Here is a 56,929-nt window from a genome sequence, read left to right on the forward strand (position 1 = left end):
GTTGTACGTGCAGCTGTCGATCAGCCTCGGGATCGAGCAGGCCCGCATGGCGAAGTTCATCGTTGATGGCTGTTTGAATGTGCAGCGGAATGTTGCCGGCTGGTGAGGAAATCGGGTTCAGGCGCACCATCAGCGAGCCTTGCCCGGCGTCAGCCTGCACCTGCGCTTCGCGCACGGCTTGCAGGGGCGCGTTCTGCTTCAACTGCTGGACGTTCTGGTAGTTGGCTTCGTAACGGGCCATCGTCACACCGCAGCCTTGCAACAGCAACACAAACGGGGCGACCAGGTAAAGCTTGTTCACGGCGGATCCTTGCGTGTCATGGAAGAACGCGATTATCGATAAGTGTCACTATGCCATCAAGCATGGAGTGCAAATGTACGCCTGCCGGTAAACCGCCATCAGGCCGACATGCGAGACCGTGGCCAGCTTTCAGTGCATCATGTCCATCTCCTTATCCAGACCCGCTCCCCACCGTACCGAAGAATGAAACGTCCGCTATTTGTTGCGCTAGATGGCCCGAAGGGCACTGGCAAGACCACACTGCTGGAGGCCATTACCCAGGCCCTGCGCGCAGACAAGCGCAAGGTGGTACGGCTTTGCGAGAAGAAAAGCGACCCGTTCCGGGGTGAGACCATGGCCCTGGTAAACCACCTGGTGAGAAACCCCAGTAAGGAGCTGGAGCTGGAAGTCTGTGCACGCCTGGCCGACAGCCGTGCGTGGATTTCCCGACACGTGCTGCCCAGGCAACCTGAGGACAGCATCATCCTGATCGATCGCTGGTACCCCTCCGATGCCGCGTTTCGCCGCACAGTCCCGTTTGCCGAGATTCTGCACATGAACCAGGCGCGCAATGTGCAGGTGCCAGACCTGCATGTCGGGGTTGTCACCTCGCCCGATACGTCGTGGGCGAGGGCGGCGGCACGCACACGTGGGCTGGGCAGCACGGTGATCCACAAGCTCGATGAACAGATCGCCTGTACCGACGCGTTCGAGCGGGCGGTGGCGGAGCATGGCTGGATGCTGTGCCGCAACGAAGGCACGCTCGCCCAGGCGACCAGCCAGGTGGTTGCCGAGATCCAGCGCGTGCTGGGCCTGCGGCGTCCTTGAGATTGTTTCCTCGTTGCACAAAAGTTGTGCCTGCCGCCACGCCTGCCTGAGGCTTGGAACAGCAATTGCTGTAGCCCGGTGAAACACCACAAAGTGGGTGATACGGCAATGCTCCTCGAAGCCCGCTGCTGCCTGTTTCCGGTCGCCATCTTCATACCTCTGCGCCACGGCCCGCGCCGCCTTGGCTTGGGTGTGCAGTACCCATTGTTGGGGCAATGTGCGTTGGCTAGCCCCGGCGGGCAAGGCGGTACAGGGGCCATAGCCAGCACATCAGGCAGCGCGCGTCGGCAGGCGGTTCACGCCAGCTAATAACGGTATGGCCGGCATCTGAATCCTGTATTAGGCCTGGCTGTGCACGGCTGTTTAGCATCGTCGATGTCTTCCTGTCGACGAGAACAACAACGTGAACCTTGGAAAGATCATCACCCGCAGTGCCCACTACTGGCCGGACCACATCGCCGTGGCCGACAGTCAGAACCGTGTGACCTACGCCCAGCTGGAACGCCGCAGCAACCGCCTGGCCTCAGGGCTGGCTGCGTTGGGCGTGAGCGTGGGCGAGCATGTGGCGATCCTCGCCGCCAACCGCGTGGAGCTGGTCGAAGCGGAAGTCGCGCTGTACAAGGCGGCGATGGTCAAGGTGCCGATCAATGCGCGGCTGTCAGTGGATGAAGTGGTTCGGGTACTGGAAGACTCCTGCAGCGTCGCGGTGATCACCGACGCCCGCTTTGCCGAGGCCCTGGCCACGCGGCGCGCGGAGTTGCCGCTGCTGCGCCAGCTGATCGTGCTGGAGGGTGAGGGAGGCGACCTCGGCTATGGCGCGTTGCTTGAGCGCGGTAGCGAAACAGCGCTGCACCTGGACCCGGCCGACGACGCCCTGGCCGTGCTGCACTACACCTCCGGCAGTTCGGGGGTGCTGAAGGCCGCCATGCTGTCGTTCGGCAACCGCAAGGCGCTGGTGCGTAAGAGCATTGCCAGCCCCACGCGGCGCTCCGCACCTGGGGACGTCATGGCCCACGTCGGGCCGATCACCCATGCCAGCGGCATGCAGATCATGCCGCTGCTGGCGGTGGGGGCCTGCAACCTGTTGCTGGACCGCTACGACGATCGCCTGTTGCTCGAGACCATCGAGCGTGAACGGGTGACGCGGCTGTTCCTGGTCCCGGCGATGATCAACCGGCTGGTCAATTACCCGGGCGTCGAGCGCTTCGACCTGTCCAGCCTGAAGCTGGTGATGTACGGCGCCGCACCGATGGCGCCGTCGTTGGTGAAAAAAGCCATCGAACTGTTCGGGCCGATCCTCGCACAAGGCTATGGCGCGGGCGAAACATGCTCGCTGGTGACCGTGCTGACCGAGCAGGACCACTTGGTGGAGGATGGCGACTACCAGCGCCTGGCCTCCTGCGGGCGTTGCTATTTCGAGACCGACCTGCGGGTGGTCAACGAGGCATTCGAGGATGTGCTGCCCGGCGAGGTCGGTGAAATCGTGGTCAAGGGGCCGGATGTCATGCAGGGCTACTGGCGCGCGCCGGAGCTTACCGCCGAAGTCATGCGTGACGGCTACTACCTCACCGGCGACCTGGCGACGGTCGACGCCCAGGGCTACGTGTTCATCGTCGACCGCAAGAAGGAAATGATCATTTCCGGTGGCTTCAACGTGTACCCCAGCGAAGTCGAGCAGGTGATCCATGGCTTCCCCGAAGTGTTCGAGGTGGCGGTGGTCGGCGTGCCCGACCCACAGTGGGGCGAAGCGGTGCGCGCGGTGGTGGTGCTCAAGCCAGGGGCGCAGCTGGAGGCCGCCGAACTCATCGAGCGGTGCGGGCGTGCGCTGGCCGGTTTCAAGAAGCCGCGCGGCGTCGATTTTGTCAGCGAACTGCCGAAAAACCCCAATGGCAAGGTGGTGCGCCGCCTGGTCCGGGACACCTACTGGCAACACAGCGAACGTCGTATCTGACCAGGGAGCATCACCATGTATCAACCAAGTGCAAAGGCTGCGCAGATCATTGAAGCGATCGAGGGTTTCGTTCGCGACCAGGTTCGGCCGCTGGAAAGCCAGGCGCAGCTGAGCTGGGCACGGCCGCATCCGCAGGCGGTGCTGCAGGAGGTGTGGAAGCGCTCCAGCGCGCAAGGCTTGTACACCATCATGCTGCCGGAAAGCATGGGCGGGGCCGGCCTCAACGTGGCCGACCTGTGCGCGGTCAAGGAGGCAACGGTGCTGACCGGCTCGATGCTCGCGCCGCATGTGCTGGGTGAGCTGTCCGGGCCGCCGCGGGTCGGCCATCTGTTCAAGGTGGCCAGCCCCTATCAGGTCGAGACCTTTCTGAAGCCGGTGTGCCGTGCCGAAAAAGCCGTGTGCTTCGCACTGACCGAAGCTGAGGCCGGTTCGGATGCGACCGCCATTGCCACGCAGGCCCGCCGCGACGGTGACCACTATGTATTGAGCGGCAGCAAGCGCTACATCTCCGGTGCCACTTACGCCGACCTGGCGGTGTTGCTGGCGGTGACCGGGCCGGGGCAGGGCGCGCAAGGCATTTCGGCGTTCTTCGTCGACCTCAAGGCCCCGGGGGTGCGAATCGACAGTGACTATGCGGTGATGTCCGGTGGCGGTGCCCACGCTGACATCGTGCTCGATCAGGTGCGGGTGCCGGCGGCCAACCTGATCGGTGAACCGGGGCAGGGCTTCAAGCTGGCGATGGGGCGCATAACCCTAAACCGCCTGCTGCATTGCCCGACACTGCTGGGCATGGCCGGGCTGGCCTTGAACCTGTCGGTCGAGCATGCGCGCAGCCGCAAGCAGTTTGGGCAACCGATCGCCATGTTCCAGGCGGTCAACCACATGATCGCCGACATGGCCACCGAGCTGCATGCAGCACGCAGCATGGTCTACGCCACGGCGCAGGTGAATGACGCCGGCGGCGACATCCGCACCCAGGCGCCGATGTGCAAGCTGTTCGTGTCCGAAGCCGCCTTCCGCATCGCCGACAAGGCGGTGCAGGTGCATGGCGGCGCCGGCTTGATGCAGGGCCACCCGGTGGAATGGATTTTCCGTGCCACGCGGATGATGCGTATCCTCACCGGCACCAGCGAGATCCAGCGCAACACCATCGCCAAAGGCGTGCTGATGCCTGCCTGACCCATGGGCCGCCGCTGCGGCGGCCCTTTTGGCAATCCCCAGAACAATAACAAGAGTACTCGCCATGACTGCGCATTCTTCCCTGCCCAACCCCCGAACTGCCTGGCTGGTGGCCGCGCTGCTGGCGCTGCTGATGCTGGTCAACTTTCTCGACAAAGTGGTGATCGGCCTGGTGGCGGTGCCGATGAGCGCCGAGCTGGGCCTCACGGCCACCGAGTTCGGCCTGATCGGCGGCGCCCTGCATTGGTTCTTCGCCCTCTCCGCCGTGGTCGGTGGCTTCATGGCCAACCGCCGCCCCAGCCGCACCTTGCTGCTGGGCATGGGCCTGTTCTGGGCGCTGATCCAGTTACCGATGCTGTTCGCCACCTCACTGTGGGCCATCGTCGCCTGCCGCGTACTGCTGGGTATCGGTGAGGGGCCGGCCTCGCCGGTCGCCACCCATGCGCTGTACAAGTGGTTCCCCAACGACCGGCGCAACCTGCCGGTGGCGCTGTTGCACGCTGGCAGTGCCATGGGGCTGCTGGTCGCCGGGGCGATGATCCCCTGGGTCAGCCTGCACTACGGCTGGCGGACCAACTTCATCATCCTTGCGCTGATCGGCCTGGTCTGGTGCCTGCTGTGGTGGCGGCTCGGTCAGGAAGGTACCCTCGAACGCCTGCGCGCCAGCCAGCACCCGGCCGAAACAGCAACCGTCCCTTATCGCAGACTGTTGAGCGACCCCAGTGTGCTGGGCAATTACCTGTGCCACTTCGCCGCCAACTGGTCGTTGGCCCTGACCCTGACCTGGGTGCCCAGTTACCTGCAGGTGGGCCTGGGCATCGACCCGCTGCAGACGGGGCGCATCTTCGTCATGTTCGTGGTCGTGACCACGCCGCTGAGCCTGCTGCTGGCCTGGTTGTCCCAGCGCCTCATGCGTCGTGGCCACCCTTCGCGGGTGGCACGCGGCGTGTTCGTCTCCGTGTGCCTGATACTCGGCGGGCTGTTGTCGGCTTCGTTGATACTGCCTGGGCTGAGCACTGCGGTACGGGTTGCGGCGCTGACCTTCAGTGGCGGGCTGGCCTTGGTCATGTATTCGGTTGGCCCGGCGATGCTGGCTGAGTTCACACCGGCAGCCCAGCGCGGTGGCATTCTCGCCATGGGCAACGGCATCGCCTCGCTGGCCGGGTTGGCTGCGCCGGTGGTGACCGGTTTGCTGGTGCAGGGCGCGGGGGCCGAACACCCGGCGGGCTATGCCCAAGGGTTCGTGGTATGCGGCGCAGTGTTGCTGGTGGCCGGGTTGGTCGGCCTGGCGACCTTGAACCCTCAGCGCACACTGTTGCGCTTGCGTGAGGCGGGTGCCGTTACCAGCGGGGCGCGTGCTCAGACCGCCAGCTGAACCCCCAGCACCGACTCGAGCGGCTCGGCCTCCCTACCGATCAGTTCGCCGCGCCAACGGCCACTGTTGACCAGGTCGATGAGCACGCTGCGGACCAGGTCGCGCAGGCAGCCGGCGGCGAACGACAGGGGCTTGTGCCGTGAGTGCGCCAGGGCGATGGTGCGGCTGATACGCGGCTCGACGATACGCCGGGCTGCCGTGGGTTCGAGCAGTTCGCTCAGAGGTGGCCAGTTGCTGATGGTCGCCGCCAGGCCGGCGCGCACCAGGCTGGCGATACCGGGTGCCGATTGCTGTTCATAGGCTGCGCTCAGTGGCACGCCGGCTTCCATGGCAGCTTGCTCGATGCGCCGGCGCAAGTGCAGTGCCCGAGGCGGCAGCACCAGCCGGGTAGCGGTGGCTTCGGCCAGAGTGATGGTGTCGGGGGCGTCCGGCGCTGATGCACCTACCCAGTACAGCGCCTCGGTGAAGATCGGCTCGGCCTCGACATGGTCGAGCTCCTCGGCGTTGGGCACCACACCAAAGTCCACCTTGCCCAGCTCGATGGCCTGGCCGCCTTCGCGGCTGAGGCCGTCCCACACCGTCAGCGACACTCCCGGGAAGCGCTGTTCGGCACGCCTGACGATTTCCGGCAGCAGCAGGTCGGCGGCCGTGGCCGGGATGGAAATGGCCACCTGGCCCTTGGGGTCGCCGCGGCTGGATTTCAGCTCGTCCTTCACCGAATCGAGCTTCTGCACCACCTGGCGGGCGACTTCGTAGAGCTGGCGCCCGGCATCGGTCAGGGCAATGCCGTCGTGCTGGCGGTCGAGCAGCTGCATTTCCAGTTCACTTTCAAGCAGGCTGATCTGCCGGCTCAGCGCCGGCTGGGCGATGTAGGCGCGGCGCGAGGCCGACGAGAAGCTGCCAGCTTCGACAATGGCGATCAGGTAGCGGAGCTGTTTCAGGGTCATTGCAGCGGTTCCAAGGTATGCCGAACTGATATGGCACGTATCCGAACACGTTATTTGTGGGGTTCGAAGCGCGGCTCCTAGTATCACCCCGAAAGGGCGGGCCAGGGCAAGCCTGGCCGCGACAACACAAAAAAAAGAGGCAAACCCGATGAAACCTGCCGACCTGCTGCGCTGCATCCTGCTCATCAACGCCAGCCTCCTGACCCTGCACGTGGGGGCTACGCCAATGCTTGCCGACCTGACGCCGGTGGGCGCCGAACGCGGGGCCAGCAGCGACGGCCGCATTCCGGCCTGGAGCGGTGGCCTGCAAGCGGGGCAGGTGTCGCTGGCGGTCAACGGCACGCCGCTGGATCCCTATGCCGATGAGCAGCCGCTGTATGTGATCACCGCGAGCAACTACACCCAGTACCGGGACCAACTGACGGCGGGGCAGGTGGCCTTGCTCAAGCGCTACCCGCAGTCGTTTCGCCTGCCGGTGTACCCCTCGCACCGCAGTGTCGCGGTGCCGTCCCAAGTGGGTGAGTGGGCGCGGCACAATGCCCTGAGTGCCCGTCTGGTCAACGATGGCAATGGCGTGCAGGGTTTTTCCGGCGTGCTGGCCTTTCCCCGGCCAGACAATGGCTTGCAGGTGTTGTGGAATCACCTTACCCGGCCACGCAACGGCAGTTACAGCCTGGCCTCGGACAGCATTACCCCGCGTGGCGATGGCCGCTACGCCACCATCAGCCTGCAGCAGACCTTCGCCCGCCCCGACGTGCTGCACGATGGCCAGGCGGGCAATGTGCTGTATTACCTGAGCTACCGCATGACCGCGCCGTCGCGCCTGGCAGGTGATGCCGTGGTATTGCACGAAACCCTCGACCAGGTGGCGCAGCCACGCCTGTCGTGGCTGTACAGCAGTAGCCAGCGGCGGGTGCGTCGTGCCCCGGCGCTGGCCTATGACAGCATCACCCCGGGCACGGCCGGCCTGCGCACTGCCGACAGCCGCGACATGTTCAATGGCGCGCCGGACCTGTACCAGTGGACGCTGGTGGGTAAAAAGGCTTTGCACGTGCCCTACAACAGCTATCGCCTGGCATCGCCGCTGCTCGGTTATGCCGCGTTGATCGGCCCGGGCCACGTCAACCCGCAACCCACGCGCTACGAGCTGCATCGGGTGTGGGAAGTGGTGGGTACGCTCAAGCCTGGGGCCAAGCATATCTATGCCAGCCGGCGCTATTACCTGGACGAGGACAGCTGGGCCATCGTCGAGGCGGACTTCTTCGATCACCAGGGCAAGTTGTGGCGCACGGCGCAGGCCCACAGCTACTACCATGTCACCGGGCAGGCGCTGGTCAATGCCATGGAAGCGATCTACGACCTGCGCACTGGCCGCTACCAGCTGTCGGGCCTGACCAATGAACAGCCAAGGCCCTACACCTTCGATGTGCGCACCAGCGCGTCCTACTTTTCACCCGGCGCACTGCGCAGCCAAGGGCTGCGCTGACACTACGTTGCCGGGTGCGTGAGCGGCCACAGGCGGATCAGGGCGTCACGATATTGAAGCGCCCGTCCGCTTCGTCCAGCCCGGCCATGAAGCGCATGAACTTCACCCGCTCGCCACTGATGTCGATATCGCCCACGGTCGCTTCCTTGAGAAAGCCGGTCTGCTTCAGGGCGATGCGGTCCAGGGTGGCCTTGCTCATGCTCACCTCGACATCGGCCTGCCCATGGCGGGTGAGGTCGCGGTGGGTGAGCACGCCGTTGCGCAGGGTCAAGGCGTAGTCTTCGTTCAGGTCGGTGAAATGCCAGTTGATGGTCAGGTCCTGCGCGGCAGCCTTGGCCGCATCCACGCGGACCCCCAGGTAGTCGAAGAACAGCGTCGGGGTCAGGGCGCGTACCAGGTCATCGGCGCTGCCGCCCTTGCTGGCGGCAGGCGCGACACCGTTGCGCAGCTCCTGCGCGCCGGTGAGGTAGGCGTTGCGCCAGGTGGCATTCTCGCTCTGGTAGCCCAATTGCTCCAGGGCGTCGGCCTGCAGCTCGCGCGCCGCACTGTTGTCGGGCTGGGCGAACACCAGGTGGCGGGTGAGCTCCGCGACCCAACGGTAGTCGCCCGTGTCATAGGCCTCACGGGCCAGGGCCAGCACCCGCCCGGCACCGCCCAGGGCCTTGACGTAGTGGGCACCGGCGGCGCTCGGCGGCAGCGGGTTGAGGGTCGCCGGGTTGCCGTCATAGAAGCCCATGTAGCGCTGATACACCGCCCGCACATTGTGGCTGAGCGAGCCATAGTAGTCGCGGCTGTACCATTTGCTGGCCAGCCGTGGCGGCAAGCTGGTCAGTTCTGCGGCAATCTCCGTGGGGCCAAGGCCACGGTTGATCAGGCGCAAGGTCTGGCTGTCGATGAACGCGTACATGTCACGTTGATCGGCCAGGTATTCGCGGATCGCGGCGCCACCCCAGGTCGGCCAGTGGTGCTGTGCGAACACCACCTCGGCCTGCTCGCCATAGCGCAACAGCGACTGGTCCAGGTAGTGCGCCCACACCTTGGCGTCGCGCACCTGGGCACCGCGCAAGGTGAGCACGTTGTGCTGCACGTGGGAGGCGTTTTCGGCCATGCACAGGGCCTTGAACTGGGGCAACCACAGGTTCATCTCGGCGGGTGCTTCGGTACCCGGGGTGAGCTGGAATTCGATATCGACACCGTCGATGCGCAGGGTCTCGAAAGGCTGCTCGATCAGCCGGGTCGGGGCAATCAGGCTGACCGTCGCATTGGCCGGTACACCCTTGCCCAGCCCGGCATCCACCTGGCCGCGTGGCCCGCGTGGCAGCGGTGCGCCATACATGTACTGGGCGCGGCGCTTCATGGCAGGCCCTGCCAGGACGTTTTCGCTGATGGCATGTTCGAAGAACCCCTGCGGGGCAATCACCTGCACCTTGCCGGCCTTGACCTGCGCCTCGTCGATCACCCCGCGCACACCGCCGAAGTGGTCGACGTGCGGGTGGGTGTAGATCACCGCGACCACCGGCCGTTGCGGGCGATGGCGGAAGTACATGGCCAGCCCGGCCCTGGCGGTTTCCACCGACAGCAGCGGGTCCATCACGATCAGGCCATGCTCGCCTTCGATCAGGGTCATGTTGGCCAGGTCCAGGCCACGCACCTGGTAGATGCGGTCGGTGACCTTGAACAGACCGGCAATGCTGTTGAGCTGGGCGATGCGCCACAGGCTCGGGTTGACGGTGGCCGGCGCCTCGCCGTTGAGGAAGGCGTAGCGCTGCAGGTCCCAGACAGCCTTGCCATCGGCGTTGACCACGGGCTGGTCGACGGCCTCGAGCAGCCCGCGGCGGGCATTGTCGAAGTCGCTGCGGTCGGCAAAGGGCAAGCGCTGCAGCCATTGCTGATTGCTCTGGCGGGTGAGTTCGGTGGCGTCCTTGGCCGGCTCCTCGGCCAGCGCCGCTAAGGGCAGGGCCAGGGCCAGCAGGCAGGGCAGTGATCGAAGGCGCATGGGCGGGGTCCTTGTGGTTGCGAGGGCGATCACTCTAAGGACAGAGCTTGCCGACCAACCAATACCACTCTTGCATGGCCACCCATGCCGCAATGCGATGGCTCAGCCGGCGCCAACGTCCATGATGCGTGCCACCAGCCAGGCCAGGGCCGGGTCGTGCTGGCGATGGGCAAGGTACACCAGCTCGAGCTGGAACGGCTGCAGGGCGAAGGGCAGGTCGAATATCTGCAAGGGCAGCAGCCGGGCGAAATGCCGCGCCAGGGCGGTGGGCAGCACCACGCAAAGGTCGGAGCTTGCCGCCAGGTGCGCCGCTTGCAGGTAATTCGGCGTGGTGTAGGCGATGCGCCGGGCCAGGCCCTGTTCGGCCAGCCATTGATCGACCATGCCACGGGTCTGGCCACCGTGCACCCACAGGTGGCGCAGGGCGAGGAACGCCTGCAGGTCGAGCGCGCCGTCCACGTCGGGGTGCCCCTGGCGCACGGCCACGTGCAGGGTTTCGCTGCGCCAGTGGCGCCGTTCGTAACGGGCGGGCACCTCATCGAAGCGGCCCAGCACCAGGTCGAGCTCGCCACGGTCGAGGGCTTCGGCTGGCAGGTTGGGGGCCAGGTGCTGCACGTCCACGCGCAGATGGGGCGCCTGGGTTTGCAAGGTGGCCAGCAGGCCGGGCATGCACAGCTGCTCGGCAAAGTCGGTGAGGGCGATACGCAACTGCCGGTGGCTGAGCCGCGGATCGAAGCTGTCACCGGCGCCGAGGGTCTGCTCGATCTGTTGCAGGGCCGCACGGATCGGGCCTTCAAGGGCCAAGGCCCGTGGCGTGGGGCGCATCTGCCGGCCGACGCGCACCAGCAGGGGGTCGCCCAGCAGGTCGCGCAGGCGCGCCAGGGCATTGCTCACGGTCGGCTGGGTCAGGGCCAGGCGCTCGGCAGCACGGGATACGTTCTGTTCACGCAGCAGCATGTCCAGCACGCGCAGCAGGTTCAGATCGAAGTTGGCGATATTCATGTGAAAAATACATGGGATGGAAAATGACAATTTCAAAAATAGTAGGCGCCTGACTAGGGTGAGGCAAATGCCTTCTCAACCTCCATCAGGAGCGTCACCCGTGAGTACTCCCTACACCCTTCAGCAGGCGGCGGTGATCGGCGCCGGCACCATGGGCCGCGGCATCGTCATCAGCCTGGCCCGAGCAGGCCTTGCGGTGCTGTGGCTGGATAACGACCCCAGCGCCACCCAAGCCGGCCTGGCAATGCTCGCGCAGACCTGGGCACAGCAGGTGGCCAAGGGGCGTATCGACCAGGCCGAGGCCGATGCCTGCCTGGCGCGGGTACGCCAGGTCACCGCCTTTGACGACCTCGCGCAGGTGGACCTGGTGATCGAAGCGGTGTACGAGAACCTGGCGCTCAAGCAGGAGATCTTCCGCACGCTGGATCGTACGCTCAAGGCCGACGCCATCCTGGCCAGCAATACATCGGCCCTGGACATCGACGCCATCGCTGCCGTGACCCGGCGGCCAGAACAGGTGCTGGGGCTGCATTTCTTCAGCCCGGCCCATGTCATGAAGTTGCTGGAAGTCGTGCGCGGTGAGCGCACCTCGCCCGCCGTGCTCGATGCCGCGCAGGCCCTCGGCCAGCGCATGGGCAAGGAAGTGGTGGTGGCCGGCAACTGCCCAGGTTTCATTGGCAACCGCATGCTCGCCAGCTACGTGGCCGAGGCGCGCAAGCTGCTGCTCGAAGGCGCAACGCCACGCCAGGTGGATGAGGCATTGCAGGCGTTCGGCATGGCCATGGGCCCGTTTCGCATGTATGACGTGATCGGCATCGACCTGGAGTGGCGAGCGCGCCAGCTGGCCGGCAAGGGCATGGAGGCACCGCTGGCCCAGGTCGACAACGCCCTGTGCGCGCAAGGGCGGTTCGGGCAGAAAAGTGGCCAGGGCTACTACCGTTACGCCCCGGGTAGCCGGGAGGCCGAGCATGACCCTGCGGTCGATGCATTGGTGCTCAAGGTCGCCCAGGACCTGGGCATGCACCGGCGCCCGATCGACGACGAAGAAATCCGCGAGCGCTGCCTGCTGGCGTTGGTCAACGAGGGCGCCAGGATTCTGGAGGAGTCGGTAGCCAGCAGCAGCGCCGACATCGACCGGGTCTACCTGCATGGCTATGGCTTCCCGGCAGCCGTCGGCGGGCCGATGCGCTGGGCCGACCAGCAGGGCCTGAGCCTGGTGCTGGCGCGGCTCGAGCGCCTGCAAGGGTTGTTCGGCGAACACTGGCGGCCAGCCGGGCTGCTGGTGCACCTGGTGGCGGCTGGCAAGCAGCTGGCGGACGTACGCGAGGGCCGCGCATGAACTACCGGGCCCCCCTGCGTGACATGCACTTCGTGCTGCACGAAGTGTTCGATGTGACAGCGCATTGTGCCCGCCTGGGCAATGAACTGGACCGTGAAACCATCGATGGCATCCTTGAACAAGGTGCCCGTTTTGCCGGCGAAGTGGTTGCTCCGCTCAATCGCCAGGGTGACGAACAAGGCTGCCGCCTGGAGCAAGGCAGCGTGCGCACGCCCGATGGCTTCCCCGAGGCCTACCGGCACTATGTGGAGCAGGGTTGGGGGGGCATGACCGGCCCGGTGGAGCACGATGGCCAGGGCTTGCCGCAAATGGTCGCGGCCTGTTTTCACGAAATGCTGATGGGTGCGTCGCTGTCGTTTCGCATCTATTCCGGCCTGACCGAGGGCGCCGTGCTGGCCTTGCACCGGCATGGCAGCGCGGCGCTCAAGCGCGACTACCTGAGCAAGCTGGTGAGCGGCGAATGGGCCGGCACCATGTGCCTGACCGAGCCGCAGGCCGGCACCGACCTTGCGCTGCTGCGCACCCGCGCCGAGCCGCAGGGCGATGGCAGCTACCGCATCAGCGGCAGCAAGATCTTCATCAGCGGCGGCGACCAGGACCTGACCGCTAACATCGTCCATCTGGTGCTGGCGCGCCTGCCGGATGCGCCGGCCGGGGTGCGTGGCATCAGCCTGTTCCTGGTGCCCAAGTTCGAATGTGGCGATGACGGTGGCCTGGGGGCGCGCAACGCCGTCGCCTGCGGCGCGCTGGAGCACAAGATGGGTATCAAGGGGGCGGCGACCTGCGTGATGAACTTCGACGGCGCCCGCGGCTGGCTGGTGGGGGAGGCCAACCAGGGCCTGGCCTGCATGTTCACCATGATGAACGATGCACGCTTCCAGGTCGGCTTGCAGGGGCTGGGCATTGCCGAGGCGGCGTTCCAGGGTGGCCTGGCCTATGCCCGCGAGCGCCTGCAGTCGCGCAGCCTGGCCGGGCCGGTGGCGCCTGAGCGCGCGGCCGACCCGATCATCTGCCACCCGGATGTGCGGCGCATGTTGCTGACCCAGAAAACCCTCAGCGAAGGCTGCCGGATGCTGGCGGCGTTTGCCGCCCAGGCGCTGGACCTTGAGCATGGCGCCGCACAGCCTGAGGAGCGGGCGTCTGCCGGGCGCAGGGCGGCTTTGCTGATCCCCATCGTCAAGGCGTTTCTCACCGATGTCGGCCAGGAGGCCGCCAGCCTGGGTGTGCAGCTCTATGGCGGGCACGGCTACATCCGCGAATGGGGCATGGAGCAACTGATGCGCGACAGCCGGATCACCCAGCTGTACGAGGGCACCAACGGTATCCAGGCACTGGACCTGATTCGCCGCAAGGTGCTGGGCGATGGCGGCGAGCAGTTGCGCCTGCTGATCGATGAGCTGCTCGATGCGGCCGGCAACTGCCGCGCCGAGGCGCTGGCCGGGATGGCCCAGGCGGTTGCCCAGCGCCTGCAGGAATGGCGAAACCTGAGTGCCGAGGTCATCGACGCCTGCCGCTGTGACCCGCAGGAGATCGGCGCGGTGTCGGTGGATTTTCTCGCTTACTCGGGTTACGTGGTGCTGGCCACCCTGTGGCTGCGGGCTGCCGAAACTGCCAGTGCGGCATTGGCCGCGGGCAGCCAGGACAATGCCTTCTACCAGGCGAAGATACAGGCCGCGACGTTCTACTGGCGGCGGCTGCTGCCGCGCGCCACTGCCCACTGCGAGGCCTTGCGCGGCGGCGCACAGTGCCTGATGAGCCTTGATCAGGCGCACTTCGCGTTCTGACCTTGCGCTGTCGTTCACTCACAAGAACAAGAGGATCACCCCCATGCAGCCCTTCAGTTTTGCCACCACACCCCATCTGCTGTGCGAAACCGGCGCCGTTGGCCGCCTGGCGCAGCTGTGCCAGCAACGTGGCGTGCGCCGCGTGCTGATCGTGACCGACCCGGGCATCGTCAACCTGGGCATGCTCGATGATGTATTACCAGGCTTTACTCAGGCGCACCTGAGCGTGGCGATCTTCAGCGAAGTCAGCGCCGACCCCAGCCACGCCTGCGTGCTCTCCGCGGTCGGGCGGGCGCGCTATATCGGTGCGGAGTTGATTGTCGGTTTCGGTGGCGGCAGCTCGATGGACGTTGCCAAACTGGTGGCGCTGCTGGCACACCCGGGCTGTGACCAGCCGCTGGAGGCGGTCTACGGCATCGACCAGGCCAGGGGCCAGCGCCTGCCGCTGATCCAGGTGCCGACCACCGCCGGGACCGGCTCGGAGGTCACCCCGGTCGCGGTGATCACCACGGGCGAGGCGGCCAAGATGGCGGTGATCTCCCCGCTGCTGTTGCCCGACCTGGCACTGCTCGACGCCGAGCGGACCTTGGGCCTGCCACCGGCAATCACGGCGGCCACCGGTATCGATGCCATGGTCCATGCCATCGAGGCCACCACCAGCAAGTTCAAACGCAACCCGCTGTCGAGCCTGTTGGCCCGCGAAGCGTTGACGCTGCTGGCCGGCAACCTTGACCAGGCGGTGCACAACGGTGGCAACCTGGCGGCGCGCCAGGCCATGTTGCTCGGTGCCTGCCTGGCCGGGCAGGCTTTCGCCAACGCGCCGGTGGCGGCAGTGCACGCACTGGCCTACCCGTTGGGGGCGCGCTACCACGTGCCGCACGGGCTGGCCAATGCCTTGGTGCTTCCCCATGTGATGCGATTCAACCGGCGCGAGGCCTTTGCCGATTATGCGGCGCTGGCGCCAGCCCTGCTGGGTGAGCGCTTGGTGCCTGGTGACCCCCATCAGCTGTGCAGCCAATTCATCGATGAGCTGGAACAGCTGGCACCACGCTGCGGCCTGCCCAGCCGTTTGCGTGATGTCGGCGTGCCGCGCAACAGCCTGCCGCTGTTGGCCGAGGACGCCCTGCAACAGCAACGGTTGCTGGTCAACAACCCGCGCAAGGTGAGCCTCGCCGATGCCCTGGCCCTCTACCAGGCGGCGTTCTGAAATGGCCAGGGAGCGCCCGCTGCGCGGCGCCTACCGCCACTTCCAGGCGATCACCACGCGCTGGCACGACAACGACCTGTATGGGCATGTGAACAATGTCGTCTATTACGGCTTTTTCGACAGCGCCGTGAATACCTGGTTGATCGAGCAGGCCGGCCTGGATGTCCACCGCGACCCGGTAGTGGCCTACGTGGCAGGGTCTGCCTGCGACTATTTCGCCGCCGTGGCCTTCCCGCAACGCATCGAGGTGGGCATTGCCGTGGCGCGGCTGGGTAACAGTTCGGTGCAATACGCCTTGGCCGTGTTCGTCGAGGGCGAACCTGAAGCGTGCGCGGCCGGCCGATTCACTCATGTATTCGTCGACCGCAGCAGCGGTCGCCCGGTTGCCATGCCGGCCAGGCTGCGCAGCGCTTATGAGCGCTTGCTGTCGGCTTGACGGTGCAACCCCGCGCCATAACGAATCGGCATGGCGTTGATCTGAAGACGCTATTTGTGAGGGCCGGCAAACCTGCCTGATACTCCTCGTCACCGACACCGCCGGCCTGGGCGGCCGGCGCGTCCGCGCTGAACCCATCATTTCCCTCTCTAATAAAACCATAAGAGGTTAAGAGTGAGCGCAACCCTTCTTTTCTGCCGGCGCCGCGCGCCGCTGGCGGCTGCGTGCTGCCTGCTTGCCACCCCCGTTGCGGGCGTGCAGTTCGACGTTGGGTCGTTGCAGGGTCGTTTCGACTCGGCCCTGTCGTTCGGTACCGCCGTGAGTACCGCCAACCCCGACAAACAGCAGTTGCAGGCGGCCAACGGCAACGATGGGCGGCGCAACTACCGTGCAGGCGACGTGTTTTCGGCGGTGTTCAAGGGCACCCATGACCTGGAGCTGCGCCGCGACAACGTCGGCGTGTTCCTGCGTGGCAGCTACTGGTATGACACCGCGCAGCGCGACCACAGCCAGCGGGCCGTCGATATCGATGACCACAACCGTCAGGTCTCGGCGAAAACGGCTGGCGCCGAGCTGCTCGATGCCTTTGCCTATGCCCTCTACGATATCGACGGTGAGCCCGGTTCGCTGCGCCTGGGCAAGCAGGTGGTCAATTGGGGCGAAAGCCTGTTCATCCAGGGTGGGCTGAATGTGGTCAACCCGTTCAACCAGGCCGCGCTGCGGCGTCCTGGTTCGGAGGTGAAAGACGCCCTGGCGCCGGTCAACCTGCTGTATGTCACGCAGAACCTCAACCAGGCGTTGTCGTTCGACGCGTTCTATCAGCTGGACTGGGAGCAGACCCGGCTGGACAACTGCGCAACGTTCTTTTCCGGCAACGACTTCATGCCTGAGGGCTGTACGGGCCTCGATGTCGGCGGGCAGATGGTGACCAACCCGGCGGTTGCGCAGGCGCTGGCCCCATTCGATGTGATGCTGACGGAGGAGGGCGTGCGCGTGCCCCGGGGGGCGGACCAGGATGCGCGCAACAGTGGCCAATGGGGCTTGTCGATGCACTGGTACGTCGAACCGCTGGATACCGAATTCGGCGTGTTCGCCGCCAATTACCACAGCCGCTTCCCCTACGTGGGGACCGTCAGCAGCCGCTACTACGCCAATACCGGCTTCGCCAGGCAGCTGTGCGGCAACGTCGGCGTGGCGCCGGCCAACTGCGGCGCTTTTCTGGCGTCCAGCAACGGGCAGACCCTTGCCGGTGCACTGCGCATGGGGACATCGCAGTACCGAGCGCAATACCCCGAAGATATCCGCATGTATGGGGTCACCTTCGCCACTACCTTGCGTAACGGTACCGCTGTGCAAGGTGAGCTGAGTTACCGCCCGAACATGCCGGTGCAACTCAATGGCAACGATATATTGCAATCGTTGCTCAATGCGCCCGGACGCAGCCCGCTGAACGCCGATGGCCTGCGCCCTGCGACCGACAACACGCCATTCGACGGCTACCGGCGCAAGGAGGTGACCCAGGCCCAGGTGTCGGCGGTGCAAACCTTCGGCCAGGTCATGGGCGCCAACCAGTTGGTGCTGATGGGCGAGGCAGGGGCGACCTATGTCGGCGGGCTGGAGGGGCGCTTCGGCCCACGCTACGGTCGCTCCGGTGCCTACGGCAACGGTGAACTGGCTGACAACAGCCTGTGCCAGGCGATCTCGAAAAGCCCAGGTGACTGCAATGGCGAAGGCTTCGTGACGCCGTTTTCGTGGGGGTACCGGCTGCGTGCAACGTGGAGCTACCCGACCCTTATTCCGGGCCTCGATATTCGCCCGAACCTCGGCTGGGCCCATGACGTGAAGGGTTACTCACCCGCAGACGGCTCGGCGTTCAATGAAGGCTCGCGTTCGATCAGCCTGGGCGTGGACCTCAGCCTGGCCAGCCAGTACTGGGCAAGCCTGGCCTATACCGACTACCTCGATGGCGACTACGGCACCCGCGGTGACCGTGACTATGTGGCGTTCAGCGTGGGCGCCAATTTCTGATGCAACCAAGGAGCAGGACCATGACCAAGCGCACTCTGCAGCACCCAACGCCCAACCTGCCTGGCCTTGCCCTGATGCTGGCAGGGGCGTTGACTCCGGCCCTGGCGGTAGCGGCATCGCCCGGTCAGGGTGTGATGCAAGGCTTTCCTCCAGCGCCGGAGTCACGTGTGACCCAGGCCAATGCCTTTCAGCCACCGTACCTGCGCTGGTCGATGCGCCATGCCCGCGAGGTGTCGCCGACCCGTGCCATCGGCCGTGCGGCTCAACCACTGGCCTTGACCGAAGGCAGCGGGGCGGCGCTCGACCAGGTGACCTTCAGTACTGGCGAGCGTCCGTTGACACTGGCCGATTACCTGCAGCAGACCAGCACCGACGGGCTGATCGTGCTGCACCGCGGCAAAGTGGTGTACGAGCGCTATCTTGAAGGTTTCCAACCTGGCCAGCCGCATATCTGGGCCTCGATGACCAAGTCGGTCACCGGCCTGATTGCTGCCCAGCTGATCGCCGAGGGGGCGTTGGACCCGCAGCGCACGCTGGCGCATTACGTGCCGGAACTGAGCGGCACGCCGTTTGGCGAGGCGACCGTGCAGGCCAACCTCGACATGCAGGTGGCGGTGCAATACCCGGCACAGATGCCGCCGGACCTCGGCCTGTTTGCCGCCACCGGGTTGATTCCGCGGGCTGAGGGCATGCCCGGGGATATCTACAGTTTCCTGCTGCAGGTGCAGCAGGCGCCGAACCCGGGCAGCCCCGCACCGTTCTTCTACCAGAACGGCTCGCCGGAAGCGCTGGCCTGGGCATTGCGGCGCATTACCGGGCTGAACTGGGCGCAACTGGTCGAGCAGCGCTTGTGGTCACGTTTCGCCGAGGAGGATGCCTACGTGCAGGTCGACCCCCTTGGCACCGAGATGGCCAGTGGCGGCATTAGTTGCAACCTGCGCGACACCGCTCGCTTCGCCGAGCTGGTGCGCCGCGAACTGGCCCGCGAGGCCAAGGGCGACAGCTTCAACCAGGCGGTGCACAGCACCTTCCAGCCTGCGGACCCGGCGGTCTTTGCCCAAGGCAACCTCGGCCCCGTCCGCCCTGGCTACGGCTACCGCAATTACTGGTTCCAGAAGAACGACGGCGATGGCTCGGTCGAAGCGAGCGGGCGCTTCGGGCAGAAAATCTACATCAACCCCCGCCGCGAACTGGTGATCGTCAAGCTGTCGGCCACTGTCGATCAGGCCCGGCGCGGTACGCGAGCCGACGAGCAAGTGAAGGCCCCTGCGCGCGTCGTGGACTCGCCGATCACCTTCAACAGCATGGTGAGCGCGGTGCTGGCGGCCCTGCCGGGTTGAGGTGGAGGGGGGCTCGCCATCTCAAACCGATATCCCCCCATTGCTGTTTGATCCTGGTCACGCCTTCAAGGCTGTGAATACCCTTCGAGACCCACCCTGAAAAAGGCCAGAAAAATGACCGCTCGTGGACGAAGATCGCTTCTGCTGTTGCTGACCTGCCTGGTCCTGTTGCTCACATGCGCCTGGCGAATCTCAGAGCAGGTTCGCGCTACCGTACAGGCCTATTTGTTCAGCTACCCGCTGGTACTCATGGAACTGACCAAACAACACCAGGTGGCCCTCGGCACCAGCCGCATCAACGCCTTTCGCCACAGCAAGCGCTTCCCGGATGCCAGTTTCAACAGCATCGTTTCACCCAATGTGGATACGCTCTACAGCATTGCCCACCTGGACCTGCAAGGGCAGCCCTTGGTGATGACCATTCCCGACACTCGCGGGCGCTACTTCATGATGCCGATCATGGATGCCTGGTCCAACGTCGTGGCCAGCCCTGGCACACGGACCCTGGGTTCGGGCGCACAGACACTGTTGATTGTCGGGCCCGACTGGCAGGGACAAACTCCGCAGGGTATGCAACTGATCCGGGTGCCGACCCGGATGGGCTGGATCATCGGGCGAATCAAGACTCACGGGCCAAGCGATTACGAGCAGGTGCACAGGCTGCAGGACCAGTTCGTCCTCACGCCGCTGGATTCACGATTCGGGCACAAGGCATACCAGGCGATAGCCATTCCTGAACTAGATACCCACACTGCCCCAGACCGGCAACTGGCAGGCTGGAGCAGCGATAGCTTCTTCACTCGCGCGTGCCGGTTGCTGCGCGACAACCCCGGCAGAAGCGATGACGCGGCGATACTCAGGCGCATCCGTGAGGCCGGGCTGCTTGCGCAGGACTGCAGTACGCCTCAGTCTCCACTGCAACGCCTGGGCAGCGAAATAGGTTACCGCCTGGCTGTTCGCAAGCTCGGTGAAAGCCAGCAACTGCTGGCCGAGCGCAAGACCTACAACGGCTGGAACATTGGCTACGGCCTGGGTGAGTACGGTGTTCGCTACGGGCAACGGGCCATGGTTGCCAAGATCGGTTTCGGCGCCAATACCGCTGATGATGCGATCTACCCGAACCTGCACCAGGACAGCGACGGCCGGCCGCTCAATGGCGCGCGACGCTACATCCTTCACTTCCCGGCCGAGCAGTTGCCGCCCGTGAAGGGTTTTTGGTCATTGACCCTGTACAACGACCGGCAGGCGCTTTCGGCAAACGAGCTTGACCGCTATGCCTTGGGCGACCGTGACCCGCTGCAGTTCAACCGCGACGGTTCGTTGGACCTCTATATCCAGCATGAACGCCCAGTCGACCCGCAGCACGTTGCCAACTGGCTTCCGGCACCAGCAGACGGGTTCAATCTGTTCCTTCGCTTGTACTGGCCAGAGCCTCAGGTGCTGGACGGGCGCTGGTTACCGCCCCCGATTGAAGTCGCTGAGTCGACAGTCGGCGAGGGCTAGCGACGCGCCGGTTCCACAGGGTACGCGGAGCGCCCAGCATGTCCTGGTTCAGGCGTCGAGCACCAGGCGAGCGCTGCGAGCCCCCGAGACGCACGGTGCGATCCATTCCCCACTGTTGCGCTGCGACTCGCTGAGGCAGTCGTCACGATGCAACGGCTCACCCTCGACGACCCGACACACGCAGGCACCGCAGATGCCCATGCCGCAGGAAACAGGTAGCTCCACCCCGGCTCGCGCGGCAGCCTGCACCAGGCTTTCGGCGGCGCGAAGCTGAACCTCAAGGCCACTGCGCTGCAGCACCAGAACACAGTCGCCATCAGCCTGGACTGGCACTTCGACAGGCCTGAAGTGTTCGCGGTGCAGTGCTGTGGCAGGCCAGCCGAGGGCCAGGGCGGTCTGTTCGACACCGGTCATGAAGCCGGCTGGCCCACAGCAATACACGCTGGCACCAGGCTGCCAGGCGGGCAGGTGCTCAGCCAGGTACGCCTGGATCTGGGCAGCGCGCAGGCCCGGGAACACTTCAAGTTGCGGCCCTTTACGCGGGACAAGCGGGGCGTTGTGCAAGTGGCGGGTGAAATATAGCAGGCGCACCGCGCGGCCCTGTTGCTGGCATTGCCGGTACATCGGCAACAACGGCGTAATGCCGATGCCTGCGGCCAGTAACGTCACCGGGCCGCTGCCTGGCTGCAGGGCAAACAGGTTGCGCGGCTTGCCGACTTCGACGCAGGCGCCCAGGCGCAGCTGCTCATGCAGCCATTGCGAACCGCCCCGCGAAGCGGGCTTTCGTTTGATCGCCAGGTTCAGGTGGCCGTCTTCAGGCAGGCTGATCACCGAATACTGGCGGACCAGGCCGTTGCCCAGGCGCAGATCGACGTGGGCGCCGGCAGCCCAGCTGAAGGGCAGCGGACCGCCACCGGCAACGCCCAGCTCGATACCCAGCACATCTTCGGCTTCCAGGCGCAGGGCGCGCACCTGCAGGGGAACCCAGCTCATGACCTTACCCCCGCCGCCCGTTGCAGGCGAACCACGGCTTCGCGGGCCTGGTGGCCCAGTTCGACGAGGTCGATGCCGGGCAGCGTGTCGTTTTCCACCCGCAACCGGCCGCCTACCAGCAATGCACGCAAGGTCGGCCGCCCGCCACCCACCACTGGCGCGATCCCCATATCATGCATACCAAAGTAGCGGGGCTGGTCGAGCCGGTAGAGCGCCAGGTCGGCCGCCATGCCGACTTGCACGGTACCCAGCGCTTCGAGCCCCAGCACCTGGGCGCCGCCAGCCGTGCCCCAGCGCACCACGTCTTCAACGCTGGCAGACTGCGCGCCGCCTTCGCCTGTGCCACCGGCGTAGCCGGGCAAGGCCCGCTCGCCACCCTTGGCGCGCTGCATCAACCAGGCGGCATGGGTTTCGCTGATCATGTCGCAGGCTTCGTTGGATGCCGCCCCGTCCACCCCCATCGAAATCGGTACGCCGGCCGCTTCCAGGGCGACGATATCGGCGATGCCACTGCCCAACCGGGCATTGCTCTGCGGGCAGTGGGCGATACCGGTGCCGGTTGCGCCCAGCAGCTGGATCTCCTCGCGACCGAGCTTGACGAGGTGAGCGAACCAGACGTCGCTCCCAAGCCACTCGTGTTCGGCGCAGAAGGCCACGGGCGAGCATCGATGACGGCGCTGGACTTCGTTCTGGTACTCCACCGTTTCGCTCAGGTGGCTGTGCAGGCGGATGCCCAGCTTGCGAGCGGTGCGGGCGGTTTCCCGCAGGTGTTCGGGTGGCATCGAATAGGGCGGACTGGTCGGCGCCATCACCACGCGGCGCCAGGCATCGGCGGCGCTGTCGTGGTAGGTGCGGACCAGGCGTTCGACGTCGTCCAGGTATTGCTCAAGGGTCTCCGGCCCTGCGCTCGTCGGCCCCTCGGCCTGGCGCACCTGGGTTGCGCCGCCGCGACACAGCACGAAGCGCAGGCCCAGCCGCTGGGCTTCCTCGAACAGGATCTGTGCGCTGTCGAACGCCATGCCCGGCAGGTACAGGTAATGATGGTCGGCGACCGTGCTGCAGCCGGAGCGGGCCAATTCCACCAGGCCGATGCGCGCGGCCAGGCGCAAGCTGTGCTCGTCGAACAGCCCGCGGTAACGATAGGGCACAGCGCCCAGCCAGGCCCCGAGGTTTTGATCAATGCCTGCCGGGATGCCCTTGAGCAGCGACTGGAACAGGTGGTGATGGGTGTTCACCCAGCCCGGGTAGACGACGCAGTCGGTGGCATCGAGCACCTGCTCGCCGGGTTTTGGTTGCAAGGCGCCAAGGGCCGCGATGCGCCCGTCGGTGATGCGAATATCGGGCCCGGCATGGCGCGCTGCGGCGCCACGCAGGCCGGTGAGAATGGCGCTGGCGTTACGGATCAGCCAGCTGTCTGGATGTTTCATCGGGTTCTCCATGGGCTTAACCGAGTTCACTTTCGTGCCAGTGGCGCAGGCTCAGGCGAGCCAGCAGGGCCATCAGGCTGAACAGCGCGACGCCGGTCAGGGCGATCAGCACCAGGGCGGCGAACAACCGCGGGATGTTGAGCTGAAAGCCCGCTTGCAAAATCTGGTACGCCAGCCCTGCGCCACTGCCGCCCGTGCCGGCCACGAACTCGGCGACCACCGCGCCGATCAAGGCCAGGCCGCTGGCAATCCGCAGGCCGGCGAAGAAACACGGCAGGGCGCTGGGAATGCGCAGGCGCAGCAGCACCTGCCAGCGGCTGGCGCGGTTGAGGCGGAACAGGTTGAGCAGCCCGGGGTTGACGCTGCGCAGCCCCAGCACGGTATTGGCAATGATCGGAAACACCGCCACCAGGGTGGCGCAGATCACCAGCGCCAGTGTCGTGTCGCTGCACCAGATGATGATCAACGGCGCAATGGCCACCACTGGCGTCACCTGCAGCAGGATGGCGTAGGGGAACAGGCTGGCTTCCACCAGGCGGCTCTGTACGAACACGAATGCTGCCAGGGTACCGATGACCACGGCGAGGGCGAACGACAGGAAGGTGATCTTCAGGGTCATCCACAGCGCGCCCAGCAACAGCGGGCCGTCGCTGACCAGGGTGCGGCCGATGTCCGCCGGGGAGGGCACCAGGTAGGCCGGTACCTGCCAGGCCATGCATGCCAGTTGCCAGAGGCTCAGCAGCACGGCGCCGACCAGCAAGGGTGAAACGATGCGCAGTACGCCGGGGTGGCGTAGCCAGGGAGCGGGTAGTCTGTTCATGGCGTGGTTCTCAGGCAGGCTCGCTGTTGGCCTGGGCCAGCAGCCGGGACAGGTGGGCACATTGGGCGATGAAGGCCGGCGAAGTCCGATAGGCCTCGTCGCGCTCCGGCGGCCCCTCGATCGCGACATCGGCGATGACCCGACCGGGGCGGGCGCCCATCACCACCACCCGCGACGACAGGTAAACCGCCTCGAAGATGCTATGGGTGACGAACACCACCGTCAGGTCGCGCTCCGCCCAGAGGCGGCGCAGGTCGCTGTCGAGCTTGTTGCGGGTGAATTCGTCAAGCGCGCCGAACGGCTCGTCCATCAACAGCAGGTTGGGCTCGGTGGCCAGTGCGCGGGCAATCGATGCGCGCATCTGCATGCCGCCAGACAGCTCGCGCGGGTAAACGGCACCGAATGCACCCAGGCCAACCCGTTCCAGCGCCGCTTGCACCCTGGGCTGGCTTTGCGCGCGAGGCACACCGGCCAGGTCCAGGGGCAGCCGCACGTTGTCCTGCACCCTGGCCCACGGCATCAAGGTGGCTTCCTGGAACACCATCGCCAGGCGCTGGCTTGCCCCATTGCCCTGCGGGGCGCGCTCGGGGGCGTCCTTGCCCCACCAGCGCACATGGCCAGCGGACGGTTGTTCCAGGCCGGCGAACATCTTCAACAACGTGCTTTTGCCGCAACCGGAGGGGCCCAGCAGCGAGACGAACTCGCCGCGCTGGATCGCCAGCCTGACGCGGCGCAAGGCGTGGGTGCCATTGCCGTAGGTCTTTTCCACCTGGTTGGCGAACAGCGGGGTCTCGGCGCTTATGGTATCGGCAGGCACGCGGGCCTGTGGTCGGGTGTCGGCTTCGGACAGGGTCTGTATCAACATGGGCGCGTTCCCATCTGGCTATGTGCGGTGGCAGAGGCCCCGGCGCACCGGGGCGCTGAACGGCATTCAATGGCTGGCGAACACTTCGCTTTCGCCATGGGCTTCGAGCAGGCCCAGCAATTGCCGGCGGATCACCAGGCCGGGCTTGTCGGAGGGCATGTGCAGCTCGACGCGCCGACGGGTATCGACGCAGGCGTCGGGGTCAGTGGCCTCGAGAATGTCTCGGTCCTCGGCGGTGATCGCTGCGTCCCAGTCGATCAGCGCCTGGGTCGAGCACTGTGCTTCGCTGTCGTTGCGGTACAGCCACTGCACCAGCATCAGGCGCCCGTCATCGATCGGTGTGGCGCAGTTGTAGATGATGTGATGGATGCCACTCTCCGGGTACATGCAGCCGAAGCGTCGCGAGAACGGCAGGTAATAGCGGTTGACCAGGTGGCGCTCGGTGATCGGCGCACGGCTGCCGGTGATGGCGAAGCTGGCCTCGGGGTTGCGGACCGGCACGCGTGTCTCGGCTTCGAACCCGTAGTCGGTCTCGCGGAACGCGTAGCTGGCCGGTTGCGGCTGGTCGAACAGACCGAAATTGGCCTTGTGCACAAACGAGAAGTGCGAGTTGTCGAATGAATTTTCCATGACCCGCAGCGGGCTGGTTTTCCATTCTTCGTAGAACTGGAAGATGCGCCGGTAACCAGGGGCGCCATCCTCGGGGAAGTCGGGGATCGGCTGCAGCGGATCGTCCAGCGCCACCCAGGCATAGCCGTAACGCGCCTGGCAGTGGTAAGCCTTGACGGCTGCCCCGGCCGGGATTGCCCCTGTCGGGTTCTGCGGGATCTTCACGCAGGCGCCCGTGCAGTCGTACTCCCAGCCGTGGTAGCCGCAGGCGATGTTGCCGTCTTCGCTGACAAAGCCTTTGGACAGCCTGGCGGTACGGTGGCAGCAGCGGTCGCGCATGGCTACCGGCGTGCCGTCGGGGCGTTTCCACAGCACCAGGGCTTCTCCGAGCAGGGTGAAAGGCTTTGGCCCGTCGTCCAGTGCGGACATCGGCAGAAGGGCGTACCAGAAGCGACGCAATATGGGTTGTTTGGTGACCAACATGATTCGGTTCCTTAGGGGTTCAAGTGCCTGAACGGGTCAGCGGCTGGCAGCCTGGTTGCTGTCGGGCAACACATGGAGGTCCTGCACGAAGCGTGTGGTGTAGGCCTTCTGCCAGGGCGCGCCAGCGCCAAGCAGGCCAGCCTCGACCATGAAATCGCGGGTCGCCTGCCAGCGCGCGTCACTCATGGTGCCAATGCCGTGGACAGCCGCGTCGCCGCGGGTCAGCAACTGGTGTTGCTTGAGGGTCGAGACGCCCCAGGCCAGCAGTTCATCGCTCATGTTGGGGTTGTCACGCTTGATCAGCGCATTACCTGCGCCGGGGTTGTCCAGATAGCGCTTCCAGCCCTCGAGCGAGGCGCGCACGAACGCCGCGACACGCTGTGGATGCTGCTCGATGAGGTCCTGCCGGGTGGCGACGGTCGAACCGTAGGGCGGGTAACCGGCATCGGCGAACAGGAAGAAGTTGGGCTGTTGACCGGCCTTGATGGCCTGGAACAGTTCCGAGCTGGCGTAGGCCTGCTGGGTGGTGTCGGCGCCAGCGAGGAAGGGCTGCAGGTTGAAGGTATAAGGGCGGGCCTGGCTGTCCTGCAGCTGGTACTTGCCCTTGAGCCAGGGCCACCAGGTTTGCTGGCCGGACGTCGATACCAGCACCTGCTTGTTGTTCAGCCCGTCCAGGCCGGAGACGTCGGCGTGGGTCATCAAGCCCTGCGGGTCACCCTGAAACGGCGCGGCCACCGCCACCACCGGCAGGCCTTGCTCCACGCTCTTGAGGATCTGCAGGTCGTAGTTGACGATGAAGTCGGCTTGCCGGCTGACCAGCAACTGCATGCCATTGACCTGCGGGCCACCCATGCGGATGGTCACCTCCAGCCCTTCTTTCTCGTACAAGCCCTCGGCGAGGGCCTGGTAGAAGCCGCCCTGTTCGGCCTGGGCGTACCAGGAGGTCAGCAGCACGACCTGATCGCCGGCCATGGCCGGTGGCGCGCCCGCCAGCAGCACACCGAGCCCTGCCAGCAGCGAGCGAAGCGGTTGAGTCAAGCCAAAGCGGTTTTTCATGATTGTTCTCCACCTCGATTCGAAATCCGTCGGGGGCCCTGGTCGGCCCCGCGGCGAGAAGCCCGAGTGGAGAAGCAATGCAACGGGAGGAGAGCGAGCGTTCACGATTGACGTTGCTCTCTTGCCCAGGGCCGATAGCCCGCGTGCAATCATCCACTCGGATGTACGCCCGGTCAGGGGCGCAAGAGCAATGTCCCGTGCCTGGTTCGGGCACTGACCGCTTCTACTCGGAAGTCTGTTTAGCCAGAAGCGTGCCAGCTTTTGCAAGCCGCTCATTCCCGGCCAATGGCGGCTTGGCGCGTGCAGCCGGGGCAGGGCAATGGGCCGCAACAGTGCACGCAGGCGGCTGACAGCGCCAATAAGGTGCTGCAATAGCAGTGCGGATGGTATTCAGTGTTGGCTTTGATTGGCCACAATCGGCACTCTAAACTGTATTCGATCTACTGGCACGCGCCCTGCAAGGGCAGGCCCGAGTAGAAGCGGTCAGTGCCCAATCCGGGCATGGGACATTGCTCTGGCGGCTTTATGCCGCGCACCCGGCAAGGGTGGCGCCATGCGTTGCTGCGTGGCCAGAGACGAGGTCTGTCCGTTATCCCTTGCCGGTAACCCTCACCGACCTCGACCCAAGGGATAGCCATGAAACTCAACCCTCTCGCCTGGTTCTGCCACGGCTTGCTGCCGCTCTGCAGCCTGGCCACTGCCACCGCCCAGGCCGCTCCACTGATGTGGAGCGACAACAGCCTCAGTTATCTCTACGGCCACAATTACAAGTTCGATGGCACCGGCAACGACATCCAGCAAACCATCACTTACGAACATGCCAGCGGCTGGACCTGGGGTGATGTGTTCCTGTTCGTCGACAACAAATGGTCGAACGGATTGTCCGGTAAGGAGGGCTACACCTATTACGGGGAGTTTTCACCGCGGCTGTCGCTGGGCAAGGTCAGCGGGCAGAACCTGCGCTACGGCGTGATCAAGGATGTGCTGATCGCCGCCACCTACGAGCGTGGCGAGGGGCGCATTCGCCGGTACCTGCTTGGGCCAGCGGTGGACCTGCTGCTGCCAGGGTTCGATCGCTTTTCGCTCAACACCTACTATCGCAAGCCCGATGGCATCACCGGCAAGGCAGCGGGGCAGTGGCAGATCAACCCGACCTGGGCGATGACCCTCCCGTTGGGCCGTTCCGACATTCTGTTTGACGGGTACCTTGAGTGGTATGTAAATGACGTCGGCCGCAAGGGCACCTCGAACTACGTGGCCAAGAGTTTTCACTTCAACCCGCAGATCAAGTACGACGTCGGCAAAGCGCTGGGGTACACGGCCAAGCGGTTTTACGCTGGTGTGGAATGGGATTACTGGTCGGACAAATACGGGATCGAGGACAGCCACGGGTTTCCAACCGACCAGAATGCGCTGAGCGTCTTGTTCAAAGCGCATTTTTAACGCCGCAATGGCACGCGCTTGCAGCCAGACAAGCGCGAACCGGGCTCTAATGAGCCTGCTTGACCTGCTCAGGCTGCGTGCCGAGCGTCGCGAGGAAGACATCGGTATCCCGATTGCTCCGCAGGCAGACCACGCGACAGCCCGATGGGGCGGTTGCCACCAATCGCCTCATCGCCTCCCGCGACGAGGTTCTGGTCTGCCACATGAACCTGAGAAACGCCGGCAGATTGGCCAGCAATTCCGGGCAGTTGTCCGGCAAGTCGGGCCGGGATCGACCGCGGTTCAACAGCGTTCTGAGCAGGACGCGCCAGAATCGAAGCGGCGCCGAGCGGTCAATCCAGATCAACATGTCAGCGCGGGCCAGCCGGCTGTTCCAGGTGGTCGAATGCCCGCCTTCGAAGATCCAGCGCTCACGGGCCTCGACCTCATGGCAAAGACGGGTCTTTTCGTCCCGGCTGCGCTCGACCCACCCTGGCTGCCAGTGAATCGTGTCGATATGCACGACCGGCAAGCCCGTGCGCTCGCCAAGCTTGCGCGCCAGGGTACTTTTCCCGGCTCCTGGCTGGCCAATGATCATCACCCGTTGCACTGAAGCTCCCTCTCGCAGGCGTTTTGAATTTCGGGCGCGCGATTCTACGGCAATGGGCGACGCGGTCAACTGCGTCAGCGCTGGCGTAGCCTGAACTGGCTGGGTGTTGTCCCGGTGTGTTTCAGCATCAGACGGCGAAGGGCCGTGGCGTCTCGATAGCCGATCTGCGATGCGATGTCGTCGACGCTCAGGCGCGAGCCCGCGAGCAGGCGTCGAGCTTTCTCAAGCCTCACACTCTGGATCACATCCTGAACGCTGCGCCCATACGCCGCTTTGGGTTTGAACACCTTCAGCATGCTCGAAATTAGCGGGATCGGTTTACCAGCACGGTCGCTCGTTCAGCGTCAGAGCACCCTGAACCCGTGGGTGCCATCGCGCTCAAGTTGCGCAATCAGGCCGAATTCCCAGTCCAGATAGCCCTGCATCGCTTCGCGAGGGTTGTCCGTGCCCTCGTAAGGGCGGCGGTAGCGATCGCTGCGTGGCACGGTGAGCTGTGTTTCGCCGCTTTCCAGCGGCAGCCCCGCAGCGATCCAGCGCGCAGTGCCGCCTTCGAGCAGGTAGACCGGGGTGCGGGTGAGGGCCTGCAAGTCCTGGGCGGCGAAGCGCGCCAGCAGGCTGCTGCCGCAGGTCAGCACGTAGCGGCTGGCTTGCGGTAAACGTTCCAGGGCCTCGGCCAGCTGCGCACGGATAGCCCAGTGGGCACCGGGGATATGGCGCTTGACGTAGTTGGCGCTGGCGGTGAAGTCCAGCAGCACAGTGCCGTCTTGCTGTAGCCAGCTGGACAGCTGCTCGACACTGATCTGGTTGGCTGCGGGCAGTTCGGGCAGTGGCGGCTGCCATTCACCCGTGTGGTTGAAGTCAGCCGGGGCCAAACCGTCGAGCACGGCCACTTGCCAACCCATTTGTGCCAGCCACGAGGCGCTCATGTTGGCGCGTACACCGTCATCATCCACCAGTACGATGCGCGCGCCGCGAACGCTGGCCACATGGTCGGTTTCCTGTACCAGCTGACCACCCGGCACCGAGCGGCTGCCAGGCAGGTGCCCGGCGCTGTACTCCTCGGGCGTGCGCACGTCGAACAGGTAGGTGGTGCGGCCGGCTTCGGCCTGCCATTGCGCAAGCCCGGCCCGGTCCAGGCGCAGGACCCCGGCACGGTCGGCTACGCTTCGGGCCTGGCGTGCGGCATTGGCACGGGTGGCGGCGCCGACTTCAGTGAAGCGCCGCTGCTGACCATGGGCCAGTTGCTGGCCGGCGAGGGTCCAGCCGATGGTGCCGTTGCGCAAGGCCGCCACCGGGTTGGGGATGCCGGCGTTGACCAGTGACTGGGTACCGATGATGCTGCGGGTGCGCCCGGCACAGTTGACGATCACCTGGGTGCCTGGGTCCGGCGCCAGTTCAGCCACGCGCAGCACCAGCTCGGCGCCGGGCACGCTGATGCCGCCCGGGATGCTCATGGTCTGGTACTCGTCGAAACGGCGGGCATCGAGCACCACCACATCGGCCTTTTCGTCCAGCAGTGCCTGCACGTGTTCGGCGGCCAGCGACGGCGTGTGCCGCACGCTTTCCACCAGTTCGCCAAACGCCTTGCTGGGCACGTTGACGTCGCGGAACAACTCGCCACCGGCGGCGCGCCAGCCGGCCAGGCCGCCTTCGAGTATGGCCACATCGCTGTAGCCCAGCGCCAACAGGCGCTGCGCGGCTGTGGCGGCAAGGCCTTCACCATTGTCATAGACGGTGATGGCGGTGTCTGCCCGCGGCACCCGGGCGAACACCTCCAGTTCCAGTTTCGACAGGGGAATGTTGGCAGCGAAGAGGGGATGGTCCTGGGCGAACGGGTCTTCTTCGCGCACGTCGATCAGGGCCAGCTCCTCCCGGGCCAGCAGGGCTCGGCGGATGTCGCGGTAGTGACGGGTGGTGACGGTGCTCATCGGGCAGGGTTCTCTTTGGACAGGTCCCAGATGTTGGGCAGGTGGGTATTGGAGTAGCCGGAAATGAACGGCTTTTCGCTGCCGTCCTCGCTGTACACGGCGCGCTTTACCGCGCCGATGTTGCCGCCGTAGACATGGATGCTGATCGATACCTGGTCGGCGAAGGCATTGCTGACTCGATGAATGTCGCCGATACGCGGCGACACTGCCTCCACCTGGCCGGGCGCCAGGCGCATCGGCGCGCCTTCGGGCCGCAGTGCGCCCTGCGCGTCGCGGGCGAAGCTTTGGGCGAGCTCGGCGCCGCGCAGCATGCCGATCAGGCCCCAGACCCGGTGGTCATGGATGGGGGTCTGTTGCCCAGGGCCCCAGACGAAGCTCACCACCGAAAAGCGTTGCCGCGAGTCGCAATGCAACAGGTACTGCTGGTAGCGATGGGGATCGGGTTGGGCAAGCTCGCCCGGTAACCAGTCGTCCTGGGCTACCAGCTCGGCCAGCAGCTGCTGGCCATGGTCGAGCAGGGTGGTCTCGTCAGGTTGCTGGTCCAGCAACGCGGCGAAGCGGTCGATGAAATGACGCAAGCGCTCCGGGCGCAGGTTCTCGGTCATGGGTCAGGCTCGGCTTTCGGGTTTGAAGTAACCCTAGCAAATCCCTTTTCTATTCTCAAAATGCAAAATAATAATAAGCTAATATGCAAAAAATGCATTTACAGGGCGATGGTTCTGTTTTGAAATAGGCGCAGCCAAAGGCATGACGTTATGCCTAATGTGCATTTCACAGGTACCAAAACACGCTTTAGATTATAAAAAACTGAACATCAATGCCTTAGGGCTATAAATAAACCCTGGACGAGACCGCACGTGCGGATCGCCTCACATACCCCAGGCGGGTATCCGGAGACGAACGTGCGCTACATCAAACACCTGGCCGCCACGCTGCTGGCCACCACCTTCAGCCTTGCCGCCGCTGCCCAGACGCTGGTGGTCGGAGACCAGAGCTACAACGCCCGCGCCGTCATGGAAGCGGCGGGGGTGCTCGAAGACCTGCCCTATACCCTGGAGTGGAAGCAATTCACCGCCGGGTCACCGGTGGCCGAGGCCCTGAATGTCGGCAGCCTGGACATCGGCCTGCTCGGCGATGCACCACCGCTGTTTCTCGGTGCCTTGGGGGCACCGATCAAGGTGATCGCGGTCAGCCGCCAGAACCTTGCCGGGGTCGCCATTCTTGCCCGCAAGGATTCGTCGATCCACAGCCTGCAGGACCTGCGCGGCAAACGCGCGGCGATCTGGAAGGGCTCGTGGAGCCAGCAGCTGCTGTTCAGCGCCCTGGACAAGGCGGGCGTGCCCCGCGACTCCCTCGAACTGCGCTACCTCAGCGCCCTCGATGCCTCCCACGCCCTGGATGGCGGTGCGGTCGACGTGATCGCAACCTGGGAGCCGTATGTCACCCAGCAGGAGCGCCAGGGCGCCCGTGTGCTGGCCACCGCCGAAGGGGTGATCCCGGCGCAGAGCTTCGTGGTCGCCAACAGCAAGGCCGTGGAGCAAAAGCGCGCGCAGATCGCCGACTTCCTGCAGCGGCTGAAACAGGCCCGCGACTGGACCCTCGACAACCCGGCCAATACCGAAGCCTACGCCGATGCCTGGGCCCAGCGCACCCGCGCCGACCGTGACATCGCCCGCACCTGGTTCGCCCGCGCACGCACCGACCTTGCGCCACTGAACCCGCAGGTCATCGTCGATGCGCAGAAGACCGTGGATTTCTTCGCCGGGCTTGGCCTGATCAAAGCCTATCCAGCGGCGGACCTGTTCGATACCTCATTTGGCGCGGCCTTCCAGGCGCCCGTTACCAGCAGCCGTTGACAGGGTTTACCATGAGCAAACGACAGATCAAACTCGGCGCGCTGACCATGGGCTGCGGTGGCCCGGGGCGGCACAACCTGTGGCTCGACCCCGAACTGCCAGCCGACGCCAGCGTCAACATCGACTGGTACATCGATATCGCCCGACAGGCAGAGGCGGCGCTGTTCGACCTGATGTTCATCGTCGACAGCCAGTTCATCACCCCAGGCTCACCGTCGCACTACCTCAACCGCCTGGAGCCGCTGACCCTGCTTTCGGCGCTGGCGGTCAGTACTCGCCATCTGGGCCTGGTCGGTACGCTCACCACCTCCTACAACGCACCGTTCAACGTCGCCCGCCGGCTTGCCTCCCTGGACCTGATCAGCAAGGGCCGCGCGGGCTGGAACGTGGTCACCAGCGGCGATGCTGGCACCGCCGGCAACTACGGGCTGGATGAGCATTACGATTACGACACCCGCTATGCCCGGGCCAAGGAGCATGTGCAGGTGGTGCAAGGCCTGTGGCATTCCTACGAAGACGATGCCTTCCCCCGTGACCGGGCCAGCGGGCGATTCCTCGACCCCACGAAATTGCACAGCCTGGACCACAAGGGGGAGCACTTTTCGGTGGTCGGCCCGTTGAACATCCAGCGCTCGCCACAGGGGCAGCCGGTGATTTTCCAGGCGGGCGATTCCGAGCAGGGCCGTGACCTGGGCGCCGCCACCGCCGACGTGGTGTTCACCCACGCCGCGAGCATCGAGCAGGGCCAGGCTTTCTACCGCGACATCAAGGGGCGTGCCGCGCGCCTGGGGCGCGATCCGGAGCAGTTGCTGGTGCTGCCGGGGGCGGAAATTCATGTGGGCGATACCGACGAGCATGCCCGTGAAATTGAGCGTCACTATCACCAGGCCGACCACAGCTTCGAACTGGCGCTGAAGGAATTCGGCCGCAATTTCGGCTGGCATGATTTCAGTCAGTACGATCTCGACGCACCGTTCCCGCAGCAGAGCCTCGAATACGCGCGCAGCAGTTTCTTCACCAACGCCAAGCGGATTGCCGATCAGGCATTGGCGAAGGGGTTCAGCCTGCGCCAGGCGGTGGAATTCGGCCGCCAGCTGCGCCCGGGGGCCTTCGTTGGCTCGGCTTCGACGGTGGCAGCGAAGATGGCCGAGTGGTTCGAGGCGAGGGCGCTGGACGGGTTCAATATCTATATTGGCCACCCGGGGCAGTTCCGCCGCTTTACCGAAGAGGTGGTGCCATTGCTGCAGGAGCGTGGGGTTTATCGCACGGCGTATGAGGGCACGACCTTGCGCGAGAGCCTCGGCTTGCCAATCAAGCGGTTCAGCCGGTAGGACGTGGGGCTGCAGAACAGCCCCAGGGTCCTCAGAAGGTGTAGGTCAGCCGCCCGAAGTAGTACCCCCCGGTGAAACCATACGGCGAATAAACGCCGTACCCCTTGACCATGGTCTTGCTGCTCGGTGCCTGGCGCTCGGGGTACACGTCGAACAGGTTGCGCGCCCCGACCGCCAGCTCCAGGTCTTTGGTCAGCTGGTAGCCGACGTCCAGGTCAGTGATCCAGCGCGCCTTGTACTCGCGGTCCAGCGAGCGGTCGTTGGCCGCATTCACCTCGCGCCATGAGCCGTAGCGGGTCAGCCCCAGGTTGACCCGGTAGCGGTCCAGGCGCCAGGTGCCGCCGAGGATCAGCTTGGTGTGCGGCTGCACCTCTGTCAGCAGGTTGCGCGCCTGGCGGTTCATCAGCTCGTATGAGGTACCGAGGATGTTCACGCTGTCTTTGTAGGCGAGGATCTCGGTGTCGTTCCAGTTGAAGGCCGCCGTCCATTTCACGCTCCCGGCGCTGCCCAGGTCCTGGTCGTAACTGCCCACCAGGTCCAGGCCTTTGGTGCGGGTGCTGGCGCCGTTGGTGAAGTACTGGCCGCCAGAGGTCGAGTCGATGCCATTGGCCAGCAGGGCCTGGGTCACTTCCGGGCCGAGCAGGGTGCCGGTCAGGGTGATGCGGTCGCGCACGTTGATCAGGTAGGCATCGGCGGTAAAGGCCAGTCGCTCGCTGGGCTGCCAGGTCAGGCCGAGGCTGTAGTTGGTGGATCGTTCCGGTTTCAGCGGCTCGGCGCCCAGTGCCTGGGCTGCGGCAGAGTCCACCGGCAGTACGCCGTAGTTGATCGACTGGTACACGCCATCGACCACACCGTAGGTGGTGGAGCGCGCGCTGAACAGGCTGTTGGCCAGCGACGGGGCGCGGAAGCCGTTGCTTACCGTGGCCCGCACGGCCAGTTCAGGGGTCAACTCGTAGCGGGTGGTCAGCTTGCCGCTGCGCGTGGCGCCGATGCCGCGGTCGTAGTGCTCGTAGCGCAGCGCCGCGCCCCAGTACCACTGCGGTAGCGGGTTGAAACCCACATCCAGGTAGCCCGCGTAGCTGTTGCGGCTGGCACTGCTGGCTTCGGCAGGCGAGATGCCGTTGGTGACCTGGGCGCCTGACGCTGCGCAGTTGCCAGGCGCCGCACAGTACCCGCCGTCGGCCCAGCTGGCCCAGTCGCCGGCCTGTACCTGGTAGGTATCGCGGCGCTGTTCGAGGCCCCAGGAGAGGTCCAGCGGCTTGGCCAGGCCCACTTCGAAGCTGCGACGCAGGTCGAGGTTGCTGGTCAGCTGTGAGCTGACCCAGGTGCCAGACTCGAAATGGTCAGGCGTGGCCTCGCCCAGGGACGGGTTCTGGTTGTTCCAGGTGCCTTGTTCAGCCTCGTTTCGCCCGTAGGTGCTGGACAGGTCCCAGTCCCACTCGCCGGCCAAGCCCCTGGCGCCGAACGCCGCCTGGTAGTCGTATTCTTCGATGTACCAGGTCGGCGTGTAGCCGGAAGGGCGCCCGTTCGGGCCGGTGGTGATGGTGTTGACGATGGTCGGCAGGCGGAAGTTCTGGCCTTGCTCGGCCTTGCGGTAGGACCAGGTGCTGAACGAATAGAGGCTAAGGTCGTCCTGCAGCGGCAGTTCGGCGTTGTAGCCCAGTGTCAGCAGGTTGATCTTTGGCGTGCCATAGCCGCCGTAGGTGACCTTGCCGGCGCGATCCAGGGCTTCGGCCTGGCTGTAGCCGTTGGCGCTGGCCTTGTTGTCGTCGTTCTGGCTGCGGGCGTCGAGGGCCAGCTGGACGATACCCTCGTTGCCGATCTCGAAGCCTTTGTTCAGGTTCTGCTGCACGGTCTGTTTCTTGCCGTCGTAGCCTTGGCCGACGGTGCTCACTGCGGTGCCACTGGTGTCGGCCTTGAGGATCACGTTGATCACGCCGGCGATGGCGTCGGAGCCGTACTGGGCGGCAGCGCCGTCACGCAGTACCTCGACATGGTCGATGGCGCCGATGGGGATGAGGTCGAGGTCGCTGGGCGCTGCACCGGCATTGATGCCACTGATGTTCAGGGTGGCGCTGGTGTGGCGGCGCTTGCCGTTGACCAGCACCAGCACCTGGGCGGCATTGAGCCCGCGCAGGTTCGGTGCGCGGGCCATGCCGCTGGCGTCCCAGCCGGTCTTTTCCGGCAGAGTCAGCGACGGCACGCTGGCGCTGAGGGCTTCCATCAGGCCGGGCTTGCCGGTTTCCTGCAGTTGCCTGGCGCTGATCACGTCGATGGGCACCGGGCTGCTGGTGACGGTGCGTTTCTCGCTGCCACGGTTGCCGGTGACGATCACCGTGCCGAGGGCCTGGGCGGCGGGTTCCTCGGCCAGGCCGGGCGCAGTGTGCAGCCCGGCGGCCAGGGCCACGCTGAACAGCGGGGCCGATTTCAAAGCTTGCTTCATGCACGCATTTCCTTGTCTGGCAGGGCAGGCGCGCTCACGGCGCCTTGGCTGCGATCGCGTCGATTTCCACCAGGGCACCGGGCAGCGGCAGGGCCACCACCTGGACGGCCGTGCGGGTCGGGGTACGGGGTTGTTCGGCAGTGGCGAAGAACTCGGTGTAGGCCGCTTGCAGGCCAGCGAAGTCGAGTGCGCCGCCGTTGGCCGGGTCGCCTACCAGGAATACCCGCAACTGGACGATGTCGCCCAGGTCCAGGCCTTGGCTGTGCAGCGCCGTGCGCAACTTGTTCAGCACCGAACGGGTCTGGGTTTCGGTGTTGCCCAGTGCGGCCGTGCTGCCCTTGGGGGCCTTGGGGTCGGCCACATCCGGCAGGGTGCCACTGACAAACGTCAGCTGGCTGCCGGCCGGTACCGTGACCAGCTGCGAGATGGGAAAATTCGAGCCAGGTGGCGCGATGCGTTTGATGGCGTCGGCGTTGGCGTTGAGGCTAAGCGACATGAGCACTCCGGCAAGCAGGAGAAGACGAGGCATGGGCAAGGTTCCTTGCAGGTCAGGCGGCAACGCCGCGGGTGGTCTGGCTGGCATGGCGGGCGATCAGGCCGACCACCCGGCGGGCGGATTCGGCTGCGCTGTTCTGCCAGATGCCTACGCCACCATGGGCCAGGGCATCACTGGCCAGCCAGGTGCGGCCCTGGGGCTGGTTGAGCAGGTCGTAGCCCGGCTGTGCGACCTCGTCATGGACGATCCACGGGGCTTCGCTGAACGGGATCTTTGACCAGTTCACCACCACTGGCCGGCCAAGCTTGTGGCTGTGGCCGGGGTGCAGCGACTCCACCGCCTGGCGCGAAGAGGCGACCTGCTCCTGCAGCGACTTGCCGGCAAACAGCCGGGCCACCTCGCCGGTGTTGTAGGTTGCAACCAGCACGCCCTGGGCGCTGTTGAGGTGATCGCTGGGGTACCACAGGGTGCGCGCCTCATGGTTGATGTAGCTGAGGCCGCCGTAGATCTGGAAATCGGTCTCCCAGAAGCGCGGTGATTGCCAGGCGACCTTGTTGGCCTTGTCGCCTTCGGCGCTGGCAATGGCTTGCCGGAAGGCTTTGTCGAAGTTGTTCGGCAGCTTGGCCAGTAACGGCAGGGGCAAGGTGACGATGGCGTAGTCGGCGTGCTCGACATGCTGCTGGCCACTCTTGCGATCGCGCCAGGTCACCCTGGCGCCGGTGTTGCCGGTGTCGACCCCCAGCACTTCGGCCCCCAGGCGTACGCTGTCCTTGACCTGGCGATAGAAGGCCTTGGGGATCTGGTCCATGCCGCCGACTGGCTGGAACATGGTCGAGGAGAACTCGGGGATCTCGTCGAATACCAGTGGCAGCAGCAGGTTGCTGTCCAGCAATTGATCCAGCGGCACCGGCTGGCGCTGCACCGGCGTCTGGTCGCCGGCGCCGGCAAAGCGGGTGTAGCCGGCGCGTACCGAGCCGCGGTACTGCTGCTGGCTGTCGAGGTCGCCATAGACCTTGAGGAACTCCAGCAAGGCCTTGCGCTGGGCGCTGTTGAGTTCGGCATCGAGGCTGTTGCGGCTGATGCTGCGCGCCAGCAGTTCGCTGAAGTGCCCGCGGGTATCGTTGACCGCCTGGCGCAGCAGCAGCGGCGGGCGGGCCAGGTCCGGCTGGGCCAGGGCGTTGCGGCTGCTGTTGACCAGTACCTGCAACTCCACGCCCAGCTCACGGCAGTAGCCGAGGATGGTCAGGTGATGGCTGGGCAGGCGCGCGGCGCCGGCATTGAAGAAGTGGCCCGGGTCGAACTCGACGGTTTGCGAGCTGCCGTCGTTGTGTTCGATGCGGTCGCCCTGGCGCAGGGTCCAGACCCGGCCGCCGACGCGCTCGCGGGCTTCCAGTACGGTGACCGAAAAGCCAGCCTTGCGCAGTTCGTAGGCAGACACCAGCCCGGAAATGCCGCCGCCGACGATCACGACGCGCTTGCCATTGCCGCCGTTGGCAGCCAGTTGCAGGGGTTGGAAGGTGGCGGCCAGGGCATTGTTCCCCAGCGCGCCGAGGGCTGCCGAATAGCCGCCAATGGCGGCGAGGCGGGTGATCAGTTCTCTACGGGACAATCCCATGTCGTGTGCTCCGAAAAGGTTGGGTTCGGATGTGCGCAACGGCTGGGCTGCCCTGTGAAAGGCTCGACGGTGGCTGGCACAAATCCATTTGCCTCCGCCATGTCGGGGTCGGTAAGTAGAACCTAATGGACTTTCAGATTGATGAGAAAGTCTTTTTAGTTCTAACCTAATTATGTCTATGACTGATTACGTATAGCGCATTAAATGCGTAAAGCTGATTTTAAAGTGTCGGCTACATCGCTCAGCGGGCAGGCAGCGAGCGCCGTCTGCACGGCGCTCGAGCGGGGGAATGCGGTATCAGGCGCTACGGGTGGTGCGCTGCGCCTCGAACTGCTCGACCCGCTGGCGAATCCGCGGGATCAGCTCCTGCCCGTACTCCACGGCATCGCGCAACTGCTCGAAGCCACGGAACAGGAAGGTGCTCACGCCCAGTTCGTAGTAAGCCAGCGCCGCCTCGGCCACCTGCTCAGGCGTGCCCACCAGCGAGGTCGAGTTGCCAGCGCCGCCACCCAGCGCCGCGATCTCGGTCCACAACCGGGTGTCATGCACCTTGCGCTGGCTGGCCAGTTGCACCAGGCGTTCGGAACCGGCGTTGCTCTTACCGAAATTCTTCTCGCGGCGGTTGCCCTGGCGGATGCCGATGCGTTGCCGGGCGTCGGCCAGGATGCGCTCGGCCCGCGCCCAGGCTTCTTCTTCCGTAGCCCCGAGGATCGGCCGTAGCGACAGGCTGAAGCGGATGTGATCCTCCCGCCCGTATCGGGCAGCAGCCTTGCGCACCTGGGCAATGCGCTCGCGCACTTGTGCCAGCGGCTCGCCCCACATCATGTAGACATCGGCGTGTCTGGCGGCAACCTCCACTGCCGCGTCCGAGGCACCGGAGAAGTAGACTGGCAACTTGCCCACGGGTTTGACCAGGGTCAGGTTGTCTTCTACCCGGTAATGTGGCCCGTGATGGTCGAACGGCGTGGTCTGCGTCCAGGTATCGTGCAGCACCTGCAGGTATTCGTCGGTGCGGGCGTAGCGGGCATCCTTGTCGAGAAAGTCGCCGTCGCGCTGCAGGTCGCCGCTGTCGCCGCCGGTGATCACGTTGATCGAGGCACGGCCACGGCTGAGCTGGTCGAGCGTGGCGAACTGGCGGGCGGCAAAGGTAGGGGCCTGGAAGCCGGGGCGGTGCGCCACCAGCAGGCCGATGCGTTCGGTCAGCGCCGCGACGTAGCTGGCCAGGATCATCGAGTCCGGTGCACTGGTGTTGACCGCCAGCAGGGCCTTGTCGAACCCGGCGTATTCCTGGGCCTGGGCGAAGGCCTTGATGAAGTCCAGGTCAACAAGCGGGCCACGGGGAGCCTGGGATTCACTGCTCTCCTGGGGGCCGATGAGGCCAATGAATTCGAGCGTCATGCGATGGAACTCCTTTTCGAGGGGCAGCCGTCAGGCGACGGCGGCCTGGTTGCGACGTTGGGTATTGCGGTTGGTCGGTACGCTCAGGCCAAAGCTTTCGCGCAGCGTGCTGCCGGGGTACTCGCTGCGCACCAGGCCGCGCGCCTGCAGCAGCGGGACCACCAGCTCGGTGAAGTACTGCAGCCCATCGGGCAGCAAAGCGTTGATGATGAAACCATCGGCGGCGCCGCCCTCGAACCAGCTCTGCAAGGCATCAGCGACCTGCTCCGGGGTCCCGGTAAAGTCCCGCCGCGGGCGCGAGAAGCGCAGGGCGATTTCGCGCAGGCTCAGGCCCTCGTCGCGGGCCAGCTGTTTCAACTGGTCGGCGGTGCCCTTGTGACTGTTGTCGCCCAGCGTGCCCAGGTCGGGGAACGGGGCATCCAGGTCGTGGTGGCTGAAGTCATAGTCGTTGAAAGGCCGGCCCAGGGCGACCAGGGCGTCCTCGATGCTCACCAGGTCTACGGCCTGCTGGTAGCGGCGCTCGACCTCGGCTTCATCGCGGCCGACGATGGGGCGGATGCCCGGCAGGATGAACAGTTGCTCCGGGTCGCGGCCATGGCCGGCGGCGCGGCGTTTCAGGTCCTGGTAATACGCACGGGCGGCACTGAACGACTCGGGGTTGACGAAGATTGCATCGGCGTTCTGCGCGGCAAAATTGCGGCCATCCTCCGACACCCCGGCCTGGAAGATCAGCGGTTGGCCCTGGGGGGAGCGCTGGATGTTCAGCGGGCCCTTGACCTTGAAGAACTCGCCCTGGTGGCCAAGGGTATGCAGTTTGGCCGGGTCGAAGAACTCACCGGTCTGTTTGTTGCGGGTGAAGGCGTCGTCTTCCCACGAGTCCCACAGGCCCTGGACGACTTCGACATGTTCACGGGCGATGCGGTAGCGCACGGCATGGGGAGGGTGTTCATCCTTGCCGAAGTTGTCAGCGGTACCCGACAGCCACGAGGTGACCACGTTCCAGCCGGCGCGACCGCCGCTGATCAGGTCCAGCGAGGCGAACTGGCGGGCCACCTGGAAAGGTTCGGTGTAGCTGACCGTGACCGTGGCTACCAGGCCGATGTGGGAGGTGACAGCTGCCAGCGCCGAGAGAACGGTCAGTGGCTCGAAGCGATTGAGGTAATGGGGGCTGGAGCGGGCGTGGATGTGCAGGCTGTCGGCGATGAAGGCAAAATCGAACTTCGCCGCCTCCGCCAGTTGTGCCTGTTGCTTGTAGTAACCGAAATTGACGCTGGCGTCGGCCAGTGCCTCGGGGTGCCGCCACTCGCCCCAGCCGTGGCCGACACCATGGATCATCGCGCCGAGATGGATCTGTCGTTTGCTCACGTTCAATACCTCTTCAATGTCTGATCCGCGCGGCACGCCCGTGCCGCGTGGCACAACGGTCAAACCGCCACGGGCAGTACGCTGCGCGAATGCCCTGGTATTGCCTCGATCAGCGCTCGGGTGTAGGCGCTGGCCGGCTGGCCGAACACCTGCGCCGCCGGCCCTTGCTCGACCACCTGCCCGCGCCGTAGCACCAGCACCTGGTCGGCCATGCTTGCCACCACCGCCAGGTCATGGGAGACCAGGACATACGCCATGCCCAGTTCGCGCTGCAGTTCATCCAGCAGCGCAAGCACCTGTGCCTGCACCGATACGTCCAGCGCGCTGACCGGTTCGTCGAGCAGCAACACCTCCGGCTCCAGGGCCAGGGCCCGGGCAATGGCGACCCGCTGGCGTTGGCCTCCCGACAACTCCCGCGGCAGGCGATCGAGGAAGTGCACCGGCAGGTGCACCCTGGCGATCAGTTCGCGGGCCTTGCGCTCCAAAGCCTGGCCCTTGAGCAGGCCAAACGACACCAGCGGTTCGACGATGCTGTCGAACACGGTGAAACGTGGGTCGAGTGCGGCAAACGGGTTCTGCTGCACCAACTGGATACGCCGACGCAGGGGACGGAACTGCCGCCAGCTGAACGCGCTGACCTCTTCACCAGCGAACTCGACATGCCCTTGGCTGGGGCTTTCCAGCCCCAGGGCAATACGCAGCGCTGTGCTTTTGCCCGAGCCCGACTCGCCCACGATGGCCAGGGTCTGCCCGGCGTGCACTTCAAGGCTCAGGTCGTGCAGGGCAGTGAAGTGCGCGTGCTGCCCAGGCAGCGCAAAGCGCTTGCCGACGTTGCTCAGGCGCAGCAGCGGCGCCTGGCCCGGCAGCGCGCCGGGCCTGCGTCGCGGCACGAAGGCCGGCGCCGCATTGAGCAGGTCGCGGGTATAGGGATGTTGGGCGCCCCAGAGTATTTGCCTGGGCGAAGCATGCTCGATGAGCTTGCCCTGCTTCATCACCAGCAGGCGGTCGGCGCGGTCGCAGGCCATGCCCAGGTCATGGGTGATGATCAGCAGCGAGATGCCACGCTCGGCCACCAGCTGTTGCAGGTGGTCGAGGATGCGCCGCTGCACCGTTACATCCAGCGCGCTGGTGGGCTCGTCGGCAATGATCAGCCGCGGCTCGCCAGCCAGGGCGATGGCGATCAGCACCCGCTGGCGCATGCCGCCGGACAATTCGTGAGGGTACTGGCGAGCCCGCAGCGCCGGCTCGTCCAGGCCAACCTGGGCCAGCAACGCCAGCACTTCGCGGTCCACCTCGGGGTAGCGCCGGCCGCGGGCCAGCAACAGCGCCTCGGCGATCTGCCGGCCAATGCGCAGGGTGGGGTTGAGGCTGACCATCGGGTCCTGCGGCACCAGGGCGACGGTACGCCCGCGCAACTGGCGCCGGGTGCGCTCGTCAGCCTGGGCCACATCCACGCCGTCGACCCACAGCTGGCCCTGGTCGATGTGAGCATTGCCTGGCAGCAGGCCGAGCAGGGCGTTGGCCAGGGTCGACTTTCCAGAACCGGACTCGCCGACGATGGCCAATGTTTCGCCCTGTGCCAGGCTGAACGACAGCTGGCTCACGGCCTGGGTGCGTTGCCCGGCGAAGGCGTAGCTGATACTCAGGTCGCGTACCTCGATCAATGGCGACTGGCTCATCGGGCATGCTCCTCGGCGCTGCGCGCCAGGTGGTTGAGGCTGAACACCACGGCCACCACGAACAGCCCCGGCAGCAGGGATACCCACGGCGCGGTGATCAGAAAGTGGCGGCCGTTGGCGATCAGCGTGCCCCATTCCGCTGCTGGCGGGGCTGCGCCGAAGCCCAGAAAGCTGAGCCCGGCAGTGGCCAGGATGGCGGCGCCGAAGTCCAGGGTGGCGAGCACCGCCACCGGGCCCCAGGCATTGGGCAGCACGTGGCGCAGCAGCGTGCGCGCCCAGCTGGCGCCGCCCAGGCGTGCGGCTTCGACGTAGGGCAGGGTTTTGATCCGCAGCACTTCGGCACGGGTGGTACGGGCGAAGCCCGGGATGATCCCGACCCCCGCGGCGACGGCCACAGGCACCGTGCCGAAGCCGATGGCCGTGACGATGGCCAATGCCAGCAGCAGGCCGGGCAGGGCCAGCAACACGTCGATCAGGCGCATCAGCGCAGCGTCGACGCGCCCACCGGCAAAACCCGCCAGTACACCAAGGCCAAGGCCACCGCACAGGGCAATGGCCACCGCCAGCAGTGCGGCCATCACCGACAGGCGGGCGCCGTACACCACCCGGGTGTACAGGTCGCGGCCCAGCTCGTCGGTACCGAACCAGTGCTCCAGGCCGGGAGCGCTGAGCTTGTCGGCGGGCGAAGTGGCATAAGGGTCGTAGTGGCTCAGCAGATGGGGTGCCAGCGCGGCGAACAGGGCAAACAGCACGATCAGCAGCGCGAGGCTGAAGCCTGGCCGGCGCAGCAACGGGCCCAACGTCTGCCATGCGCGCTGCAGACGGGTACGACGCTTCCAACCGGCAGCAGGGCGTGCCTCGACGCCGGCAGACGCCGTGTCGTTCGGGGTCAGGGGGATATGAATGGTCATCTCAGTTCACCTTGGCCGTATGGGTGATGCGTGGGTCGAGGCAGGGGTAGAGCAAGTCGACGATCAGGTTGACCACCACGAACGCAGTGGCCGATACCGCGACGATCGCCAGCACGACCGGGATGTCCTGGCGCAGCACGGCCTCCTGGGCCAGGCGACCGACGCCGTTACGCGAGAAGATGGTCTCCACCAGCACGGCGCCGGACACCGTATTGCCGACCTGCAGGCCAACCAGGGTCAGCAGCGGCAGGGCGGCGTTGCGCAGGCCGTGACGGGCCTGCACCTGGGCCCGGCTGAGGCCTTTGGCGAAGGCGGTGGTGATGTACGGCTCCTGCCACACCCCCTGGAAGCCGCGGTGCAAGACCTGGGCATATACGGCGGCGCTGGGTATCGCCAGGGTGATTGCCGGCAGCACCAGGCTGGCAAAGCCCTGGCTACCGGTCGCCGGGAACCAGCCCAGGGCGAAGGCAAACACCTGGATCAGCAGCAGCCCCATCCAGAACACCGGCACCGAAAAGCCCAGCGAGGGCAGGCGGGCCAGTGCCGTTTTCAGTGGGCGCCATTGCACGTATGCGGTCAGGTAGGCCAGACCGATCCCGGCCAGCAACGACAGCACGATGGCAGAGCCCGCCAGCGCCAAGGTTTGCGGCAGACGTTCGGCCAGCAGCGCGGTGACCGGCCGCCCCAGTGACAGCGACTGCCCCAGGTCGCCGTGCAATGCGCGCCATAGCAGGTCGAAGTACTGCTCGAACAGCCCTTTGTCCAGCCCGTAGTAAGCGCGAGCCTTGGCCAAATCCTCGGGCGACAGGCCGTCGGCCTCCATGCCCGAGGCGCTGAGCATGATCGCCAGGGTATCGCCGGGCAGCAGATAGAGAATGAAATAGGTGACGGTGTAGGCGCCCCACAGCACCAGGAGTGCCTGGCCGATGCGGCCGGTCAGGTAGCGCTTCATGGCTGGCCGACCTGGATGTCGCTGAACAAGGCGAAGCCTTCTGCGGTCCAGCGGAAGTCCTTGACCCGCGCCGCAGTGGCGGCCTGCCACACGCGCTCGTACAGCGGGAACGCCGAGGCTTCGTCGATCAGCAGGTCCTGCAGCTGGCCATAGGCTTGAGCCCGTTGAGGGTCGGCGGTGGCGGTGATGCCGCTGTCAAACAGGCCCTGGGCCTTGGCCAGCACGTGCGGCTCGTAGGTGTTGGTGGCCAGCGTGGCGCTGTTGGCCGCGCGGGGGTCGAGGATGGTCTGCAGAATGATCGGGTCGGCGCGGGTCATGTAGGTGGAGGTCAGGTCATAGCTGCCCGATGCGTTACCGGCCACCCACTCGGCACGGGTCAGCACATTCAGCTTGAGATCGATTCCGACCTTGCGCAGTTGGTCCTGCACCAGCACATCACCGGCGCTCTCGGCCGGGGTGAGGTTGTAGCGCAGAGTCAGGCGTTGGCCGTTCTTGTGCCGGTAGCCGTCTTCGCCCTTGTGCCAGCCGGCGGCCTCAAGCAGTTGCTCGGCGCCCTTGGGGTCATAGGCAAGCTTGCTGGCCTGGGCTTTGAAATACGGCGTGGTGACGTCATACACGCCGCTCACCACCGGGAACGCTGCGTTGTACACGGTGTGTGCATAGCTGGTGCGATCGATGGCTTTCTGCAGCGCCAGGCGCACCTGACGATCGGCCAGCAGACGGTCGTTGCGAGTGTTGGGGTAGAGGTTCAGCGCAGGGCCTGGCAGCGAGCGGCTCTGGATGGTCGCACCCTTGGACTGGAACAGCTTGAGGTCGACTTCCGAGAACGGGTTGCGTGGCCACAGGATGTCGGCCTTGCCCTGCAGGAACAGGCCATTGCGCACGCTTTCTTCGGGGATGTAGCTGATGTCGATGGCATCCACATGGGCCGGGCCCTGGTTGCGCATGTTGGCCGACGGCCAGGCGTAGTCGTTGCGCTTGACCAGGCGTGCGCCGACCTCGGGGGTGTAATGCTCGAGGATGAACGGGCCGGTACCGATGATCTTGCCCAGCGAACGTTGCTGCGCGGTCAGCTGGTACGACGCCGGGGCGAGGATCGCCAGGTTGGTGGTCGAAGTGGCCTGCAGGAAGCCGGCGTTGGGCCGTGACAGCACCAGCCGCACGGTGAAGTCGTCGATGACCTCGGCGTGGTCAAAGCCTGCGAGGTAGGTGGCACCAAAGGTGGCCGGCAACTGGGCGGCGAAGGCTTTGTTGCTGTCGAAGGCGGTTTTCACGGCATGCGCGTCGAAGCGCTCGCCATTGCTGAAGGTGACATCCTGGCGCAGGTGGAAGGTGTAGCTCAGGGCGTCGGCACTGATCTCCCAGCTTTTCGCCAGCCACGGGATGATGCGCCCGCTGTCCGGGTCCTGGTCGGTGAGGGATTCAGCGACGTTGCGCAGCAGCACGCGATGTTCCAGCCAGTAGACCTGGAACGGATCGACGCTGACCAGGGTGGTGTTGTCGCCCCAGAAGGCAACGCTGAGGGTCTTGCTGTTGGTGTTGTTGTCGGCGGGCGAGCAGGCGGTGAGAGCCAGGGCCAGGGAGCCGATGGCGAACAGACGGTGCAGTGGGGGCATGGGGTGATCCTTCATCAGAATGGGGTTATGCCTGCCCCGTGAAGGGGCCGGCACAGCCAACGAGTACCTGTCAGTTCTGGTAATCGCGGCCCTCACGGTCCAACTGCCGGATCAAGGCATCCCAGTGCCGCTGGATACCTTCCCCCTTGCCATCGGCAAAGCGCTTCGATTGCTCGTGCACCTTGGCTATCGCCGCCTGCGGCGCATGCAACAGCTGGTCATTGCCCCCGGCCTGGGCCGCCACCTGGATGTTGCACGCACGCTCCAGCCCATGCAGTTCGCGGAACGCGTGTTCCACGCTGATGCCCCCGGTAAGCAGCCCGTGGTTGCGCAGGATGAGGATGTTGCTGTCGCCCAGGTTGGCCACCAGCCGCTGCTGCTCGTCCAGGTCCAGGGCCACGCCTTCGTAATCGTGGTAGGCCACCCGGCTGTAGTAGGCCAGGGCGTGCTGGGAAATCGGCAGCAGGCCGTCGCGCTGGGCCGATACCGCCGCACCGTCGCGGGTATGGGTGTGCAGCACGGCTTTGAGGTCGGGCCTGGCGCGGTGAATGGCGCTGTGGATCACATAGCCGGCCTGGTTGATGCCCAGGCCCAGCGGGTCGTCGATGATCGTCCCGTCGACATCCACCTTGACCAGGTTGGACGCGTTGATCTCGTCGAAAAGCAAGCCGAAGGCGTTGATCAGGAAGTGCTCGTCCGGCCCCGGCACGCGGGCGGAAAAGTGCGTGTAGATATGGTCGGTCCAACGGAACAGGGCCGCCAGGCGGTAGGCTGCGGCCAGCTTGACGCGCACCTCCCATTCTTCGGCGCTGACCCGGTCGCGCACATTGTCGGAACGGGGGGTGACGGCAGACAGTGAACTCATGGTGTGCTCTCCGGTAATCAGTAGCCGCGGGCGGTGTCGACCAGGTTGGCCAGGGGCGCCTGCTCGCGGTAGCGGTGGAAGTTGGCGATGAAGGCTTCGAGGAAGGCGGGGTAACCCTCCTCGGAAATGGCCGAGGTGTGTGGCGAGATGAAAACCCGTGGGTGGTGATACAGCGGGTGGCCGGCAGGCAGCGGCTCGGGGTCGGTGACATCCAGGCTGGCACGGCCGATCAGGCCGCTGTCCAGGGCCTCCAGCAAGGCGTGTTGGTCGAGCAGCCCGCCACGGGCGATATTGATCAGATGCAAGCCCGGGCGGGCATCGCCCAATACCTGGCGGTCGAGCAGTCCGCGGGTGGCGGGGGTAAGCGGTGCGGCCAGCACCAGGTGGTCGCTGCCCGCGAACAACTGGCGCAGATCGTCGGCACGTTCCACGCCAGGTACTTCGGCGATTGGCTGGCCAGGGCGGCTCAGGGCCAGCACCCGCATGCCGAGGGCCACGGCCTTGCGCGCCAGGCACTGGCCGATGCTGCCGAAGCCAAGAATGCCCAGGGTGCGGCCGCGCAGCGGCGCCAGCGCGGTCAGGCGCCAGTCGGCATCCTTGACCCAAAGCGTTGGCAGTTGCTTTGCAGCGGCAAACACCAAGGCCAGCGCGAACTCGGCTACCTGCTCGGCATTGGCGCCCTTGCCACTGGTCACCGGCGGGCCATTGAAGACCCAGTCCGGGTAGAAATCGATGCCAGAAGATACCAACTGCACCCACTTCAGACCCCACGGCCAACCCGGGGGCGGGCTGTCGACGCGCTGCCCGCGCACATTCACCGGGCGCAGGATGAACACATCGGCGGGCGCCTCGAGGGCCAGCTGGCCGGGGGCGATATCGATGACTTCGTGGTCTGGCAAATGCTCGCGCAGATGCTGGTTGGCCAGCGCGTCGAGCTGGCTGGCGATGATCGAATGACTCATCAGCGAGCCTCCGTCAGCGCGGCGCGGCCGACCTGGCTGAATACCACATCGTCCTGCGGGGTGTGGATGCGGCTGCAGAGGACGTCACGGTAGTGGCGCTCCAGCGGGTTGCGCCTGGAGAGACCGGGGTTGCCGGCGGCCTCGACGGCCAGGGTCACGGCCTGGATGGCATTGGCGCTGACCAGGTGCTTGAGCTGGCCGGCATGCTGCGCTGCCGTCTGCCCGGCGACGGCGGCATCGAGCAGGCTCTGGTTGGCGAACAGCAGCGTGTCGATGCGGCCCAGCACATCCTGGAAACGCGGCAGGCTGGCCAGCGGGGCGCCCAGGTTCGACGGCGTGCGTTGCTTGAGAAAGCCCGCCAGCCAGTCGCGGGCGGCGCGGGCCACCCCGTCATATACCGCCGGCAGCAGCACGGCCATCCACAGCAGGCCCTGGCCATCGAGTTCGGCTCTCGGGGCACTGGCGGGGCTGACGCTGACGGCGTGATCGAGCGGGATCAGCACGTCGTCGAAGCGCACTTCATGGCTGCAGGTGGCACGCATGCCCAGGTGGTCCCAGTCGTCGACGATGCTGATCCCGGGCGTGTCGCGGTGCACCAGAAAACCGCCCAGCAAAGGGTCGGCATCGTCGCTGCGTCCCCAGACCAGGTACCAGGTCAGGCCGTGGCTGCCGGTGGAGTAGATCTTGCGCCCGCTCAGGCGCCAGCCTTCGGCGGTGCGCCGGGCGACGGTGGCGGGCAAGCCGCCGCGGGCAGGGGTGCCCAGTTCAGGTTCGACGCGCAGCGCGTTGATCAGCGCGCCGTGTTGCACGGCATCGCGGGCCACCCGATGGCGCAGGTGCTCGGGCCAGCGCGCTTCGTCCTGCAGACGAAAATGCTGCAGGTACTGCATCACCAGGATCAACGCGGTGGCAGGGTCGCCCTTGGCGACTGCGCCGATCACGCGGCGAGCGCTGGCAAGGTCGGCCCCGCCACCACCGAGGGCGCGGGGCACGGTGAGGGCCAGCAGGCCGTGACGTTGCAGCAGGTCAAAGTTGTCCTGGGGGAACTGGCCGCTGCGATCATAGCGCGCTGCATTGGCTGCAAGGGCCTGCGTCAGCTCAGCGAGGGCGCTGTCGGAGGGGTGACTCATGGGGTTTCATCCCTGAATGACGGTGAGTTGCTTAAGACCGTATTCGTATGGATGAACCCTGTAAAAGTCTTTTTCGTTCTATGCTAATTATTTGTTTTAAGAATGTAGTGTTTTGATCGTTATGCAGAAATTGCATTTAACGTCAGCGGCGCTCGCAAGGCCCGGGTGATCTCAGCCCAGCAGCCTGTGCCCGGCTATTTCACCAAACAGTTCCACGGGTTCCTGCAGGTTGCCCAGGTAACGCGGATGGAACAGCCACAAGTCTACCTGTGGCTTGAAATCGCTGACATTGAGCACGTCCAGCGCATCGCGATGCCGGCTGGCTTGCAGCAAGGGTTCGGGGACCAACCCCAGGCCCTGGCCGTTGGCGACCAGGCCCAGTTGCAACTCGGTGCCGAAGGTCTCCAGGTTGATTGACAGGCTTAGCCCCTGTTCGCTCAGTGCACGCTGCAACCCGGCGCGGAAACCGCAGCCGTCCGGGTTGAGCACCCAGCCGCGGGTGTAGCAGTCCTTGAGCTTGTAGCTGCGCTTGCCCGCGCTGCCCTTGGCCGCCACCACCTTCAGCGGCATGCGGGCGATGGACTGGCTGGCGATGCCCTCGGGGAAGATCTTGCCTGGCGGGAACAAGGCGGCAGCTGCGTCCAGTTCGCCGTTCTCCATACGTGCGATCAGGCTGGTGCCCCAGCCGCTGCTGACCTGCGTGCGCAGCTGCGGGTAGGCTTCGCGGATCTGCGCCAGGGCATCAAGCAGCACGACGTCACCCAGGGTTTGCGGTACGCCCAGGCGCAGCGTGCCTGACGGCGCGCCATCGTTGGCCACCAGTTCGCGCAGCGAGTCGATCTCGCGCAGGATCGCCTTGCACTGTTCGTACACCCGCAGCCCCATGGGCGTGGGCTTGAGGGGCTTGGTGTTGCGGTCGAGGAGGGTGGCGCCGAGGTCTTCCTCGAAGTTCTGCACCCGGCGGGTAATGGCCGGTTGCGTCAGTTGCAAGGCCTCGGCGGCAAGGTTGGTCGACTGGCAACGGATGACCGCGACGAAGGCGTCCATATCATCGATTTTCATAATCGGCGCTCACAAGATCGAACGGGAAAAATAAGGCATTAGCATAATCGCAATGGCAGGTAATGCCATATGCAGGATCTGATCTGATTAAAACGCATATTAGGTTATTCCTAAAATCAATTTAGGTTATTTGATGGTTGTCGCTAGAGTCGCCTGACCGGGCAGCATGACGCCGCCCGCCCAGGCATCGAGGAGCGCCATGTCCATTCGAACCAAACTGTTGACCCTTGCTACGGCCTTGCTGCTGATGGGCCAGGCGAGCGCCACGGAGCGCCTGACCCTGCGCATCGGTGACCAGAAGGGCAACATGCGTGCCCAGCTGGAGGCGGCCGACGCCTTGCGCGATTTGCCCTACGACATCCATTGGGCTGAATTCCCGGCTGCCGCGCCGCTGGCCGAGGCGCTCAATGCCGGGGCGATCGATGCCGGCATCATTGGTGATGCGCCGCTGTTGTTCGTGCTGGCCTCAGGGGCGCCGGTCAAAGCCATCGCCGTGGACAAGTCAGACCCCTACGGTACGGCGTTGCTGGTCCGGCCTGATGCGCCGCTGCAAAGTGCAGCCGAACTCAAGGGCAAGCGCATTGCCACCGGCCGAGGTTCGATTGGTCATCACCTGGCGCTGAAGGCGCTGGACCAGGCCGGGCTTGCCGAGAAGGACGTGGAGTTCCGTTTTCTCGGGCCGGTGGATGCCAAGATTGCCCTGGCCAATGGCTCGGTGGACGCCTGGGCGACCTGGGAGCCTTACACCGCGTTGGCCGAGCTGAGCGGGCAGGGCCGGGTGCTGGTCAACGGCCGCGGCCTGTCCAGCGGCAACAGCTTCCTTGCAGCCACTGACAAGGCGCTGGGCGAGCCTGCGCGGCGGGCGGCGCTGCAAGACTACCTCAACCGCCTTGCCGAGGCGCAGGTGTGGGCCAACCAGCATCTGGACAGTTACTCGAAGACCTTGGCCGCCATCATCGGCTTCCCCGAGGACGCCGCCCGTCTGCAGTTCGAACGACGCCAGCTGCACTGGCAAGTGATCGACCCACAGACGGTGGCCACCCAGCAGGACACCGCCGATTTCTATCATGCCCACGGCCTGATGAACGAACGCCTCGACGTGGCACCGACCTTCGCCAGCGGTTTCACCGTTCCCGCTACCGCCAGGCTGGCCGCACAACCCTGACGCTGGAGATCCCCTGATGCAATTGAACACGTTACGCCGGCTTGCTCTCGCGCTGCTCGCCAGCGCCCTCCTGCCAAACCTGGCCAGCGCCGACCAGACCCTGCGCATCGGTTACCAGAAGTCTTCGACCCTGCTGACCCTGCTCAAGGCCCGCGGCAGTCTAGAGCAACGCCTGCAGGCCGAGGGTATCCGCGTCAGCTGGCATGAGTTCCCCAGCGGGCTGCCGCTGTTGGAAGCACTGAACCTGGGCAACGTCGACCTGTCGGCGGATGTCGCCGACACCGTGCCGGTGTTCACCCAGGCGGCAGGTGCCAGGCTGACCTACTTCGCCCGCGAGACCCCATCGCCAACCGCCCAGGCGATCCTGGTGCCGGCGGACTCGCCGCTCAAGACCCTGGCCGACCTCAAAGGCAAACGCGTGGCGGTGACCAAGGCGGCCGGCAGCCACTACCTGCTGATCCAGGCCTTGGCCAAGGCCGGGCTTACGTTCAAGGACATCACCCCGGCGTACCTGATTCCCGCCGACGGCAGAGCCGCATTCGAGAACCGCAAGGTCGATGCCTGGGTGACCTGGGACCCTTACGTGGCCAGCGCCCAGCGCCAGCAGAACGCGCGCATCCTGGCCGATGGCAGCGAGCTGGCCAGCTACCAGCGCTACTACCTGGCCGGCAGCGACTACGCCAAGGCCCACCCCGAGGTGCTGCAGCAGGTCTACCTGGCCTTGCGCGAGGCCGGGGCCTGGACCAAGGCCCACCCGGCGGAGGCTGCGCGTATCCTGGGCCCGTTGTGGGGTAACCTGGACAGCGCCACGGTGCAGCAGGCCAATGCCCGGCGCAGTTACGACGTGCAGCCGGTGAAGCCGGAGAACCTGGCCGAGCAGCAACGCATCGCCGATGCGTTCTATCGCGAGGGGCTGCTGCCCAAAGCGGTGGACGCCAGCGCGGTAAGCCTTTATCAACCGGCGCAAGACTAGCCATCGAAGGCATGGGCGGCCCGCTGACCGCTACAGCGATCAACAGGCCGCCCGGCACCCGGGCTGCTCAGGTGAAACGACCGTAGCGGCCTGAAGCGTACAGCAGCGGCAGTTCATCGCTGTGCCAGCATTCCAGCACCTCAGCGATGGCCACCAGATGAGTCCCTATGTGGTGGAGTTCACTGACACGGCAATCGAACCCGGCCACACTGGCCAGCAGTGCCGGGTTGCCGCTGGCCAGACGGCGCCAGGCATGGCGGGCAAAGCGTTGTTGTACAGGCAAGCCACCCGCGAAGTCGTTGGCCACGGACTCGGCATTTTCCTTCATTACATTGACGCACAAGCGCTTGTGCTCGATCAGGTGCGGGTAAATGCTGGCAGCCGAATTCACCGCGACGAGTACGGTGGGTGGGTCGAGTGTCACCGAGCTGAAGGCCGTGGCAGTCAGGCCATAGTCGCCGTCGCTGCCTGCACAGGTAATGATGTTTACCGATGCCGCGGTATTGCGCATGGCCTGCTTGAAGGCCTCGGCTGGGGCGATATCCACGGGAGGTTTTTCCAGAACAAGCACAGTCATAGGGGCCTCATTGCTTTCATCGGGGTTTGGGGGGCAGGCATCACCACGAGCGCGATAGCGCCGCAGGCAACCTGCGCCCAGGGTTAGAAGTCGTAGGCGATCTTGCCGTACCAGAATCCGCCGCCCGGGTGGAAAGGCGGGGATCCATAGTTGTACTTGTAGGCAGCCTGGGTGATGCCGTTGTTGTCGGGGCGCACGTTGAAGATGTTGGTGCCGCCGATGCTGAGGGTCAGACTGTCGAACAGCAGGTAGGACAGGTCGAGGTCGGTGATCCACTTGGCACCGAAGCTGCGGTCTTGTGCAGGGTTCTGCTGCCAGGTCTCGACCTTGCCGTAGCGGGTGGTCTGCAGGTTGGCGGCGAAGTTGCCAAGCGTCCAGTTGGCACCAAGGATCCACTTGCTGCGCGGGGTGGCCGCTACCAACAAACCTTCTGCGGCATGGCCCACGACGCTGACGCCGGCATTCTGCAGCGCGGCTGGCGTGCCGCGGCTACCTTCCACGGTGGTCTTGTTGTAGTTGAAGGCGGCACTCCAGCGGACATCGCCCCAGGCGCCGAACTGGCTGCTGTGGTCGGCTACCAGGTCGATGCCGCGCGTGCGGGTATCGAAGGCATTGGTGTAGTAGCTGACCCAGGTATTGCGTGCCACCCCGACGGATTCGAGGATGTCGCCAATGGCGCCGTTGCCATTGCTGCGGTCATACAGGTTTTCGCTGAGCAGGATGCGGTCGTCGATATCGATCACGTAGGCATCGGCGGTGAAGCTGGTCCGCGGCGCTGGCTGCCAGGTGATGCCAAGGCCTGCGTTACGTGACTTCTCCGGCTTCAGGTCGGCTGCCCCCAGCGCCTGGGCCACGGCGCTGTCCGGCGTAGCGGTATAGCGCAGTGCGGGCACGGCGTTGCCATTGGCATCAGCTGCCGTGCGGTTGTCGGTGACGGTATAGCCGAGCTGGGTCAGGGAAGGCGCCCGGAAGCCCGAGCCCAAGGTGCCTCGAACGGCAATCTGGTCTGTGAACGCGTAGCGGGAGTTGAGCTTGAAGCTGTAGGTATTTTCCTTGATGTCGTCATAGTGTTCGGCTCGCCCGGCGATGCCAACGTACCATTTCGGCGAGAGGTCAAAACCAAGGTCCAGATAGGCCGCGTAATTGTTGCGTTTCAGGTCCGCTTCGTCTTGCGGGCGGATCGCCAATACTCCTTGGGCGCCTGTTGACGGTTGTGCGCCGTTGGCGACATACAGCGGGCTGCCCACCGGGAAGGTATAAGGCCCGACGCTGTAGGCACGTGGGTCATTGCCGGCGAACGTCCGGAAGCGCTCCCAGCGGTGTTCAAGGCCTACGGACACCTGGGTTGGAACGGATGCACCGAAAAGCCCATCGAAGTGGCGGGTGATGTCGAGGTTGTTGACCCACTGCTCGAACTGCAATGTGGCCAGGTCATCCCACTTGGTCGGGGACTGCGGGCCGTAGGTCGGGTTGGCAGTCAGGTCGCTGGCGTGCTCGATCTTGTCACGGCCATAGGTGGTGGACAGGTCCCAATCCCAACTGGCCGCGCTGCCTTTACCCCCGAACAGGAACTGATAGTCGGTGTCCTTGAGGTTGTTCAAGGGGAAGTAGCCATCCGGAAACAGCGCCGGGATCGATGCCGCGCCATTGGCCGCACGCAGCTGATTGTTCGCTTCGGTCTTGCGCTCGCCATACGTGGCATAGGAATAAAGCTTGAGGTCGTCGGATAACGGCAACTCGGCATTGTAGGCCAGGTTGAACGCCTTCAGATCAGGGTCGCCATTCTTGGTGCTGACGTGATCCCAGGCGGCCTGGCGATCATCCTCGAAAAACGCGCGGACGCTGTCCGGTGACTTGCCGACCCACGTGGCGGTACCGCGTTTGCGGGCATCTGCAGACAGGTGCAGGAAGCCCCCGTCACCGAGCTCCAGGCCATGATCGGCAGCGGTCTTGATGGTTTCACCCTGGCCCGAGAACAACTGACCGTAGCTGGCTTCGGCATGACCGCCTGATGCACTGCGCTTGAGGATGATGTTTATCACTCCCGCTACTGCGTCCGAGCCGTATTGGGCTGCCGCGCTGTCCTTGAGCACCTCGATATGGTCGACGGCACTGATCGGGATCATGTCGATGTCGACAGCGTTGGCGCCACTGGTGTCGGTGCTGCCATTGGCGGGGGCAGCGCCGTTGTGACGGCGTTTGCCATTGACCAGCACCAGCGTGTAGGCCGGCCCGAGGCCGCGATTGCTGAGTGGCCGGACTTGGGAGTTGACCCCGGCGATATTGGTGCCGAAGTTGAACGATGGCAGCAGCTTGGAGATGGCCTCCGACAGTTCCGCCCGGCCGGTCTTCAGCAGTTGTTCGCTGTTGATGATGTCGATGGGTGTGGGGCTGTCGGCCACGGTACGTTGCTGTCCACGCAGGCCGGTGGAAATCACCGAGATGGTGTCGAGCCGAGTCTCTTGCTGCTCGGCTGCCTGCACGGGGAGTGTCGGCAGCACCAGGCAGGCGACGAGTGCGGTTAGCCCTGATCGCAGATCAAAGGGCGGATGTAGGTCCATGTTCGAACTTCCTTGTGTTGGCGAGCGGCAATCGGCAGCCGCGTAGTGTTCAGCCAGCACTGGCCCTTGTTTCGGGTACAGGACGCTTGTCCCGATCTCTGGGAGGGGGGACGGCCGTGTAAGACCGTATTCTTATATTTTTTCTCTGTAAAAGGCTTTTTGATTCTAAGCTAATTATGATGATTGCTGATATATGTGTAGCAGCAATATGCGCATAGATAATTTTAAAGTGCATGGGCCTTCATGGCGGCTCAATGCCCGACCAGCTCCGCCAGCAGCCGTTGCTTGTAACCGTGCAGCAGTGCGCTGAGGTAGAGCGCCTCTTCGATGTCGTGGGTCACCATGATCACGGTGCAGCCTTCCTGCAGCCAGATGCGTTGCAGTTCCTGTTGCAGCCGTACCCGGGTGAGCGCGTCGAGCGCGCCCAGCGGCTCGTCGAGCAGCAGCACCTTGGGCTTGTTCACCAAGGCCCGGGCAATGGCTGCACGTTGCGCCATGCCGCCGGAAAGCTGGTGCGGGTAGGCGCTTTCGAACCCGCCCAGTCCTACCAGCTCGATGTGTTCGGCCACCAGCCGGTCTTTCAGCGTGGTCGCCATGGCGTGATTCTTCAGGGCCAGGGCAACGTTCTGCTGCAGGGTCATCCAGGGAAACAGGCGATGGTCCTGGAACACGATGCCGCGCTCCAGGCCCGGCCCGCGCACGGGTCGCCCGTCCAGCAGAATCTGGCCTTGATAGTCTTGATCAAGGCCGACGACCAGCCGCAGCAGTGTCGATTTACCGCAACCACTGGCGCCGAGAATGCTGACGAATTCGCCGGGGCGAATGTCCAGGTCGATGTTTTCCAGAACCGATACCGGCTTGCCCTTGAGCGGGTACTGCTTGCTAAGGCCTTGGATGGTCAGCGCGCCGGTGGTGGCGCTGGGGTGGAACGGATGGGCGACTGCGTTCATGGTCAGGGCTCTTGAAGGTTCAGGCATCAGGGGGTCGGGCGCCAGCGCAGCAGGCGGCGGGCGAGGCGGCTGCAGAGCCAGGACATCAGGTAACCGCACAAGCCGATGCACAGCACGCAAACCACGAT

48 protein-coding genes (2 of these 48 running past the window's edge) are annotated in these 56,929 nt (G+C 65.3%); 17 read left to right on the forward strand and 31 right to left on the reverse strand.

Annotation, left to right across the window (positions count from 1 at the left end; translation table 11 throughout):
- Positions 1-301, reverse strand: the 5' portion of a protein-coding gene (locus ACQKPS_RS02735; RefSeq protein ID WP_254479968.1) for a hypothetical protein. 242 nt of this gene lie to the left of the window's left edge; 301 of the gene's 543 nt are visible here — the first part of the coding sequence; its start codon is at positions 299-301; the stop codon falls past the left edge of the window.
- Positions 302-484: 183 nt separating this feature from the next.
- Here ACQKPS_RS02735 and ACQKPS_RS02740 point away from each other — a divergent pair, with 183 nt between their 5' ends.
- From ACQKPS_RS02740 to ACQKPS_RS02755, 4 genes are all read left to right on the forward strand, one after another.
- Positions 485-1,108 (forward strand): dTMP kinase, encoded by a 624-nt coding sequence (locus ACQKPS_RS02740; protein ID WP_427602572.1) that lies wholly within the window; start codon positions 485-487, stop codon positions 1,106-1,108.
- A gap of 403 nt (positions 1,109-1,511) precedes the next feature.
- Complete coding sequence (locus tag ACQKPS_RS02745) at positions 1,512-3,059, forward strand: AMP-binding protein (protein WP_254479966.1); 1,548 nt, start codon at positions 1,512-1,514, stop codon at positions 3,057-3,059.
- A gap of 15 nt (positions 3,060-3,074) precedes the next feature.
- Entirely contained in the window at positions 3,075-4,238 is a 1,164-nt protein-coding gene (locus ACQKPS_RS02750) for an acyl-CoA dehydrogenase family protein (protein WP_254479965.1), read from the forward strand.
- A gap of 64 nt (positions 4,239-4,302) precedes the next feature.
- On the forward strand, positions 4,303-5,613 hold the full coding sequence (locus ACQKPS_RS02755) for an MFS transporter (RefSeq protein WP_254479964.1): 1,311 nt from the start codon (positions 4,303-4,305) through the stop codon (positions 5,611-5,613).
- Here ACQKPS_RS02755 and ACQKPS_RS02760 read toward each other — a convergent pair.
- Positions 5,598-6,560: a LysR family transcriptional regulator gene (locus tag ACQKPS_RS02760; RefSeq protein ID WP_254479963.1), complete on the reverse strand. Its 963-nt coding sequence runs from the start codon at positions 6,558-6,560 to the stop codon at positions 5,598-5,600. The two genes, ACQKPS_RS02755 and ACQKPS_RS02760, sit on opposite strands and share 16 nt — an antisense overlap.
- A 148-nt stretch (positions 6,561-6,708) precedes the next feature.
- Here ACQKPS_RS02760 and ACQKPS_RS02765 point away from each other — a divergent pair, with 148 nt between their 5' ends.
- Entirely contained in the window at positions 6,709-8,046 is a 1,338-nt protein-coding gene (locus ACQKPS_RS02765; RefSeq protein WP_254479962.1) for a DUF1329 domain-containing protein, read from the forward strand.
- Positions 8,047-8,083: 37 nt separating this feature from the next.
- Here ACQKPS_RS02765 and ACQKPS_RS02770 read toward each other — a convergent pair whose 3' ends face one another.
- Together ACQKPS_RS02770 and ACQKPS_RS02775 are read right to left on the reverse strand one after the other, a co-directional pair.
- Entirely contained in the window at positions 8,084-10,042 is a 1,959-nt protein-coding gene (locus ACQKPS_RS02770; RefSeq protein ID WP_427602576.1) for an alkyl/aryl-sulfatase, read from the reverse strand.
- 102 nt (positions 10,043-10,144) lie between these two features.
- On the reverse strand, positions 10,145-11,044 hold the full coding sequence (locus tag ACQKPS_RS02775; RefSeq protein ID WP_254479960.1) for a LysR family transcriptional regulator: 900 nt from the start codon (positions 11,042-11,044) through the stop codon (positions 10,145-10,147).
- Between the two features lie 67 nt (positions 11,045-11,111).
- Between ACQKPS_RS02775 and ACQKPS_RS02780 the strand changes: the two genes are divergently transcribed.
- The 7 genes from ACQKPS_RS02780 (at position 11,112) to ACQKPS_RS02810 (ending at position 20,681) form a co-directional block, all read left to right on the forward strand.
- On the forward strand, positions 11,112-12,383 hold the full coding sequence (locus ACQKPS_RS02780; protein WP_427602578.1) for a 3-hydroxyacyl-CoA dehydrogenase NAD-binding domain-containing protein: 1,272 nt from the start codon (positions 11,112-11,114) through the stop codon (positions 12,381-12,383).
- The gene (locus ACQKPS_RS02785) at positions 12,380-14,167 is read left to right on the forward strand and encodes an acyl-CoA dehydrogenase C-terminal domain-containing protein (protein WP_427602580.1); all 1,788 of its coding nucleotides are present in this window, start codon (positions 12,380-12,382) and stop codon (positions 14,165-14,167) included. Before ACQKPS_RS02780 ends, ACQKPS_RS02785 begins: the two co-directional genes overlap by 4 nt.
- A 43-nt stretch (positions 14,168-14,210) precedes the next feature.
- Positions 14,211-15,374: an iron-containing alcohol dehydrogenase gene (locus ACQKPS_RS02790; RefSeq protein WP_283724271.1), complete on the forward strand. Its 1,164-nt coding sequence runs from the start codon at positions 14,211-14,213 to the stop codon at positions 15,372-15,374.
- A gap of 1 nt (position 15,375) precedes the next feature.
- Positions 15,376-15,810, forward strand: coding sequence for an acyl-CoA thioesterase (locus ACQKPS_RS02795; protein WP_254479956.1), 435 nt, complete (start codon positions 15,376-15,378; stop codon positions 15,808-15,810).
- 174 nt (positions 15,811-15,984) lie between these two features.
- Complete coding sequence (locus tag ACQKPS_RS02800; protein WP_427602583.1) at positions 15,985-17,838, forward strand: DUF1302 domain-containing protein; 1,854 nt, start codon at positions 15,985-15,987, stop codon at positions 17,836-17,838.
- A gap of 20 nt (positions 17,839-17,858) precedes the next feature.
- Positions 17,859-19,178, forward strand: a complete 1,320-nt coding sequence (locus ACQKPS_RS02805; protein ID WP_427602585.1) for a serine hydrolase domain-containing protein — start codon at positions 17,859-17,861, stop codon at positions 19,176-19,178.
- Positions 19,179-19,427: 249 nt separating this feature from the next.
- Complete coding sequence (locus ACQKPS_RS02810) at positions 19,428-20,681, forward strand: DUF1254 domain-containing protein (RefSeq protein WP_427602587.1); 1,254 nt, start codon at positions 19,428-19,430, stop codon at positions 20,679-20,681.
- Positions 20,682-20,729: 48 nt separating this feature from the next.
- On the opposite strand, the gene ACQKPS_RS02815 is transcribed toward ACQKPS_RS02810, so the two are convergent.
- From ACQKPS_RS02815 to ACQKPS_RS02840, 6 genes are all read right to left on the reverse strand, one after another.
- On the reverse strand, positions 20,730-21,674 hold the full coding sequence (locus tag ACQKPS_RS02815) for a PDR/VanB family oxidoreductase (protein ID WP_427602589.1): 945 nt from the start codon (positions 21,672-21,674) through the stop codon (positions 20,730-20,732).
- The gene (locus tag ACQKPS_RS02820; protein ID WP_427602591.1) at positions 21,671-23,101 is read right to left on the reverse strand and encodes an amidohydrolase family protein; all 1,431 of its coding nucleotides are present in this window, start codon (positions 23,099-23,101) and stop codon (positions 21,671-21,673) included. Before ACQKPS_RS02820 ends, ACQKPS_RS02815 begins: the two co-directional genes overlap by 4 nt.
- Before the next feature lie 16 nt (positions 23,102-23,117).
- A complete protein-coding gene (locus ACQKPS_RS02825; RefSeq protein WP_313201192.1) occupies positions 23,118-23,846 on the reverse strand; it encodes an ABC transporter permease in 729 nt (242 codons plus the stop codon).
- 85 nt (positions 23,847-23,931) lie between these two features.
- On the reverse strand, positions 23,932-24,786 hold the full coding sequence (locus ACQKPS_RS02830) for an ABC transporter ATP-binding protein (RefSeq protein WP_254479950.1): 855 nt from the start codon (positions 24,784-24,786) through the stop codon (positions 23,932-23,934).
- A 66-nt stretch (positions 24,787-24,852) separates the two neighbouring features.
- Positions 24,853-25,878: a Rieske 2Fe-2S domain-containing protein gene (locus ACQKPS_RS02835; RefSeq protein WP_427602593.1), complete on the reverse strand. Its 1,026-nt coding sequence runs from the start codon at positions 25,876-25,878 to the stop codon at positions 24,853-24,855.
- A 36-nt stretch (positions 25,879-25,914) separates the two neighbouring features.
- A complete protein-coding gene (locus ACQKPS_RS02840; RefSeq protein WP_427602595.1) occupies positions 25,915-26,934 on the reverse strand; it encodes an ABC transporter substrate-binding protein in 1,020 nt (339 codons plus the stop codon).
- A 636-nt stretch (positions 26,935-27,570) separates the two neighbouring features.
- On the opposite strand from ACQKPS_RS02840, the gene ACQKPS_RS02845 reads away from it, so the two are divergent.
- Positions 27,571-28,377, forward strand: a complete 807-nt coding sequence (locus ACQKPS_RS02845; RefSeq protein ID WP_427602597.1) for a hypothetical protein — start codon at positions 27,571-27,573, stop codon at positions 28,375-28,377.
- A 46-nt stretch (positions 28,378-28,423) separates the two neighbouring features.
- On the opposite strand, the gene ACQKPS_RS02850 is transcribed toward ACQKPS_RS02845, so the two are convergent.
- From ACQKPS_RS02850 to ACQKPS_RS02865, 4 genes are all read right to left on the reverse strand, one after another.
- Positions 28,424-28,966, reverse strand: coding sequence for an AAA family ATPase (locus ACQKPS_RS02850; RefSeq protein WP_313201122.1), 543 nt, complete (start codon positions 28,964-28,966; stop codon positions 28,424-28,426).
- A gap of 74 nt (positions 28,967-29,040) precedes the next feature.
- On the reverse strand, positions 29,041-29,262 hold the full coding sequence (locus ACQKPS_RS02855; RefSeq protein ID WP_427602599.1) for a helix-turn-helix domain-containing protein: 222 nt from the start codon (positions 29,260-29,262) through the stop codon (positions 29,041-29,043).
- 48 nt (positions 29,263-29,310) lie between these two features.
- Positions 29,311-30,894 (reverse strand): rhodanese-related sulfurtransferase, encoded by a 1,584-nt coding sequence (locus ACQKPS_RS02860; RefSeq protein ID WP_427602601.1) that lies wholly within the window; start codon positions 30,892-30,894, stop codon positions 29,311-29,313.
- A complete protein-coding gene (locus ACQKPS_RS02865; protein WP_427602603.1) occupies positions 30,891-31,499 on the reverse strand; it encodes a cysteine dioxygenase in 609 nt (202 codons plus the stop codon). Before ACQKPS_RS02865 ends, ACQKPS_RS02860 begins: the two co-directional genes overlap by 4 nt.
- A 297-nt stretch (positions 31,500-31,796) precedes the next feature.
- Between ACQKPS_RS02865 and ACQKPS_RS02870 the strand changes: the two genes are divergently transcribed.
- Together ACQKPS_RS02870 and ACQKPS_RS02875 are read left to right on the forward strand one after the other, a co-directional pair.
- Positions 31,797-32,750 carry an ABC transporter substrate-binding protein gene (locus ACQKPS_RS02870; protein ID WP_254479943.1) on the forward strand — a complete coding sequence of 318 codons (954 nt, stop codon included), beginning with the start codon at positions 31,797-31,799 and terminating at the stop codon, positions 32,748-32,750.
- A gap of 11 nt (positions 32,751-32,761) precedes the next feature.
- Positions 32,762-34,081 (forward strand): LLM class flavin-dependent oxidoreductase, encoded by a 1,320-nt coding sequence (locus ACQKPS_RS02875; protein ID WP_254479942.1) that lies wholly within the window; start codon positions 32,762-32,764, stop codon positions 34,079-34,081.
- 31 nt (positions 34,082-34,112) lie between these two features.
- Here the strand turns inward: ACQKPS_RS02875 and ACQKPS_RS02880 are convergent, their stop codons facing one another.
- The 13 genes from ACQKPS_RS02880 to ACQKPS_RS02940 all read right to left on the reverse strand — a co-directional run bounded on the left by ACQKPS_RS02880 (position 34,113) and on the right by ACQKPS_RS02940 (position 50,575).
- Positions 34,113-36,524, reverse strand: coding sequence for a TonB-dependent receptor plug domain-containing protein (locus ACQKPS_RS02880; protein WP_427602606.1), 2,412 nt, complete (start codon positions 36,522-36,524; stop codon positions 34,113-34,115).
- 34 nt (positions 36,525-36,558) lie between these two features.
- Positions 36,559-37,053 (reverse strand): RidA family protein, encoded by a 495-nt coding sequence (locus ACQKPS_RS02885; protein ID WP_283724288.1) that lies wholly within the window; start codon positions 37,051-37,053, stop codon positions 36,559-36,561.
- 19 nt (positions 37,054-37,072) lie between these two features.
- Positions 37,073-38,635 (reverse strand): flavin monoamine oxidase family protein, encoded by a 1,563-nt coding sequence (locus tag ACQKPS_RS02890; RefSeq protein ID WP_427602608.1) that lies wholly within the window; start codon positions 38,633-38,635, stop codon positions 37,073-37,075.
- 297 nt (positions 38,636-38,932) lie between these two features.
- Positions 38,933-40,033, reverse strand: coding sequence for an LLM class flavin-dependent oxidoreductase (locus tag ACQKPS_RS02895; RefSeq protein WP_283724291.1), 1,101 nt, complete (start codon positions 40,031-40,033; stop codon positions 38,933-38,935).
- A gap of 30 nt (positions 40,034-40,063) precedes the next feature.
- Positions 40,064-41,398: an LLM class flavin-dependent oxidoreductase gene (locus ACQKPS_RS02900; RefSeq protein ID WP_427602610.1), complete on the reverse strand. Its 1,335-nt coding sequence runs from the start codon at positions 41,396-41,398 to the stop codon at positions 40,064-40,066.
- Positions 41,399-41,457: 59 nt separating this feature from the next.
- A complete protein-coding gene (locus tag ACQKPS_RS02905; protein ID WP_427602612.1) occupies positions 41,458-43,077 on the reverse strand; it encodes a dipeptide ABC transporter ATP-binding protein in 1,620 nt (539 codons plus the stop codon).
- Positions 43,074-43,988 carry an ABC transporter permease gene (locus ACQKPS_RS02910; protein ID WP_427602614.1) on the reverse strand — a complete coding sequence of 305 codons (915 nt, stop codon included), beginning with the start codon at positions 43,986-43,988 and terminating at the stop codon, positions 43,074-43,076. Before ACQKPS_RS02910 ends, ACQKPS_RS02905 begins: the two co-directional genes overlap by 4 nt.
- 1 nt (position 43,989) lies before the next feature.
- Positions 43,990-44,940: an ABC transporter permease gene (locus ACQKPS_RS02915; protein ID WP_427602616.1), complete on the reverse strand. Its 951-nt coding sequence runs from the start codon at positions 44,938-44,940 to the stop codon at positions 43,990-43,992.
- Positions 44,937-46,556, reverse strand: coding sequence for an ABC transporter substrate-binding protein (locus ACQKPS_RS02920; protein WP_427602618.1), 1,620 nt, complete (start codon positions 46,554-46,556; stop codon positions 44,937-44,939). Before ACQKPS_RS02920 ends, ACQKPS_RS02915 begins: the two co-directional genes overlap by 4 nt.
- Before the next feature lie 70 nt (positions 46,557-46,626).
- Positions 46,627-47,421: a class II aldolase/adducin family protein gene (locus tag ACQKPS_RS02925; protein WP_313201110.1), complete on the reverse strand. Its 795-nt coding sequence runs from the start codon at positions 47,419-47,421 to the stop codon at positions 46,627-46,629.
- Between the two features lie 17 nt (positions 47,422-47,438).
- Complete coding sequence (locus ACQKPS_RS02930) at positions 47,439-48,383, reverse strand: D-isomer specific 2-hydroxyacid dehydrogenase family protein (RefSeq protein ID WP_427602620.1); 945 nt, start codon at positions 48,381-48,383, stop codon at positions 47,439-47,441.
- Positions 48,383-49,513: an acyl-CoA dehydrogenase family protein gene (locus tag ACQKPS_RS02935; protein ID WP_427602622.1), complete on the reverse strand. Its 1,131-nt coding sequence runs from the start codon at positions 49,511-49,513 to the stop codon at positions 48,383-48,385. The genes ACQKPS_RS02930 and ACQKPS_RS02935 overlap by 1 nt, the downstream gene beginning before the upstream one ends.
- Positions 49,514-49,684: 171 nt before the next feature.
- The gene (locus ACQKPS_RS02940) at positions 49,685-50,575 is read right to left on the reverse strand and encodes a LysR family transcriptional regulator (protein WP_427602624.1); all 891 of its coding nucleotides are present in this window, start codon (positions 50,573-50,575) and stop codon (positions 49,685-49,687) included.
- A 199-nt stretch (positions 50,576-50,774) separates the two neighbouring features.
- Between ACQKPS_RS02940 and ACQKPS_RS02945 the strand changes: the two genes are divergently transcribed.
- Complete coding sequence (locus ACQKPS_RS02945; protein WP_427602626.1) at positions 50,775-51,740, forward strand: ABC transporter substrate-binding protein; 966 nt, start codon at positions 50,775-50,777, stop codon at positions 51,738-51,740.
- Between the two features lie 16 nt (positions 51,741-51,756).
- On the forward strand, positions 51,757-52,713 hold the full coding sequence (locus ACQKPS_RS02950) for an aliphatic sulfonate ABC transporter substrate-binding protein (RefSeq protein ID WP_254485498.1): 957 nt from the start codon (positions 51,757-51,759) through the stop codon (positions 52,711-52,713).
- Positions 52,714-52,780: 67 nt separating this feature from the next.
- Here ACQKPS_RS02950 and ACQKPS_RS02955 read toward each other — a convergent pair whose 3' ends face one another.
- The 4 genes from ACQKPS_RS02955 to ACQKPS_RS02970 form a co-directional block, all read right to left on the reverse strand.
- Positions 52,781-53,290, reverse strand: a complete 510-nt coding sequence (locus tag ACQKPS_RS02955) for a flavin reductase (protein ID WP_254485497.1) — start codon at positions 53,288-53,290, stop codon at positions 52,781-52,783.
- An 83-nt stretch (positions 53,291-53,373) separates the two neighbouring features.
- Positions 53,374-55,851 (reverse strand): TonB-dependent receptor plug domain-containing protein, encoded by a 2,478-nt coding sequence (locus ACQKPS_RS02960; protein WP_427602629.1) that lies wholly within the window; start codon positions 55,849-55,851, stop codon positions 53,374-53,376.
- Positions 55,852-56,102: 251 nt separating this feature from the next.
- Complete coding sequence (locus ACQKPS_RS02965; RefSeq protein ID WP_427602631.1) at positions 56,103-56,801, reverse strand: ABC transporter ATP-binding protein; 699 nt, start codon at positions 56,799-56,801, stop codon at positions 56,103-56,105.
- 26 nt (positions 56,802-56,827) lie between these two features.
- On the reverse strand, positions 56,828-56,929 hold the end of the coding sequence (locus ACQKPS_RS02970) for an ABC transporter permease (protein WP_313201103.1). It continues 654 nt past the right edge of the window; only the last 102 of its 756 coding nucleotides appear in the window; the start codon falls outside the window, past its right edge; the stop codon is at positions 56,828-56,830.

Origin of the sequence: Pseudomonas sp. NPDC086566, assembly GCF_050280885.1 — a bacterium.
GTDB lineage: Bacteria > Pseudomonadota > Gammaproteobacteria > Pseudomonadales > Pseudomonadaceae > Aquipseudomonas > Aquipseudomonas vlassakiae.

What these genes read in the sequence shown, in the direction of transcription:
- ACQKPS_RS02880 (WP_427602606.1), bottom strand. Translation starts at nt 36,524, where the DNA reads ATGAAGCAAGCTTTGAAATCGGCCCCGCTGTTCAGCGTGGCCCTGGCC.
- ACQKPS_RS02795 (WP_254479956.1), top strand. Translation starts at nt 15,376, where the DNA reads ATGGCCAGGGAGCGCCCGCTGCGCGGCGCCTACCGCCACTTCCAGGCG.
- ACQKPS_RS02740 (WP_427602572.1), top strand. Translation starts at nt 485, where the DNA reads ATGAAACGTCCGCTATTTGTTGCGCTAGATGGCCCGAAGGGCACTGGC.
- ACQKPS_RS02950 (WP_254485498.1), top strand. Translation starts at nt 51,757, where the DNA reads ATGCAATTGAACACGTTACGCCGGCTTGCTCTCGCGCTGCTCGCCAGC.
- ACQKPS_RS02805 (WP_427602585.1), top strand. Translation starts at nt 17,859, where the DNA reads ATGACCAAGCGCACTCTGCAGCACCCAACGCCCAACCTGCCTGGCCTT.
- ACQKPS_RS02750 (WP_254479965.1), top strand. Translation starts at nt 3,075, where the DNA reads ATGTATCAACCAAGTGCAAAGGCTGCGCAGATCATTGAAGCGATCGAG.
- ACQKPS_RS02965 (WP_427602631.1), bottom strand. Translation starts at nt 56,801, where the DNA reads ATGAACGCAGTCGCCCATCCGTTCCACCCCAGCGCCACCACCGGCGCG.
- ACQKPS_RS02915 (WP_427602616.1), bottom strand. Translation starts at nt 44,940, where the DNA reads ATGAAGCGCTACCTGACCGGCCGCATCGGCCAGGCACTCCTGGTGCTG.
- ACQKPS_RS02885 (WP_283724288.1), bottom strand. Translation starts at nt 37,053, where the DNA reads ATGCCTCGTCTTCTCCTGCTTGCCGGAGTGCTCATGTCGCTTAGCCTC.
- ACQKPS_RS02830 (WP_254479950.1), bottom strand. Translation starts at nt 24,786, where the DNA reads ATGTTGATACAGACCCTGTCCGAAGCCGACACCCGACCACAGGCCCGC.
- ACQKPS_RS02810 (WP_427602587.1), top strand. Translation starts at nt 19,428, where the DNA reads ATGGAACTGACCAAACAACACCAGGTGGCCCTCGGCACCAGCCGCATC.
- ACQKPS_RS02845 (WP_427602597.1), top strand. Translation starts at nt 27,571, where the DNA reads ATGAAACTCAACCCTCTCGCCTGGTTCTGCCACGGCTTGCTGCCGCTC.
- ACQKPS_RS02765 (WP_254479962.1), top strand. Translation starts at nt 6,709, where the DNA reads ATGAAACCTGCCGACCTGCTGCGCTGCATCCTGCTCATCAACGCCAGC.
- ACQKPS_RS02890 (WP_427602608.1), bottom strand. Translation starts at nt 38,635, where the DNA reads ATGGGATTGTCCCGTAGAGAACTGATCACCCGCCTCGCCGCCATTGGC.
- ACQKPS_RS02925 (WP_313201110.1), bottom strand. Translation starts at nt 47,421, where the DNA reads ATGAGTTCACTGTCTGCCGTCACCCCCCGTTCCGACAATGTGCGCGAC.
- ACQKPS_RS02865 (WP_427602603.1), bottom strand. Translation starts at nt 31,499, where the DNA reads ATGACCGAGAACCTGCGCCCGGAGCGCTTGCGTCATTTCATCGACCGC.
- ACQKPS_RS02760 (WP_254479963.1), bottom strand. Translation starts at nt 6,560, where the DNA reads ATGACCCTGAAACAGCTCCGCTACCTGATCGCCATTGTCGAAGCTGGC.
- ACQKPS_RS02770 (WP_427602576.1), bottom strand. Translation starts at nt 10,042, where the DNA reads ATGCGCCTTCGATCACTGCCCTGCCTGCTGGCCCTGGCCCTGCCCTTA.
- ACQKPS_RS02935 (WP_427602622.1), bottom strand. Translation starts at nt 49,513, where the DNA reads ATGAGTCACCCCTCCGACAGCGCCCTCGCTGAGCTGACGCAGGCCCTT.
- ACQKPS_RS02790 (WP_283724271.1), top strand. Translation starts at nt 14,211, where the DNA reads ATGCAGCCCTTCAGTTTTGCCACCACACCCCATCTGCTGTGCGAAACC.
- ACQKPS_RS02855 (WP_427602599.1), bottom strand. Translation starts at nt 29,262, where the DNA reads ATGCTGAAGGTGTTCAAACCCAAAGCGGCGTATGGGCGCAGCGTTCAG.
- ACQKPS_RS02940 (WP_427602624.1), bottom strand. Translation starts at nt 50,575, where the DNA reads ATGAAAATCGATGATATGGACGCCTTCGTCGCGGTCATCCGTTGCCAG.
- ACQKPS_RS02785 (WP_427602580.1), top strand. Translation starts at nt 12,380, where the DNA reads ATGAACTACCGGGCCCCCCTGCGTGACATGCACTTCGTGCTGCACGAA.
- ACQKPS_RS02930 (WP_427602620.1), bottom strand. Translation starts at nt 48,383, where the DNA reads ATGAGTCATTCGATCATCGCCAGCCAGCTCGACGCGCTGGCCAACCAG.
- ACQKPS_RS02820 (WP_427602591.1), bottom strand. Translation starts at nt 23,101, where the DNA reads ATGAAACATCCAGACAGCTGGCTGATCCGTAACGCCAGCGCCATTCTC.
- ACQKPS_RS02780 (WP_427602578.1), top strand. Translation starts at nt 11,112, where the DNA reads ATGCCTTCTCAACCTCCATCAGGAGCGTCACCCGTGAGTACTCCCTAC.
- ACQKPS_RS02920 (WP_427602618.1), bottom strand. Translation starts at nt 46,556, where the DNA reads ATGCCCCCACTGCACCGTCTGTTCGCCATCGGCTCCCTGGCCCTGGCT.
- ACQKPS_RS02775 (WP_254479960.1), bottom strand. Translation starts at nt 11,044, where the DNA reads ATGAATATCGCCAACTTCGATCTGAACCTGCTGCGCGTGCTGGACATG.
- ACQKPS_RS02945 (WP_427602626.1), top strand. Translation starts at nt 50,775, where the DNA reads ATGTCCATTCGAACCAAACTGTTGACCCTTGCTACGGCCTTGCTGCTG.
- ACQKPS_RS02905 (WP_427602612.1), bottom strand. Translation starts at nt 43,077, where the DNA reads ATGAGCCAGTCGCCATTGATCGAGGTACGCGACCTGAGTATCAGCTAC.
- ACQKPS_RS02835 (WP_427602593.1), bottom strand. Translation starts at nt 25,878, where the DNA reads ATGTTGGTCACCAAACAACCCATATTGCGTCGCTTCTGGTACGCCCTT.
- ACQKPS_RS02860 (WP_427602601.1), bottom strand. Translation starts at nt 30,894, where the DNA reads ATGAGCACCGTCACCACCCGTCACTACCGCGACATCCGCCGAGCCCTG.
- ACQKPS_RS02815 (WP_427602589.1), bottom strand. Translation starts at nt 21,674, where the DNA reads ATGAGCTGGGTTCCCCTGCAGGTGCGCGCCCTGCGCCTGGAAGCCGAA.
- ACQKPS_RS02875 (WP_254479942.1), top strand. Translation starts at nt 32,762, where the DNA reads ATGAGCAAACGACAGATCAAACTCGGCGCGCTGACCATGGGCTGCGGT.
- ACQKPS_RS02910 (WP_427602614.1), bottom strand. Translation starts at nt 43,988, where the DNA reads ATGACCATTCATATCCCCCTGACCCCGAACGACACGGCGTCTGCCGGC.
- ACQKPS_RS02895 (WP_283724291.1), bottom strand. Translation starts at nt 40,033, where the DNA reads ATGACGCTCGAATTCATTGGCCTCATCGGCCCCCAGGAGAGCAGTGAA.
- ACQKPS_RS02840 (WP_427602595.1), bottom strand. Translation starts at nt 26,934, where the DNA reads ATGAAAAACCGCTTTGGCTTGACTCAACCGCTTCGCTCGCTGCTGGCA.
- ACQKPS_RS02960 (WP_427602629.1), bottom strand. Translation starts at nt 55,851, where the DNA reads ATGGACCTACATCCGCCCTTTGATCTGCGATCAGGGCTAACCGCACTC.
- ACQKPS_RS02755 (WP_254479964.1), top strand. Translation starts at nt 4,303, where the DNA reads ATGACTGCGCATTCTTCCCTGCCCAACCCCCGAACTGCCTGGCTGGTG.
- ACQKPS_RS02955 (WP_254485497.1), bottom strand. Translation starts at nt 53,290, where the DNA reads ATGACTGTGCTTGTTCTGGAAAAACCTCCCGTGGATATCGCCCCAGCC.